General features: G+C 70.6%; 49 protein-coding genes, 2 tRNA genes and 1 riboswitch. Of the genes, 26 read left to right on the forward strand and 25 right to left on the reverse strand.

All coding sequences use genetic code 11. From position 1 onward, the window contains the following. The 6 genes from ABH940_RS00005 to ABH940_RS00030 all read right to left on the reverse strand — a co-directional run. Positions 1-935, reverse strand: a 935-nt coding sequence (locus ABH940_RS00005) for a 2-oxoacid:acceptor oxidoreductase family protein (RefSeq protein ID WP_370103808.1), incomplete at its 3' end; no start/stop codon positions are given. 182 nt (positions 936-1,117) lie between these two features. Continuing rightward, on the reverse strand, positions 1,118-2,419 hold the full coding sequence (locus ABH940_RS00010; RefSeq protein WP_370103810.1) for an MFS transporter: 1,302 nt from the start codon (positions 2,417-2,419) through the stop codon (positions 1,118-1,120). Positions 2,420-2,466: 47 nt separating this feature from the next. Beyond that, positions 2,467-3,846 (reverse strand): hypothetical protein, encoded by a 1,380-nt coding sequence (locus ABH940_RS00015; RefSeq protein ID WP_370065518.1) that lies wholly within the window; start codon positions 3,844-3,846, stop codon positions 2,467-2,469. A gap of 35 nt (positions 3,847-3,881) precedes the next feature. Then, entirely contained in the window at positions 3,882-4,616 is a 735-nt protein-coding gene (locus ABH940_RS00020) for an MOSC N-terminal beta barrel domain-containing protein (protein WP_370103812.1), read from the reverse strand. Beyond that, positions 4,613-5,410 carry a GNAT family N-acetyltransferase gene (locus ABH940_RS00025; protein WP_370065514.1) on the reverse strand — a complete coding sequence of 266 codons (798 nt, stop codon included), beginning with the start codon at positions 5,408-5,410 and terminating at the stop codon, positions 4,613-4,615. The genes ABH940_RS00020 and ABH940_RS00025 overlap by 4 nt, the downstream gene beginning before the upstream one ends. Positions 5,411-5,425: 15 nt before the next feature. After that, positions 5,426-6,457, reverse strand: coding sequence for an inosamine-phosphate amidinotransferase 1 (locus tag ABH940_RS00030; protein WP_370065512.1), 1,032 nt, complete (start codon positions 6,455-6,457; stop codon positions 5,426-5,428). Positions 6,458-6,965: 508 nt separating this feature from the next. Here ABH940_RS00030 and ABH940_RS00035 point away from each other — a divergent pair. The 5 genes from ABH940_RS00035 (at position 6,966) to ABH940_RS00055 (ending at position 11,733) form a co-directional block, all read left to right on the forward strand. Then, positions 6,966-7,664: a hypothetical protein gene (locus ABH940_RS00035; RefSeq protein WP_370065510.1), complete on the forward strand. Its 699-nt coding sequence runs from the start codon at positions 6,966-6,968 to the stop codon at positions 7,662-7,664. A 179-nt stretch (positions 7,665-7,843) separates the two neighbouring features. Then, positions 7,844-9,049, forward strand: a complete 1,206-nt coding sequence (locus ABH940_RS00040; RefSeq protein WP_370065508.1) for an ATP-grasp domain-containing protein — start codon at positions 7,844-7,846, stop codon at positions 9,047-9,049. Beyond that, positions 9,042-10,283, forward strand: a complete 1,242-nt coding sequence (locus ABH940_RS00045; protein ID WP_370103814.1) for an acetyl-CoA carboxylase biotin carboxylase subunit family protein — start codon at positions 9,042-9,044, stop codon at positions 10,281-10,283. Before ABH940_RS00040 ends, ABH940_RS00045 begins: the two co-directional genes overlap by 8 nt. Continuing rightward, on the forward strand, positions 10,280-10,963 hold the full coding sequence (gene gntA, locus ABH940_RS00050) for a guanitoxin biosynthesis heme-dependent pre-guanitoxin N-hydroxylase GntA (RefSeq protein ID WP_370103816.1): 684 nt from the start codon (positions 10,280-10,282) through the stop codon (positions 10,961-10,963). Before ABH940_RS00045 ends, gntA begins: the two co-directional genes overlap by 4 nt. Continuing rightward, on the forward strand, positions 10,960-11,733 hold the full coding sequence (locus ABH940_RS00055) for an SDR family NAD(P)-dependent oxidoreductase (protein ID WP_370065502.1): 774 nt from the start codon (positions 10,960-10,962) through the stop codon (positions 11,731-11,733). The genes gntA and ABH940_RS00055 overlap by 4 nt, the downstream gene beginning before the upstream one ends. Positions 11,734-11,797: 64 nt before the next feature. Here the strand turns inward: ABH940_RS00055 and argB are convergent, their stop codons facing one another. Both argB and ABH940_RS00065 read right to left on the reverse strand, forming a co-directional pair. After that, positions 11,798-12,682, reverse strand: a complete 885-nt coding sequence (argB, locus tag ABH940_RS00060) for an acetylglutamate kinase (protein ID WP_370065500.1) — start codon at positions 12,680-12,682, stop codon at positions 11,798-11,800. Beyond that, positions 12,679-13,140: a RidA family protein gene (locus tag ABH940_RS00065; protein WP_370065498.1), complete on the reverse strand. Its 462-nt coding sequence runs from the start codon at positions 13,138-13,140 to the stop codon at positions 12,679-12,681. The genes argB and ABH940_RS00065 overlap by 4 nt, the downstream gene beginning before the upstream one ends. Positions 13,141-13,380: 240 nt before the next feature. On the opposite strand from ABH940_RS00065, the gene ABH940_RS00070 reads away from it, so the two are divergent. The 4 genes from ABH940_RS00070 (at position 13,381) to ABH940_RS00085 (ending at position 18,223) form a co-directional block, all read left to right on the forward strand. After that, complete coding sequence (locus ABH940_RS00070) at positions 13,381-14,553, forward strand: aminotransferase class V-fold PLP-dependent enzyme (protein ID WP_370065496.1); 1,173 nt, start codon at positions 13,381-13,383, stop codon at positions 14,551-14,553. A 597-nt stretch (positions 14,554-15,150) separates the two neighbouring features. Beyond that, positions 15,151-16,599 (forward strand): PLP-dependent aminotransferase family protein, encoded by a 1,449-nt coding sequence (locus tag ABH940_RS00075; RefSeq protein WP_370065494.1) that lies wholly within the window; start codon positions 15,151-15,153, stop codon positions 16,597-16,599. Positions 16,600-16,668: 69 nt separating this feature from the next. After that, a complete protein-coding gene (locus ABH940_RS00080) occupies positions 16,669-17,793 on the forward strand; it encodes a 2Fe-2S iron-sulfur cluster-binding protein (protein ID WP_370103818.1) in 1,125 nt (374 codons plus the stop codon). A gap of 283 nt (positions 17,794-18,076) precedes the next feature. Then, on the forward strand, positions 18,077-18,223 hold the full coding sequence (locus ABH940_RS00085) for a hypothetical protein (RefSeq protein ID WP_370065490.1): 147 nt from the start codon (positions 18,077-18,079) through the stop codon (positions 18,221-18,223). Between the two features lie 99 nt (positions 18,224-18,322). Here ABH940_RS00085 and ABH940_RS00090 read toward each other — a convergent pair whose 3' ends face one another. The 3 genes from ABH940_RS00090 to ABH940_RS00100 form a co-directional block, all read right to left on the reverse strand. Continuing rightward, positions 18,323-19,294 (reverse strand): LuxR family transcriptional regulator, encoded by a 972-nt coding sequence (locus ABH940_RS00090; RefSeq protein ID WP_370065488.1) that lies wholly within the window; start codon positions 19,292-19,294, stop codon positions 18,323-18,325. A 247-nt stretch (positions 19,295-19,541) separates the two neighbouring features. Further along, positions 19,542-20,192 carry a YbhB/YbcL family Raf kinase inhibitor-like protein gene (locus ABH940_RS00095; protein WP_370065486.1) on the reverse strand — a complete coding sequence of 217 codons (651 nt, stop codon included), beginning with the start codon at positions 20,190-20,192 and terminating at the stop codon, positions 19,542-19,544. Positions 20,193-20,276: 84 nt separating this feature from the next. Then, positions 20,277-21,215, reverse strand: coding sequence for an alpha/beta fold hydrolase (locus tag ABH940_RS00100; protein ID WP_370065484.1), 939 nt, complete (start codon positions 21,213-21,215; stop codon positions 20,277-20,279). A 286-nt stretch (positions 21,216-21,501) separates the two neighbouring features. Here ABH940_RS00100 and ABH940_RS00105 point away from each other — a divergent pair, with 286 nt between their 5' ends. After that, complete coding sequence (locus ABH940_RS00105) at positions 21,502-22,119, forward strand: HhH-GPD-type base excision DNA repair protein (RefSeq protein ID WP_370103820.1); 618 nt, start codon at positions 21,502-21,504, stop codon at positions 22,117-22,119. A 65-nt stretch (positions 22,120-22,184) separates the two neighbouring features. Here ABH940_RS00105 and ABH940_RS00110 read toward each other — a convergent pair whose 3' ends face one another. After that, positions 22,185-23,285 (reverse strand): hypothetical protein, encoded by a 1,101-nt coding sequence (locus ABH940_RS00110; protein ID WP_370103822.1) that lies wholly within the window; start codon positions 23,283-23,285, stop codon positions 22,185-22,187. Positions 23,286-23,728: 443 nt separating this feature from the next. Here ABH940_RS00110 and ABH940_RS00115 point away from each other — a divergent pair, with 443 nt between their 5' ends. Next, on the forward strand, positions 23,729-24,037 hold the full coding sequence (locus tag ABH940_RS00115; protein WP_370065555.1) for an ArsR/SmtB family transcription factor: 309 nt from the start codon (positions 23,729-23,731) through the stop codon (positions 24,035-24,037). A 15-nt stretch (positions 24,038-24,052) separates the two neighbouring features. On the opposite strand, the gene ABH940_RS00120 is transcribed toward ABH940_RS00115, so the two are convergent. Beyond that, positions 24,053-27,112, reverse strand: coding sequence for an HAD-IC family P-type ATPase (locus ABH940_RS00120; RefSeq protein ID WP_370103824.1), 3,060 nt, complete (start codon positions 27,110-27,112; stop codon positions 24,053-24,055). A gap of 227 nt (positions 27,113-27,339) precedes the next feature. After that, positions 27,340-27,531, forward strand: a riboswitch (M-box (ykoK) riboswitch). Positions 27,532-27,803: 272 nt separating this feature from the next. Between ABH940_RS00120 and ABH940_RS00125 the strand changes: the two genes are divergently transcribed. Further along, positions 27,804-29,453: an NRAMP family divalent metal transporter gene (locus ABH940_RS00125; protein WP_370065476.1), complete on the forward strand. Its 1,650-nt coding sequence runs from the start codon at positions 27,804-27,806 to the stop codon at positions 29,451-29,453. 141 nt (positions 29,454-29,594) lie between these two features. Here the strand turns inward: ABH940_RS00125 and ABH940_RS00130 are convergent, their stop codons facing one another. Continuing rightward, positions 29,595-29,918: a hypothetical protein gene (locus ABH940_RS00130; RefSeq protein ID WP_370065474.1), complete on the reverse strand. Its 324-nt coding sequence runs from the start codon at positions 29,916-29,918 to the stop codon at positions 29,595-29,597. 363 nt (positions 29,919-30,281) lie between these two features. Between ABH940_RS00130 and ABH940_RS00135 the strand changes: the two genes are divergently transcribed. The 5 genes from ABH940_RS00135 (at position 30,282) to ABH940_RS00155 (ending at position 35,563) form a co-directional block, all read left to right on the forward strand. After that, positions 30,282-31,523 (forward strand): hypothetical protein, encoded by a 1,242-nt coding sequence (locus ABH940_RS00135; protein WP_370065553.1) that lies wholly within the window; start codon positions 30,282-30,284, stop codon positions 31,521-31,523. Positions 31,524-31,620: 97 nt separating this feature from the next. Then, on the forward strand, positions 31,621-32,241 hold the full coding sequence (locus ABH940_RS00140) for an NUDIX hydrolase (RefSeq protein ID WP_370103826.1): 621 nt from the start codon (positions 31,621-31,623) through the stop codon (positions 32,239-32,241). A 148-nt stretch (positions 32,242-32,389) separates the two neighbouring features. Then, complete coding sequence (locus ABH940_RS00145) at positions 32,390-33,106, forward strand: DUF6542 domain-containing protein (protein ID WP_370065470.1); 717 nt, start codon at positions 32,390-32,392, stop codon at positions 33,104-33,106. Continuing rightward, a complete protein-coding gene (locus ABH940_RS00150; protein WP_370103827.1) occupies positions 33,099-34,724 on the forward strand; it encodes an LCP family protein in 1,626 nt (541 codons plus the stop codon). Before ABH940_RS00145 ends, ABH940_RS00150 begins: the two co-directional genes overlap by 8 nt. Before the next feature lie 164 nt (positions 34,725-34,888). Beyond that, positions 34,889-35,563, forward strand: coding sequence for a Crp/Fnr family transcriptional regulator (locus ABH940_RS00155; protein ID WP_196195843.1), 675 nt, complete (start codon positions 34,889-34,891; stop codon positions 35,561-35,563). Positions 35,564-35,791: 228 nt separating this feature from the next. Here ABH940_RS00155 and ABH940_RS00160 read toward each other — a convergent pair whose 3' ends face one another. The 4 genes from ABH940_RS00160 to ABH940_RS00175 all read right to left on the reverse strand — a co-directional run bounded on the left by ABH940_RS00160 (position 35,792) and on the right by ABH940_RS00175 (position 38,201). Next, on the reverse strand, positions 35,792-36,580 hold the full coding sequence (locus ABH940_RS00160; RefSeq protein ID WP_370103829.1) for an MBL fold metallo-hydrolase: 789 nt from the start codon (positions 36,578-36,580) through the stop codon (positions 35,792-35,794). Beyond that, positions 36,577-37,467, reverse strand: coding sequence for an NUDIX hydrolase (locus ABH940_RS00165; protein ID WP_370103831.1), 891 nt, complete (start codon positions 37,465-37,467; stop codon positions 36,577-36,579). Before ABH940_RS00165 ends, ABH940_RS00160 begins: the two co-directional genes overlap by 4 nt. Positions 37,468-37,575: 108 nt before the next feature. Next, complete coding sequence (locus tag ABH940_RS00170) at positions 37,576-38,040, reverse strand: RidA family protein (RefSeq protein ID WP_370103833.1); 465 nt, start codon at positions 38,038-38,040, stop codon at positions 37,576-37,578. A gap of 2 nt (positions 38,041-38,042) precedes the next feature. After that, on the reverse strand, positions 38,043-38,201 hold the full coding sequence (locus tag ABH940_RS00175; RefSeq protein WP_143094391.1) for a DUF4177 domain-containing protein: 159 nt from the start codon (positions 38,199-38,201) through the stop codon (positions 38,043-38,045). Positions 38,202-38,356: 155 nt separating this feature from the next. On the opposite strand from ABH940_RS00175, the gene ABH940_RS00180 reads away from it, so the two are divergent. Then, the gene (locus ABH940_RS00180) at positions 38,357-39,385 is read left to right on the forward strand and encodes an ArsA-related P-loop ATPase (RefSeq protein WP_370065461.1); all 1,029 of its coding nucleotides are present in this window, start codon (positions 38,357-38,359) and stop codon (positions 39,383-39,385) included. Beyond that, positions 39,382-40,581: an ArsA family ATPase gene (locus ABH940_RS00185; protein WP_370065459.1), complete on the forward strand. Its 1,200-nt coding sequence runs from the start codon at positions 39,382-39,384 to the stop codon at positions 40,579-40,581. The genes ABH940_RS00180 and ABH940_RS00185 overlap by 4 nt, the downstream gene beginning before the upstream one ends. Before the next feature lie 195 nt (positions 40,582-40,776). Here the strand turns inward: ABH940_RS00185 and ABH940_RS00190 are convergent, their stop codons facing one another. After that, positions 40,777-41,097, reverse strand: a complete 321-nt coding sequence (locus ABH940_RS00190) for a WhiB family transcriptional regulator (protein WP_196195848.1) — start codon at positions 41,095-41,097, stop codon at positions 40,777-40,779. Between the two features lie 388 nt (positions 41,098-41,485). On the opposite strand from ABH940_RS00190, the gene ABH940_RS00195 reads away from it, so the two are divergent. Further along, on the forward strand, positions 41,486-43,825 hold the full coding sequence (locus tag ABH940_RS00195) for a transglycosylase domain-containing protein (protein WP_370065457.1): 2,340 nt from the start codon (positions 41,486-41,488) through the stop codon (positions 43,823-43,825). Positions 43,826-44,000: 175 nt separating this feature from the next. Here the strand turns inward: ABH940_RS00195 and ABH940_RS00200 are convergent, their stop codons facing one another. Beyond that, the gene (locus ABH940_RS00200; RefSeq protein WP_370103835.1) at positions 44,001-44,468 is read right to left on the reverse strand and encodes a GatB/YqeY domain-containing protein; all 468 of its coding nucleotides are present in this window, start codon (positions 44,466-44,468) and stop codon (positions 44,001-44,003) included. 120 nt (positions 44,469-44,588) lie between these two features. Here ABH940_RS00200 and ABH940_RS00205 point away from each other — a divergent pair, with 120 nt between their 5' ends. Beyond that, the gene (locus ABH940_RS00205) at positions 44,589-45,548 is read left to right on the forward strand and encodes a metallophosphoesterase (protein ID WP_370065453.1); all 960 of its coding nucleotides are present in this window, start codon (positions 44,589-44,591) and stop codon (positions 45,546-45,548) included. Between the two features lie 53 nt (positions 45,549-45,601). On the opposite strand, the gene ABH940_RS00210 is transcribed toward ABH940_RS00205, so the two are convergent. Then, the gene (locus tag ABH940_RS00210; protein ID WP_370065451.1) at positions 45,602-46,702 is read right to left on the reverse strand and encodes a LysR substrate-binding domain-containing protein; all 1,101 of its coding nucleotides are present in this window, start codon (positions 46,700-46,702) and stop codon (positions 45,602-45,604) included. Between the two features lie 242 nt (positions 46,703-46,944). Between ABH940_RS00210 and ABH940_RS00215 the strand changes: the two genes are divergently transcribed. The 3 genes from ABH940_RS00215 (at position 46,945) to ABH940_RS00225 (ending at position 49,126) form a co-directional block, all read left to right on the forward strand. After that, positions 46,945-47,018 (forward strand) — tRNA-Pro (locus ABH940_RS00215). 243 nt (positions 47,019-47,261) lie between these two features. Then, positions 47,262-48,950 (forward strand): LCP family protein, encoded by a 1,689-nt coding sequence (locus tag ABH940_RS00220; protein WP_370065449.1) that lies wholly within the window; start codon positions 47,262-47,264, stop codon positions 48,948-48,950. 102 nt (positions 48,951-49,052) lie between these two features. After that, positions 49,053-49,126, forward strand: a tRNA-Pro gene (locus tag ABH940_RS00225). A 148-nt stretch (positions 49,127-49,274) separates the two neighbouring features. Here ABH940_RS00225 and ABH940_RS00230 read toward each other — a convergent pair. Then, entirely contained in the window at positions 49,275-50,699 is a 1,425-nt protein-coding gene (locus ABH940_RS00230; RefSeq protein WP_370065447.1) for an ATP-binding protein, read from the reverse strand. A gap of 267 nt (positions 50,700-50,966) precedes the next feature. Here ABH940_RS00230 and ABH940_RS00235 point away from each other — a divergent pair, with 267 nt between their 5' ends. Beyond that, complete coding sequence (locus ABH940_RS00235) at positions 50,967-52,715, forward strand: pyruvate dehydrogenase (protein ID WP_370065445.1); 1,749 nt, start codon at positions 50,967-50,969, stop codon at positions 52,713-52,715. A gap of 79 nt (positions 52,716-52,794) precedes the next feature. Here ABH940_RS00235 and ABH940_RS00240 read toward each other — a convergent pair whose 3' ends face one another. Beyond that, positions 52,795-53,844 (reverse strand): hypothetical protein, encoded by a 1,050-nt coding sequence (locus ABH940_RS00240; RefSeq protein WP_370103837.1) that lies wholly within the window; start codon positions 53,842-53,844, stop codon positions 52,795-52,797. Between the two features lie 193 nt (positions 53,845-54,037). Beyond that, a complete protein-coding gene (locus tag ABH940_RS00245) occupies positions 54,038-54,952 on the reverse strand; it encodes a glutaminase (RefSeq protein WP_370065441.1) in 915 nt (304 codons plus the stop codon). Between the two features lie 226 nt (positions 54,953-55,178). Between ABH940_RS00245 and ABH940_RS00250 the strand changes: the two genes are divergently transcribed. Further along, positions 55,179-55,850, forward strand: a complete 672-nt coding sequence (locus tag ABH940_RS00250) for an enoyl-CoA hydratase-related protein (RefSeq protein ID WP_370065439.1) — start codon at positions 55,179-55,181, stop codon at positions 55,848-55,850. Positions 55,851-55,869: 19 nt separating this feature from the next. Here the strand turns inward: ABH940_RS00250 and ABH940_RS00255 are convergent, their stop codons facing one another. Continuing rightward, on the reverse strand, positions 55,870-57,225 hold the full coding sequence (locus ABH940_RS00255; RefSeq protein ID WP_370065437.1) for an MFS transporter: 1,356 nt from the start codon (positions 57,223-57,225) through the stop codon (positions 55,870-55,872). Positions 57,226-57,420: the final 195 nt, after the last annotated feature.

Below are 57,420 nucleotides of genomic sequence, written 5' to 3' on the forward strand. Positions count from 1 at the left end.
CCCAAAGCGCCACCGAACGCCGCACCCAGCGCCGCACCGATCCCCGCGATCTCGTCCTCCGCCTGGAACGTCCGCACCCCGAAGTTCTTGTGCTTCGACAACTCGTGCAGGATGTCCGACGCCGGCGTGATCGGATACGACCCCAGGAACAACGACAGACCCGACTGCCGCGACGCCGCAACCAACCCGTACGCCAGGGCCAGGTTCCCCGAGATGTTGCGGTACCGGCCCGCCGCGAACGCCTTCGACGCCGGAGCCACCTCATACGAGACCGCGAACGACTCCGTCGTCTCCCCGTAGTTCCACCCCGCCCGAAACGCCAGCACATTCGCCTCAGCGATCTCCGGCCGCTTCGCGAACTTCGCCCGCAGGAAACCCTCCGTCCCCTCCGTCGGCCGGTGATACATCCACGACAACAAACCCAACGCGAACATATTCTTCGCCCGCTCCGCATCCCTGCGGCTCAGACCGCTGTCCCGGAGCGCCTCCACCGTCAACGTCGTCAACGGCACCCTGTGCATGTGGAACGAGGACAGCGAACCGTCCTCCAGGGGATTGCTCTGATAGCCGACCCTCGCCATCGCCCGCTTCGCGAACTGGTCCTCGTCGACGATGATCTCGGCGCCAGGAGGCATGTCGCTCAGGTTGGCCTTGAGCGCGGCCGGGTTCATCGCCACCAGCACGTCCGGCGCGTCACCCGGCGTCAGGATGTCGTGGTCCGCGAAGTGCAACTGGAAACTGGACACGCCCGGCAGGCTGCCGGCAGGCGCCCGGATCTCCGCCGGGAAGCTCGGCAGCGTCGAGAGATCGTTGCCGAACGACGCAGTCTCCGAGGTGAACCGGTCACCCACGAGCTGCATGCCGTCGCCCGAATCACCGGCGAACCGGATGACCACCCGATCCAGGCGTTTGACCTGCGCGGGTGATTGCTGCATGGCGAAAGTCCCTTTCACGTCAGGAAGTTACCGAAAACCCATGGCGCGGTACGGCGGTACGGTCCAGGCCGGCCGGCCCAGACGGCCGGTCCGGGTCGGCCGGCCCAGGACCGGCCGACCCACACGGACTGCCCGGGGCGCCCCGGCCCGGGGCGCGGCCTGCCCGGGGCGAGCGCGGCCGATCAGGCGGTCTCCACCTGCGGCGGCACCCCGGTCCGCACCTCCGCGAGGATGCCGCGTTGCAGCAGCGCCAGGGGTACCAGGATCAGCGCGGCCAGTGCGCCGGTCCAGACGGCACCCCGCAGGCCGACCAGGGCGGTGACGCCGGAGGCGAGCAGCGAGCCGAGCGACATGGAGCCCCACATCGAGAACCGCTGCACCGCGCCGACCCGGCTCAGGAGTTCGGGGGGCGTCACCCGGTGGCGGAGCGTCAGGGAGGTCGGAATGTAGGAGCCCTCACCGATGCCGTGCACGACACTGCCCGCGATCAGGCCGATTGCACCCGCCATGCCGCCCGGCGTGCTGAGTGCCAGCATGACGACCACGCCGCACACCGACAGGGTGATGCTGCTCGCCAGCGCCCGAGCGGTGCCCAGCTTCTTGGCGACCCTGGGGGACAGCATGTTGCCGATCGGATAGCCGACAGCGGCGGCACCCATGACGACACCGGTCCAGAGCTGGTTCAGGCCGAGGACCCGGTTGCAGTAGAGCACCAGGCTGGCGTCGACCATGCTCAGAAAGAGCAGGTAGAACGTCCCGCAGAGCACCATGGGCTGGAGCTGCGGGTGCTTGACGAGGAACTTGAGACCGGCCGTGACGTCCCGCCGGATCCAGCCGCGTTCCCGCTTGGTGACCGTTCGGGCGGGCTCCTGATGACGCATCACCGCCAGCGCGAGCACGGAGGCCAGGAAGCTCAGTGCGTTCGCCGCCAGCGCACCGAGAACGCCGAGCAGCCGCACGACCATGCCGCCGACCGCCCGGCCCCCGGCGAGTGAGGTCGACTCGGAGAGGGAGAGCCGGGCGTTGCCGCGGTGCAGGTCGTCCGGGTCGGTGAACAGGCTGGGCAGGTACGAGGTGTAGGCGACCTGGAAGAACACCACCCCACTGCCGCTGACCAGCAACAGGGCGAAGAGCACCGGGAAGACCAGAACGTGGGTGACGGCCAGCAGCCAGATCACTCCGATCGCCACCGCCTGAGCGGCGCTCGCCACCAGCATGGTGGTCCGACGGCGAAGCCGCTCGACGATGGCGCCGGCCGGCAGACCGAGGACCAGGAAGGGGAAGAACATCGCCGACGGCAGCAGCAGAGCCTCGGCGACCGAGGTGTGCAGGACGTTGACGGCGAGAAGAGGAAGGGCCAGCACCATGAACTGATCGCCCCAGAGGCTTACGCTCTGCCCTGCCCACATGAAGCGAAAGTCCCTGCGGGCCGCGGCCCTTGTGACCGGATCGACACTCTCGTCCTTGTCCGCAACCACGGTCATGGCTCACGTCCTCTCAGAAATCGCTGGCTCTCAGGAACCGCTGGCTGTCAGGAACCCGCTGGCTCTCTGGAATCGCTGTTGTGGTGGAACACTCCGGCCGTCCGGGTGCCCTTGTTGGAGCTGATGCCGATGACACCGTTGTTCTCAGTCGGCAGTGCCCGGCCGTAGGTGCCGGCATAGCCGTCCGGCGTGTAGAAGAGCCCCCAAACCGCCTGCCACGGCTGGACCTCACGGGTGACGGGGTTCACCACCGGCTCAGTCCGCGGCACCACCCGCTCCTGGACAATGCAACCAGAGGAGGCGGCCTCCTTCAGGGCCATTGACCAGATCGCGTCATCACATTCCCAGCCGACGATCGTGCCCTTCCCCCCGAAGTAGCCACTGGGTTTGAGGATCAGCTGCTCCCGTCGCTCGCGACAGTGCTCGAACAGTTCCTCGTCGACAGCCGTGCCCTTCCCGTCCCAGCCCGTCCCACCGAGGCCACGGGTCCACGGCAGGACGCGGTCGATGACGGTCTGCTCCTCCGTGCTGAAGCGGTGCCGGTGACGGGGGTCGGACAGCAGCGCCATGCACCCCTTGTCGTTGAAGAGGTTGCTCGACATCGGCGTCCAGAGCACCGTGTTGCCGGCCTCGTGGGCTCGGAACAGGGGCTCGACGAGAGCCGGACCATCCGGCTCGTCGACAATCTGGTTGGTCTCGAAGCAGCGGTACACCACGTCGATCGGCAGGCTGCCCAGGTGCAGCTTCCCGTCGCGCTCCTGGACGTCCCCGATCTCGGCGACGTGGAAGTCCAGTCCGAAGCCCCGCATCACCGACTCGAAGGTGCGCCAGGTGGTTCCGTAGTCGACCAGGCCGCCGGGGCCCTCCAGAAGCACGACCACCGGTTCCCCGTCGGGCCGGACGGTGGCGCCGATCCGTCGAAGGCTGTCGGCGACCGCCTTGGCGGGATGCGTGTAGCCGAGACCGTGCTCTTCGGCGAACTCCCTGAAGGCGTCCGCTTCCAGGAACGCCCGCGGGATCTCGCCTGCTCGGTCCCAGCCGCCGACCTCGCTCGCGATGCCGAACTCCAGCAGCTTGAAGGAGGTTCCGTCGTGGTACATGTCGGCTCGCCCGTTGTGCGGCGGAGGGCCCAGCCGCCGCATCAGGGTGGCGCGGCGGTCGTCGATGCCGAGGGCCGCACAGAACCGGTCCAGGTCACCGTCGAACAGCCGTTCCGGCAGCGAGGTGAGCAGTCCCACCAGCCGCACGACGTCATCGGCGAAGCTCCGGATCTGGCGCTCCTCGACGAACAGCGGCCGGGAGAGATACTGCCCGGTCCAGTGCGAGAGCATCGGGTTGAGCTCGACGGCCTCGGCGGCCGAGTGCAACTTGCTGTCGGGAAGGAGGCAGGCCTCGTTGTACAGCTGGGTCACACGGTCCGTGGGCACCGCGCTCCTCCTTTTCGGTCTGCTCATGGGGGTGTTCACGCCCCGTCCGCGATCAGGACGGGTCTCTTGACGGGCCGGGCGTTCAGGGAGTCGCCGACCGACACCCACCCCGCCCGCGTGATCCTGGCGTGGACGCCGAAGGCCGTCGCGTTCCCGCCGATCAGGGACCCGGTGACGTCGATCAGCGCCTCACCGAGGGCGACCTGGTGACCGATCAGCTCGTTCTCCAGCTGCTCGATTTCGGCCTGCTCGTTCCCGGCCCGCCCGTTCCCGGCCTGCTGGTTCCTGGAGCGCCCGCGCTCGTCCCGCCGATCGTCGCCCGCAGCGACAACGATGTTGGGGCGGAAGCGCGGAGTGCTCCGGTCCCCCTCGGGATGCCACTGCCCCGCTGCCCTGAGCGAGCCCTCGCTGACCAGGCGCACCGGGGTCTCGTAGGGCTCGACGGCGAGCGAGCCGCCGGACGGGTGCGCCAACCGGACGGGACGGCCGAGCCAGTCGCTCAGGACAGCCGATGCCGCCGGATCGTTGGACCGGACCTTTTCACCACCCGGGAGGGTGATCTCCGCCAGGCAGGTGAGCCAGCGCGCGGACGCATCGAGCAGTTGCGGCATCCGCCGGGCGGTCAGCACCCGGCCGGTGTCGGCCGTGACGATCGCGAGGGCGCGATCGCCGGCCACGCAACCCCCGGAGAGCCTGAGCCGGGTCACGGACTCTCCGCCCAGGGACTTCACCGGATAGCGCCGGAGTTCGGTGATGCGGAGCGGCTTCACAGGTCCAGCACCAGGTCGGTCAGCGGTCGTGCGATGCACAGCAGTACCTTCCCCTCCTCCAGGCCGGCCTCCGGCGCCAACTCGTAGTTGACGGTTCCGCGCGCCAGACCGACACCACAGGTGCCGCAGACTCCTCCCCAGCACAGCGACTCCACGTCGATGCCGTGATGCTCGGCGAACTGGAGCAGCGAGTCGTGCTTGGCCTCCCAGCGGAACGTGCGCTTGGAACGGTTGAACGTGACCCGGGCCCCGCCCAGTTCGCCGAGCACTTCCAGCGCGTCCTCGAAGCCGGCGGTACTGCGCAGGAGCGGGACCGAGCCCCGGTCCGGATCGATGAGGACCCGCCGTTCCTCGGGCAGCGCCGACGGATCGGCCAGCGTGAACCCGTGCCGGACGAACCAGGCGAGCGTGGTCTTGGAGAACACCAGCACGTTGTCGAAGCCGTCCGCACGCGTCGCCGCGATCACGTGCGCCAGCAGGAACCTGCCGAGGCCCAGCCCCTGCCAACTTTCGTCCACCGCAACGTTGTAGAGCTCCGCCAGGCCGGTGAACCCGCGGACGGCGGCGCAGGCCACCACGGTGCGGTCGATCTCCACCACGTAGAAGTCCTCGGCTGCGGACTCGAAGACCTCCCGGTCGCGGACGATCAGGTTCCCGCTTTCGATGAACGGCACCGACAACTGATGCATGGTCGGCGCATCGGACGTCCGGCCGCGGCGGAAGGTCACGTCCATGACCTCGTCGCCACCGCGGCTGAACATCGCGTTGATCTCCTTGACCGTGTTCGGTCTCATCGTGTGGACCGCCCTCTACAGGTACGACGCGAGGGAGCCGTCGCGGCGCACGTCGAGGGTGCAGCAGTGGAAGCCCCCGCCGAAGGTGCGGCCGTGCCGGAACGGGACGGGGACAGCGGTGAAGCCCTCCTTCTCCAGCATCCGGGCCAGGCCCTCCTGGCGGGCCGGGACGATGATGGTCTCCTCGTCGTAGGCGAGGATGTTCATGCCGATCCACGTCGAGGCGCGGGGCCAGGTGAGCGCGAAGCCGTCGTCCTGCGGCTCGTCGAACCACAGCACCTTCCAGCCCCGGAACTGCTCGGGCAGGGTGTCGGGGCTGAGACGGCCCGCGTTGGCGAGCAGTACGCCGGGGCGCAGGATGTGCAGGGTGGTGCCTATGTGGTCGTCGCAGATGGAGATCTCGTGCACCGTGTACTCGGCGCCGAGCAGCCGACGCAGCCACTCGGCCCCCAGCCGGTTGCCGGTGTTGCTGACGTTGAAGAACAGGTCACTGCCGCAGCGCAGCAGGTTGGCCGCGTCGAAGAGCGGCTCCGACTCGGCGAGCACCGGACCGTTCTCGGTGAACTCGTAGGTGCTGTCCGGGAGTTGCGGCCTGGGCGCGGCGACCCAGATGGCGCCCGAATCGAAGTACTCGCGCACCAGCCTGCGGAACGGGAAGGTCTCGGCGTAACGCGCCCGCACCGCCATCGGCGCCTCGATGATGCGTTCACCGACCACCAGCAGGCAGTCACGGGGCATCAGGGCGTGGTTGGCCGTGGTGGCCCAGTCCAGGAGGGACACCGTGCGCCCCTGCTCGAACGGGTCGGGCCGACGCACCGTGACACCGAGTCCGACGAGGGTTTCCGACAGCGCCTGGAGGTCCTCCTCCGTCTCCTCGACGGCCCGCTCCAGCGCGCCGGCGGCCGGCCGGGACTCGACATGGTCGGCCGGGAGCCCGAAGAAGTGGCGCAGGGACAGATCGGCATCCGGGACATGGAAGCCCGCAGGGCTCCCCACCACAATCTCTCGAAGCGTTCCGAAGTCGGTGAACGACCGGACTGAGCTCACGATGCTTCCTTTCGCTGGCCGGGGTTTGGACTCTTCCTGGCCGACCTCGTCGACGAATACGGGAGCTGACCACTGTGCGGAAAAGAAATGAACGGCGGTGACCGAAATGGCTTTTTCGCGGCACCGGCCAAGCGAATCCGCCGGATCACGGACACAGCCCGTGGATACGGGTCGGCGGCCGTCGCGATCACACCACGTACTGACTCGATCGGGACACTAATCGACGTCAGGACGGGGGCACAGGGCCAATCCGCACAGCATGGCCCCCGGGGGTGCCAAGGCATACGGATTGGCCCTGTCTCGTGGTCGTCGAGCGAGGCAGGATCCCAGGTGTCGACAGCGGGCCGGTCGAGAAAACCGGCGCAGGCGTCGAGGCGACGGCGGTCCTTCCCTGAACCGCCGATGAGATTTCCGCAGGGAATTCCCGAGCATTCTGGATTTTTCTGCCGCGTCGCAGTACATCCCCTTGCCGGGCATACCGCTCCGGCGCTATGAGGAGGAACTGGATATGTCAACGAAGCTGGACCGGGCTCGCCTGGAGGGCCTGGCCGAGGAACTGATGGAGAAGCAGTTCCAGCGCGTCCCCAAGATGCGCGAGCTGCACGCGGGTGAGTGGATCGAGCGGGAATACTTCGTTCGCCACCTGGTGGAGACGGTCCTCCGGATCCGCCTGAACAACGAGGTCGACACCTACGCGCTGTTCAAGGTCGGTTCGAAGGACGACAGCCTGGCCGCGAAGCTCGCGAAGTACCTGGCGGAGGAGTTCGGGCACGAGGGCATGTTCACTCGTGACCTGGAGAAGTTCGGCTTCACGGCCGAGCAGTTGGAGGCCACTGACGTCTTCCCGTCCACCAAGAAGCTGATGGGCTACCTGCGCCTGGAGGCCGACACCCGCGGGCCGGCGCCGACGACCGTCTGGGACTGGTTCGTCGAGTGGTACTCCGACCGCTACAACCAGGTCATCACCGACAAGGTGGCTGCGGCGTTCGGCAAGGACTTCGTGCGCGGTTCGCAGAAGCACCTGGACTTCGACGAGTCGCACGACCACGACGAGCTGATGTTCCGCACCGTGTCGCAGGCCGTCGAGGTCTTCGGCTCCACCGACCAGGCGTACGCGGACCTGACTGCCTTCATCGACCTGATCGGCGACTACTTCGGCGAGTTGTACGAGGCCACGGCCGCGAAGACCGAGCTGGCCTCGGTCTGATTCGGCGACAGCACCGCGCAGCCGCGGGTGGAGGGCGCCGGGTCACCCGGCGCCCTCCACCCGGGCTACCTGCCGCGTCCAGCATCGCGGCGCACGGATCCCGCTCCCAGCTCGAAAGTTGATCTCACATGGCTGACTCAGCACCTGGTCACGCTAGGCGGATTCTGGTTGTCGAGCCGATGACCTCGGCGCTTGCTCTGCTCAGCACCGCGCGCCGCCTGGGTGTCCAGGTCGTGGTCGCATCCTTCGACGCCGAGGACCGGCAGCTCTCCCGCGCGATCCGCGAACAGGTCGACCGGTTGATCGTCGTGGAGACCAACAACGAGGCCGCCCTCACCGAGGTCGCCCTGGCGCTGCACGCCGAGAGTCCGCTTTCCGGCATCATCCCCGGCTTCGAGTTCTACGTGGACAGTGTCGCCCGGATCGCCGCACGCCTCGGACTTCCCGGCCTGCCGGTCGAAGCAGGCCCGGCGCTCCGCAACAAGGCGACCATGCGGGCGACGGTCGAGGCGGCCGGCCTGCGTGTCCCGCGATACGCGGAGGCGACCAGCCTCGCGAGCCTGGAGGCTGCCGCGGAGCGGGTCGGCTTCCCGGCCGTGCTCAAGCCGCAGAACTCCGCCGGCAGCGTGCATGTCAGCCGGGTGAACGACCTGGCCGAGCTGCGCCGGGCCCACCAGTGGATGCTCAGCGACACCCGAACCGACCTCGGGCGCGGGCTCGACGGCCGGATGCTGCTCGAGGAGTACATCGACGGCCCCGAGGTCAGTGTCGAGGGCTACGTGGACGGGGACGGGGTGGCGATCGCCTCGGTGACCGCCAAACTGCTGGGCGCCGAGCCGAAGTTCGTCGAGGTGGGTCACATCGTCCAGCTGGACCTCGCCGCGAGCGAGCGCGCCCGCCTGGAGGAGTACGTCGCAGGGGTGTGCCGGGCACTGAAGGTCACGCTGGGCCCGTTCCACTGCGAGGTCCGGCTCCAGGCCGGCGATCCCGTGCTGATCGAGCTGGGCGCCAGGCTGGCGGGTGACCACATCTGCGACCTGGTCGAGATCGCCACCGGCGTCTCGCTCGCCAAGGTCATGCTCGCCGCGTACGCCGGCCTGGACCGGGCCGAGGTCGCGCCGGTCCAGGTGCCACGCGCCAAGTGCGCCGCGATCCACTTCTTCACCGCGCCGGACCTGACGACCCTGTCCGCGGTCCGCGGCGTGGCGGAGCTGCGCGAGGCTCCCGATGTCCAGGAGGTGGAGCTCTACCTGGAGCCGGGAGATCCGATCGAGCCGGCCGAGGACTTCCGCAGCCGCATCGGCCACGTGATCTACCACGCCGACTCGTACGCCGACGCCCTGGAGCGCCGGCACGGCATCGCCAGAGAGGTGCGCTTTGAGTAGCCGACCCGTACCGACGTACCTGGTCCTCAACCGTTTCGACGACGAGTTCGGCGAGTACCACCGCTACGTCGACCGGGACAGCTGCCGGCTGGTGTATCTGACCAGGGACTACGGCCTGACGGTTCTCGACACCGAGCACGCGCTCGAGACGGTGGTCGTTCCGGATCTGGAACTGGAGACGGTGCTCCCGCTGGCGAAGGAACTGTCCGAACGGCACGGCGGGTTCGACGGCGTGGTGGGGATCTCCGAGTGGGACCTGCTGACCGTCGCCCAACTCCGGCAGGAACTGGATGTGCCCGGCTGGAGGCCCGAGTTCGTCAACCGCTTCCGCGACAAGCCCCGCATGAAGGAGCTGGTTTCGGCTGCGGGCCTGCGCGCGCCACGATTCCTGGAGCTGGACGCCACGAGTACCGCCGAGGAGGTGCTGCGCGAGGTCGGGTTGCCGGTCATCATCAAACCCAGGTCCGGCGCGGCCTCGCAGGGTGTGACGCGGGCCGACGATCCGGAGCGGTTGGCCGCCGTGCTGGCCGGGGTCGACCCGATCGGCTACGAGTGCGAGGAGTTCATCGACGGCGACGTCCTGCACGTCGACGGCGTCCGCAGGGACAGCCGCTTCCACTTCGTGAGTGCTTCGGCATATGTGAACAACTGTCTGGAGTTCACCGAGGGAACGCCGCTCGGCTCGGCGCTGCTGGACGCGGGGACCGAGCGGGACGAGGTGATCGCCTTCGCCGGAGCCTGCCTGGACGCGCTCGATCTGGCCGACGGCCCGTTCCATCTGGAGCTGTTCCGCACTGCCGCCGGTGAACTGGTCTTCCTGGAGGTCGGATTGCGTCCCGGCGGCGCGGAGGTGGGATTCATCCACCGTGACCTGTTCGGGGTCAACCTCTTCGCGGAGTCGTTCCGGGCGGCGCTGGGGCTGCCGCCGTTCCACTCCCCGGAGGAGTTCACCTCGGCACCGGGCGGCGGCTGGGTCAGCATCCCCGAGCCGCGGCCTCTGCCGAGCCGCGTCGTCTCCCGCACCCCACTGGTCGGTGTGATCAGCGAGGTCTACGCCGAGGTACTCCCCAAGGTCGGCGCGATCCTCGACGGGACCGGCGGCTACGAGCAGATCGGCGGCCGGTTCCGGCTGCGCGGCGCGGGCCACGACGAGGTGCGACGGGCCGTCCTGGAGGTCATGGCCCGGTACCGGCTGGTCGCCGAGCCGGCGGAGCAACCGGGAGCGCCGACGTGATCCCCGAGTCACGGGCCCGGGAACTCCTGCTCGAGAAGATCGACTCGGACTCGTTCGCCTGCGTGGCGGGCAAGAGCGCGCTGCTCCGCAAGACCATCGTGCACCACCACTTCGGCCCGCTGGCGGCGGCGGAGACGACCGCCGCGCTGTATCCGGCGCTGGTCGACTTCGCCCGGAACAAGGACGAGGTCGACCCGCTGCTGGCCTCGTTCGCCGCGACGTTCGACGCTCCCGGCGCGGTGGACGAGCGGGAGTTCGAACGGCTGCTCTGGGACCAGCTCCAAGCCCTGCACGAGATCGACGTGACCCGGTACCCGTGGTCCCCTCTGCTGGACCCCGATCCGACCTCGCCGCGGTTCGGCTTCAGCGTCGGTGAGCACCCCTTCTTCGTGGTCGGGCTGCATCCCGGTGCCTCGCGGGTCTCCCGGAGGTTCCCGCTGCCGACGCTGGTCTTCAACTCCCACGTGCAGTTCGAGCGGATGAAGGCCAACGGCGCCTACCAACGGATCCAGCGGGAGGTACGCCGACGGGAGATCGCCCTGCAGGGCGCGATCAACCCCAATCTCGCCGACTTCGGCGATGACTCCGAGGCACGCCAGTACTCGGGGATGGCCGTGGCGGACGCCTGGGTCTGCCCCTTCGAGCCGAAGCTCTCGACATCCGAGGAAGGTACGCAGTGACACAGTGGGTGGTGGTGACCGGAGGCACGTCCGGGATCGGACGGGCGGTAGTCGATCGCTTCCTGAAGGACGGTCAGGCCGTCGCGGTTCTCGCCCGGCGGACCGACCGGCTGGAGGAGCTGGTCGGCACGTTCGGGCCGGACCAGCTCCGCGTGGAGGCCGTGGACGTCCGGGACCGGGAGGCGATCGCCGACGCGGTCGCCCAGCTCACCGCCGACGACGGCGGGATCGCCGCGCTGGTCAACAACGCCGGCCTCTCGCTGGGGCTGGGAGCACTGGACGAGGGCTCTCCCGAAAACTGGCGGACGATGATCGACACGAACATCGAGGGACTGCTCAACTGCACCCACGCCGTCCTCCCGGTCATGAAGCGGGCCGGAACCGGACACATCATCAATCTTGGTTCGCTGGCGGCGGAGTACGCCTTCTTCGGTGGCAACGTCTACGGCGCGACCAAGGCCTTCGTGCACCAGCTTTCGGCGAACCTCCGGGTCGATCTGCAGGGAACCGGCGTACGGGTGACCTGCGTCGCGCCCGGAATGGTCCGCAGCGAGTTCGCGCTGGTGCGGTTCGGCGGCGACCAGGAGCAGGCGGACCGGCTCTACGAGGGCATCCAGCCGCTCTCCGCGGAGGACATCGCGGACGCCGTGCTGTGGGCACACCGGACGCCCGCGCACGTCAACGTCAACTACATCGAACTCATGTCGGTGGACCAACCGTTCGGGCTGGCCCTGCGCCGCGCTGCGGTCGACAGCCGACCGGCCGGCTGACCCGCCCCCTCCGCTGTCGTGCCCCGGTGGACGGTTGTCCACCGGGGCACCACGCCGTCCGTCGCTACGGGACGACCCGGGTACCGACGGCGGTGTCACCGAAGACGGTGTCGCCGAAGGCGTGGTCGAACAGGGTGTGCGGCACCCGTCCGTCCAGGACGTGCGCGACGGGCACCCCCGACCGGACGGCACGCAGGCAGCCCTCCATCTTCGGGATCATCCCCCCGGACAGCGTCGGCAGCAGCCGTTCCAGCTCGTCCGCGGTGATCCGGTCGACGACCTTCTCGGTGGACGGCCAGTCGGCGAACAGGCCGGCCACGTCGGTCAGCACGACCAGCAGTTGCGCCTTCAGCGCCACCGCCAGGGCCGCCGCGCCGGCGTCCGCGTTGACGTTGTAGGCGAGCCCGTCCTCGCTCCGGGCGATGGGCGAGACCACCGGGATCCGCCCGTCCCGGAGCAGGGCGTGCAGCGCGCTCGGATCGGACCCCGACACGTCTCCGACCAGACCGAGCTCGACCTGTTCACCGTCCACCTCGGCATACCGCTTGATCGCCGTCATGGTCCAGGCGTCCTCGCCCGTCAGACCGACCGCGAACGGGCCGTACTCGTTGAGCAGGCCCACGACCTGCCGCTGGACCTGTCCGGCCAGGACCATCCCGACCACTTCCATGACCTCCGGAGTGGTCACCCGGAGCCCCGCCGCGAAGGAGGGACGCATGCCGAAGCGAGCCAGCTGGGCGTCGATCTGCGGCCCCCCGCCATGCACCACGACGGGCAGCACACCGGCCTGCCGCAGGCGGACCACGTCCTGCGCGAAGGCCCGGTTGAGCCGCTCGTCCACCATCGCGTTGCCGCCGAACTTGATCACGACGATCTCGCCGACGAACCTTGCCGTCCGCTCGATCTGAGCATCCGTCAGCTCGGGCGCCACGACGACCGGCGGCGTCACACCGCCTCGCCCTCGGGGCGCACCCGCACGATCGCCTCGACCTCCACCGGCGCCCCGAGCGGCAGGGAGGCGACGCACACCGCGGACCGGGCATGCCTCCCCTGCTCACCGAGGAGCTCGATGAGCAGGTCGGAAGCGCCGTTCGCCACCACGTGCGGTTCCTCGAACTCCGGCACGCTGTTGACGAAGACGGTGAGCTTGAGCAGTGCGGCCACCCGGTCCAGGCTGCCGAGACCGGCCTGGAGCTGGGCCAGCACGTTGATCGCGCACTGCCGGGCGGCCTCGATCGCCCCGGCGGCGTCGATGTCCGCTCCGACCCGGCCGCGAACCCCGTCCGCGATCTGACCGGAGACGAAGGCGAGATCGCCGTCCACCCGGCAAGGCGTGAAGGACGCGACGGGCTTCGGGGCCTCGGGCAACCGGATACCGGCCGCTTCCAACCGTGCCGACAGGTTCACAGGTGCTCCTCGTGAGAGATCGTGAGATCGGGAGAGCTCGGGAGACCGCCTCAGGTGTGTGGCCTCGGCGGGAACGCGCCCAGCATCTCCGCGCGGCCGTGCTCCGGACAACGGCCAATCCGCACTCGTTGGCCCCCGGCCGGCGGGCCCGTTCCGGCCGGACCACCGTCACCGCTTTGGCCCTATGCACGCCGGAACGCCGGGGAGCAGAATGCGCCGAGCCGGCTGGACCAGGAGGTCATGGTGACGATCGACGTCGCGCGGGTACGCGCCGACACACCCGCGTGCGCGCAACTCGCCCACCTGAACAACGCAAGCGCCGCACTGGCACCCCGGCCGGTGACGGACAGCATGGTCGAGCACCTGCGGCTGGAGCAGCGGATCGGTGCCTACGAGGCCGCGGAGGAAAGCGCCGACCGCCTGGACCGCAGCTACGCCGCGCTGGCCCGCCTGATCACGGCGGAGCCGCACGAGATCGCCCTGGCCGAAAGTGCCACCCGTGCCTGGAACATGACCTGCTACGCACTCCCCTGGACGCCCGGGGACCGGATCCTGACCAGCCGCGCCGAGTTCGCGAGCGTGAGCATCGGGCTGCAGGACATCGCCCGCAGGCACAGCGTCCGGATCGACGTGGTGCCGGACGACGCGACGGGCGTCCTGTCCGTCGAGGCGCTGCGCGAGATGGTCGACGACCGGGTGAAGTTGATCGCCGTGACGCATGTGCCGTCCCACAACGGACTGGTCAACCCGGTGGCGGAGATCGGCAGGATCGCCCGCGACGCCGACGTGGTGTACGCGCTCGACGCCAGCCAGTCGGTGGGTCAACTCCCGGTTGATGTACGGGAGATCGGCTGCGACCTGCTGGTCGCACCCGGCCGGAAGTTCCTGCGCGGACCACGCGGCACCGCGTTCCTGTACTGCTCCTCACGCCTGCTCGACCGGCTGGAGCCGTCCCAGCTGTGCCTGCACAGCGCGCGCCGGACCGAGACGGGCGCTCTCGCCGTCCGCGAGGACGCCCGCCGCTTCGAGACCTGGGAGCGCTGCCTGGCCGGCCAGATCGGGCTCGGCGTGGCCGCGGAGTACGCCCTGGGGCTCGGGCTCGAAGCGATCCGGCAGCGCGTGGGCGAGCTGGCGGGCGGTCTGCGGCAGCGGCTGCGCGAACTGCCCGGGGTGACCGTCCTCGACCGCGGTGAACGACCCTGCGGCATCGTCGCGTTCACCGTGGCGGGGCACGACAGCGCGGATCTGTCCCGGGCGTTGCGGAAGGTGGGAGTCAACGTGTCGGCCACCCGTCCCGACACCGCTCCCTGGGACCACCCGGTCGCGGCGGTGCGCGCGTCGCCGCACTACTACAACACGGAGGATGAACTCGACCGGCTCTGCTCCGCCATCCCGCGTCGGACCGGCGGATAGCCCGACCTCGACCCGGGGCCGGGCCGGGTCGGAGCCGGACCCGGAGCCGCCGAAGCGGAGCCGCGTCCCGCAGCACCTCCGCAGCTCCTCCCCCGACCTCATCTTCGGCACGATTCCGGCTGACATGCGCATGTATCTCCCCTGCGCTCTTCCGCAATGCGCAGATCCGATCCACGGATGCCACTTCCTCGACGCGGTTACAGCAGCGAATCTTGTGACGGCACGTGCCGACTACCACCCAGCGCATGTCAGTCCGGCTGCCGCCGGGCACCACGCCCTCGAGGGGAAGCATCTGTGATGCACACGTTGGTTCACGCTCGCGGCACCGCCGCCGCCCGGATCGACGAAACCGCGCTGAGCTGTCACACCTCGCCGGACGACTGAGAGCTCGCGCGGATCTTCGATCGCGCGATCATCGGCTCCACTGCGCCGGGGGACCACCTCGACGCATGCTCATATCCCGTGCACTCTCAACGCCCTCGTTCCCGTAGGCCGTGACGTCAAAAACGCCTTCCGCCGTGCCTTCCAACTCCGAAGCCCTCACGGCTGGAGATCACGGCCACTGGAGCCAGTCGGCAAGACATCTGATGAGGCGCCATGGTACTTGTGATCAGTTCGACCCAAATCCGACGCATCATTGAGCATTGGCAGCGCAGTGGCACCGCCTATTCGGACCTCGCGGACGCGATCCGCATCGCGGTCATCGACGGCCGAATCCCGCTGGGCGCGCGAATTCCGGCCGAGCGGGTCCTCTCGTCAGAGCTGGAGATCAGCCGCAACACCGTGACAACGGCCTACCGGCTGCTGCGCGAGACCGGCTATCTGGAGAGCAGGCAGGGTGCCGGATCCTTCGTGACGATCCCGCCGGACAAGAGCCGGCCCGCCCGGTCCTTCTCCTGGACGGCCGCGAGCGCCGACGGCGACATCGACTTCACCACCGCGACGCTGTCCGCGCCCGAACCGATGCTTGTCGAGGCGACCTGGGAGGCGGCTGCCCACCTCAGGCGGCATACCCAGTCGCCGGGTTACGACCTGGTCGGTATACCCGCGCTTCGCGAAGCGCTGGCCGACCGGATGACCCGTCAGGGCCTGCCGACCACACCCGACCAGATCATGGTGACGGCAGGCGCCCAGCACGCCTGGCACCTGTTGCTCCAACACCTCTCCCGCCCACATGACCGGATCCTGCTGGACAGCCCGACTTATCCCGCCGTCCTCGACTCGATCCGCGCCATGCGCCGTCGGTCGGTGCCGGTGGGGCTGTCCTCGACGGGCTGGGACGTCGACCTGCTCGACAAGGCGATCCGGCAGACCAAGCCCGCCCTGGCATACCTGATGCCCGATTTCCACAACCCGACCGGCGCGGTGATGCCGCGCTACATCCGGACGGCGATCGCCGACGCGGCCCGGGTCTCCGGAACCTTCCTGGTCATCGACGAGACCCTGCGCGACCTGTCGCTCGACGACACCGTCCTGCCCGCCCCGATGTCCACGTACGGCGCGTCGAACTGGGCCATCACCATCGGCTCGTTGAGCAAGACCTGCTGGGGAGGGCTCCGGCTCGGCTGGCTGCGTGCCGCGCCGTCGGTGATCTCGGCGCTGGTGGGGCTGCGGGGTTCGACCGACTCGGGCAACCCGATCATCACCCAGCTGACCGCCTGCCTGCTCCTGGAGAAGTTCGACGACCTTCTGAGCCAGCGGCAAGCCATGCTCACCACGAACCGCCAGGGGCTGGTGGAGGCGTTGGGGAAGCACCTGCCCGATTGCACCTTCACCATCCCGGCCGGGGGACTCTCGCTCTGGGTCGACCTCGGGGCACGGGTGAGTTCCCGGCTGGCGCTGGCGGCTCCGCAACACGGCGTGCAGTTGCTCGCCGGTCCCCGCTTCGGTGGTGAGGGAACGTTGGAGAACCGGACCCGGCTCCCGTTCGTCCACGACCCCGCCACCGCCGAGGAGGGCGTCCGCCGGATCGCCGCGGCGCTGCGGGACATCACCCCGCAGCCGGCCGCGTCGATGGTCTGGGGCGCCGGGGCCATGGCTTCATAGCGGGCGCGGTCGGCGGTGGACACGGGGCAGGGGGGCAGGGGTGGGAACAGGGATGGAAAGGCTGGTTCGGTGGCTCCAGTGATCAAGGGTTCCGGGGAGACGCGCGGTGCGCACGGTGCGCACGGTGCGCACGGTGCCGCCGGATGGCACCGCCTGCGGGTCGCATCCGTACGCCGGGTCGGTGACGACGCCGTTTCGCTCACACTGGACGTGCCGGAACCCCTCGTGGAGACGTTCACCCACAGGCCCGGCCAGCACGTGACCATCCGTCACATGCTGGCGGGGCGCGAACTCCGCCGCAGTTACTCGGTCTGCCCGCCGCCCGACGATCCGGCCTGCCTGCGACTGGTGGTCAAGCGGCTCGGCCCGGGCGGGTTCGCGGAGTACGCCGCCAACGGCCTGACCGTCGGCGACGTCCTGGAGGTCGCCGGACCGGCCGGCGACTTCCACCTCGCCGACGCCCCGGGGGGACACCACGTACTGATCGCCGGAGGCAGCGGCATCACTCCGCTCCTGAGCATGGCGTCGGCCGCGCTGCGGGAGGACCCGACGTGCCGGGTCTCCCTGCTCTACGCCAACCGGACCATGGGGTCGGTGCTGTTGGCGGACGACGTGGACACCCTGGAACGGCGGTACCACGACCGCTTCTCGGTGCTGCATGTGCTGTCGAGGGAGACCGGGCCCACGGCACCGCCCGCCGGCCGCATCGACCAGGAGCGGCTGCCGGAGCTCCTGGCCATGGTCGGGGCCGACCGCCCCGCCGCGCACCGGTACTTCTACCTGTGCGGCCCCTGGGGCTTGGTGGAGACGGCACGCAAGGCACTCGCCGACTGGGGCGCCGACGAGGGCGTCGTGCGCTTTGAGCTCTTCTCGGCCGGCGACCGGCCGGAGGATCCACCGGCCGCCCCGGGCCGGTTCGGGCGGATCACCGTGTACTTCGACGGCGAGGCCACCGACCTCACCATGGACCCGGAGGACGAGTCCGTGCTGGACGCGGTACTCCGCGCGCAGCCGGACGTGCCGTACTCCTGTCGCGACGGCCTGTGCGGGGTGTGCCGGGCCAGAGTCGTCTCCGGTGAGGTGGTCCTCGGGCGGCAGTACGCGCTCACCGAGAAGGACCTCGCGCGCGGGTACACGCTCCCCTGTCGGGCCCGGCCGGCGACACCCGAGATCGCTCTCGACTTCGACGCGTGAACCGGCCTGCGGGCGGCGCTCCTTGGTGCCGCTCGCACGGTCGGCCGGATCTGATCAATCGTCAACTCGGTGGTCTCGTCGGTCGCGGCTTATGCCCGCATCACGCCCGATCCGTCCTGCCTACTTGTTTGCGCATTGCCAACTCCCTTGCCCTGCGCGGTCGAACGCGCCGATCCGAAGCCCGCATGCTGTCAACCGGTAGCCGGATTCCGTGCCGAATCCTGCTGATGCCGCTGCTCATGCCCCTGTCGATGCTCCCGCCGACGCAACGAATGGACTGGAAATGAAGAAGCTGTGGGTCGGCTGCGCACTGGCCGGTGTCATCCTCACTGCCGCCGCTCTCACCGGCTTCAACGCCGGCCACGGCACGTCCGGGGCCGTCGCCGATTCCCAGTGGGGCGGTTCGGTCCCGACGGTCTCCGCCCCCTGAGCATCGGACACTCCCTGGCTCGGAACTGTCCTGGCGGCCTCAGGCCGCCAGGACAGCCCTCGTTCAGGCGCCTTCGGCGTTCAGGCACCTCCCGCGGCATCAGTCCTCTTCGAGGAACCCGCTCCGAGCCAGCAGATACGCGAGCTGGGCCCGGCTGCGACTGCCGAAGAAGTCGGCGGCCCAGCGCACGTGGTTGGTGACGCTGCGCAGACTCATGCCCAGTCGCGCGGCAATCGCGCTGTCCGTGTAGCCGTTGATCATGTGCCGGAGCACTGCGCGGCGCACTTCGTCCGTCACCGCGGCCGACGTCGGAGTGGAGTGGTTCGGCTGGAGCGGGACCGCGCGCTGCCAGATGTGGTCGAACATGCCCACCAGGTAGCGCACCACGCCCGGATGCTCGATCGCGAGCGCGAGATCACGGCGGTTGGCCGCCGGGTCCGGGACGAACGCAGTCCGCCGGTCACAGATGATCAGCCGGTCGAAGACCTCGTCCACCGTGCGGATCTCGCCACCTGCCTCGGCGATCTTCTCGGCGTAGCCGAGCGTCGGCGCGTGCGAGCGGATCGTGTGCTGGTAGATCGTCCGCTGCTGCACGCCTCTGGCCAGAGCGGACAGATCGTCGGACAGTGCCCGCTCCAGTAACTCCGGCGGACGCCCGCCGCCGGGCTGGGCGGTGAGCAGCTCGCTCTGGCAGGCGCTCACGGTGGCAGAGAGCGTGGCGCTGATGGCCTCGGCGCCGATCACGGCGCGAACCATGGCCGAGCCGGTCGGACTGTAGCTTTCCCGGTAGACGCGCTCAGCCTCGGAGACGCTGCGGTGCAGGTTGTCGAGCGCCCGCCTGCGGTTCACGATCACCTGCTCCAACTGCTCCATGCGCCCCCAGAGGGCCGTCTGCGGCGCCAATGCGGTCAAACCCCCCTCGGGCAGCCGCTTGACCAGGCCGAGCTCCAGCAGACACGGGGGGCACTCGCGTGCGACGCTCCCGCCTTTCAGCAGCTCTCCGTAGAAGTGGAGACCCTCCTCGCAGAGCTCGACGGCTGTCTTGTCCTCTGAGTCCGGGTCAGTGCACATTCATCCCCCCAGCAGTTCGCAAATTGCCTGTTCATTCTGCCAAAGATGCCCGGCATCCGCAGCAGGCGACCTTCCTTCTGGGGGAGGCTCGTTGGACGCCGCCCAACAGGCATTGCGCCGGTCTCTATTTTCTTTTCGCGGGGGAAAGAAAAACGCGGAACGATCGGGTTCGCAGATCTCTCTGTAGCCCGCCAGGATCAGCGACGCATTTCCAACATTTCGTGGCGTGCCGACAAATCCGGAGGGGTCAGCGCTCGTAGCTGCCGTCGAGGCGACCACGGGCGAGGACGGGGCCGGTCACGGCCGCGAGGAGGGCGCGGGGCTTGGCGGTCTCCAGCGGGGCGTCTCCGGAGCCGGTGGCCACGGGCGCGCCCAGGGCGAAGAGTTGGAAGACGTAACGGTGCGGGCCGTGGCCCTTGATCGGCTCCGGCCCCAGGTAGCCGCGGCGCATCCCCCAGCGCAGCACCCGTACGCCGTCGGCGGCGGACATGGTGGACTCGGCGGACGCGGCGGACGTGGCGGCCCTGCCGGTCCCGCCCGAAGCACCCGAAGCGCTTTCTGCAGCACCGGCGTTGAGCGCGCCGGCCGGGATCCCGTCGATGGTCGGGGCGAGCAGCGCGAGGCAGTGGACGAAGGGCGCACGCGTCGGCGAGTCCACATCCTCGACGACCAACAGGAGTTGCTCAGCGTCCGCCGGAACTCCCGTCCAGGAGAGCGCCGGTGAGAGGTTCTCGCCGCCTGCGCGGCGACCTGCGTGGCGCTGCGGGATGTCGCCGCCGTGGGCGAAGTCGTGGCTGGACAGGTCGATGGTCTCGCGACCGGTCAACTGCGGCAGGTTCCAGGCAAGCTGTGCCTCGCCCGCGCGCTTGTTCTTGAGCAGGGTTCCGAGGATCGCCACGTTCGTCGTGTCCTCCGTCGTCGGGGTTCAGGCGGGTTGTTCAGGTGAGCGTTCAGGAGCGTGTGGAGCGTCGTCGCACGATGGCTACGCCCGCGCCGCGTCGGCGAGGTCGCGGACCTCGTCCGCGACGGTGGGCCACAGCGCGGCGGGCAGGTCGTGGCCCACGCCGGGGAAGATCCGCAGCCGGGACCCGGCGACCGTCCCGGCGGTGGTCCGCCCGGCGGCGGCACGGAGGATCGGGTCCTGCTCCCCGTGCAGCACCAGAGTCGGGTGGCGCAGCTCGCGCAGGCGCGCGCCGTGCCACTGCGCGCCGATCTGGCGGCTCTGCGCCTTGGCGTCGCGCGGGCCGCTGTCCACCTCCGCCTCGACCCAGGCCCGGGCGGCGTCCTCGTCGAACGGGTAGGCGGGTGAGGCGATGCCGCGCCAGACCGCGAGTGAGGCCTCGATGTCGCCCTCGCGCCCCTCCGGGAACGTGGCCCGGGACAGCTTGGCCAACAGACCGAAGCGGAGGTAGCGCAGCACCCGCAGTCCGGAGACGTCGCTCGGGAGCGCCGCCGACGAGGTCACCGACAGCACCCGGTCGGGATGGCGCAGGGCGATCCGCTGCGCGATCAGGCCCCCGAGCGAGTGCCCGAAGACGTGCGCGCGTTCCCAGCCCAGGGCGTCCATCACCGCGATGCCGTCGTCGGTCATGTCCTCGGAGGTGTAGGCGTCGCCGCGCCTGCCGAACAGTGCCTTGAACGGATTGGTGGTCTCGGTCGGCGGCATCCGGGTCGACTCGCCCGCGTCGCGCTGGTCGTAGCGGACCACGTCGAACCCCGCGTCGGCGAAGGCCTGGCAGAGCCCGGCGGGCCACCAGAACCGTGCGGTGGCCAAGCCCATGATCAGCAGCAGCGGCTCGCCGCCTTCGGAGCCCCGGAGCCGGTCGTAGGCGATGTCGACCTGCCGACCGTGCGCGCGGTTGTGGGCGTACCGGGTGGGCGTCCAGACGGGCGCGCCGGCCTGGATGGTGCTCTCGGACATGGGGAACGTCCCTTCTCCGTCGGTCTCAGGCGACGGAATCTGCGATCGTCGTTCGCAGTTCATGATGCAAGATACTGCACACAGCGTTCGCAGAAAAGTGTGCAGGTCGGAGAGCATGACGACCCGGCCCGAGCATGCGTGCGACACGGACGGGTGATTCCCGACGGATCCACGGGCGCGTCCGGTGCGCGGCGCGGAGAATGGGCGATGTCCCAGCAGGACACGCAGGACACGCTGGACGTGCACGACATGCTCCGCCCGCAGGACCGGCAGGAAGGGGCCCGCCATGGCAACCGATCTCCGCCTCGCCCAGAATCCGGACGCCGACGCGCTGCTCAGCCGCAGCCCGCTGGCGGCGCTGATCGGCATGCTGTTGGACCAGCAGGTGCCCATGGAGTGGGCCTTCTCCGGCCCCCACACCCTGCTGGAGCGACTCGGCGGTGGCGACCTCGACGCCCACCGGATCGCCGACTACGATCCGGAGGCCTTCGCCGCGCTCTGCTCGGAGAAGCCGGCGGTCCACCGCTACCCGGGCTCGATGGCCAAGCGCATCCAGCAGTTGTGCGCGTACCTGGACGAGCACTACGACGGCGACGCCGAGACGCTGTGGCGGGACGCGGCCACCGGCCCGGAGCTGCTGGCGCGACTGGAGGAGCTACCGGGGTTCGGCAGACAGAAGGCGCAGATCTTCCTGGCCCTGCTCGGCAAGCAGCTCGGCGTGCAGCCCGAGGGCTGGCGCGAGGCTGCGGGCGCGTACGGCGAGAAGAACAGCTTCCGCTCCGTGGCGGACATCACCGGACCCGCCTCACTGGTGAAGGTCCGGGCGTTCAAGCAGGAGGCCAAGGCCGCCAAGGCAAGCGGGGCAAGTGGGGCAAGTGGGGCAGGTGGGGCGGCAAAGAAGTGACGGTGCGACGGGACAGCCCGTCGCACCGCCGACTCTCCGCACCCTGGTACGTGCGGCTGCCTACCTCAGCGGCCCGCGAACGGCTCGAAGAGCAGGCCCTTGGAGGCGATGCCCGGGGCGAACGCGGTGACCTTGCCGGTGGTCAGGTTCAGCCTGCTCAGCGAGTTGGCGGAGGTGAAGTCCTGGCCGCGGCCGAAGTTTCCGGTGATCTCCACGATCGCGTTGGTGTTGCCGTCGACGGCGAAGATCGCGCCCTCGTCGCCGATCGCGAAGGCCGTGTCGTCGACCTGGGCGTTCAGGTGCAGGACTCGCACGCGCTGCGTCGGCCGGGCGTGCCGGTTCGCCTTGACGGTGTCGACGAAGATCAGCTCGCTGTCACCCTGGCTGTCGAGCAGCATCGAGCCGCCCACGCCCGGGACGTAGAACGGGACGTTCTCCAGCGAGTCCGGGTCGGACAGGTTGAGCGTCTCCGCCTTGCCCGTGAGCAGGTTGACGGCGTGCCCGTTGTCGGCCAGGGCGGAGGTCCACTTGGCGGTCCCGCCCGCCAGGTTGAGCCGGTAGAGCGCCGGGCCCTGGAAGACCGTGCCGTTGGGCGTGGTCGGGGAGGGGTTGGAGGCGGAGGTGTAGAGCCGGCCGTCGTGCTCGAGCACGGCGTCCGTGCCGCCGCCGTGGGGCAGCGTCTTGACGCCGTAGCCGTAGTGCGCGACCTGGTGGCCGGGGCGGGCCTGCGGGGTGATGGTGTAGAGGCTGGAGTTGCCGTCCTCGTTCACGGTGGCGACGACGCGGCGGCGGGTCGGATCAGCGCCGAGGCCGTCGACCTTGCCGACGACGGACCACTCGGCGACGACCTTGCCGCGCTGGTTGAACTCGACGACGGTGCTGTTCTTGTTGCCGGAGGGCGACGGCTCGCCCATGGTGCCGACACCGTTCTGGTAGCCGACGAAGATGTCGTCGCCGAGCTGCGCGATGTCGTCGGCGCCGCTCAGACCCTTGGGGGCGGCGGCGAAGACCTTGGCGTGGTAACCCGCCGGCACGCTGATCGGCGCGGGCTTGCTGGCGGACTTGGCGGCGGGCGTCGTGGTGGCCGCACCGGCCGTGCCGACGACGGTGGCGGCGAGGGCGGCGGCAACGGCGGCGGCGCCGACCAGAGCAAGACGAGAGGTCACGGTAGAGCCACTTCTCTCGGTGAATGACAGGGAGACCGCAGGCCTGCCGATTCCGGCGGCGCACACGGCTCACGTGGGACACCCCGTTGTCCCACCCCTTGGTGACGGTGCAGCAAGCACACGGCGACATCCGGATGGCGCCTGGATTGCCCGCACGCGTGCGGAGGGCAGCGTGGGCGAGCCGTCTGCACCGGCCCGCACGGCACCTGCCCGGTCCGGGCTCGGTCCGGGCCTCCGTCCGGGCTCGGTGGCCGAGACCTGTCCGCGACCTGGGGTCAGTACCCTGGTTGCCGGGAGAGTCCGCTTTCCCTCACCGGTTCCCCAGTTCCCCCATCCGTACCCGTGGACCTGCACAGGGAGGCAGCGTGCCCCGCAGCACGAGCGGCGACGCAGGCCACCACGACCGCCGCGGCACCGCCGACGACGGGCCGGGTGCGGAGGAACTGAACGAAGCGGCCACCGCCTTCGGGCTGTTGGCCTCCCCGATGCGGCTGCAGATCATGTGGCTGCTGATCGCGGCGGAGAGCGATGTCGGCGGGCTGGCGGAACGGCTCGACGCGTCGATGCCCGCGGTCAGCCAGCACCTCGCCAAGCTCAAGCTGGCCGGGATGGTGCGCTCGCGCCGCGAAGGACGGCGGCAGGTCTACCTGGTGGACGACCCGGTGCTGGTCGACGTGGTCCGGCTGGTGCTGAGCCGCCGCACGGCAACCGAAAGCCGTCCCTCACTGGCCCGTCGCATCATCGGCGGCTGAGAACCGCTTCAGGCTTCAGCGCGCCGACCAGGCCGGGTGGGCGCGCAGCCAACGGCGGGTGGCCAGCAGCAACGCCGCATAGCCGACCAACACCGCGCCGAGCAGCGGGTAGAAGCCGAGCGGCAGCACGCCGAGGCCCAGCGCCGCGCCGAACGGCGTCGCCGGAAGCAGCAGACCGACGACCGCCAGGCCTCCGTTGGCGAGCCGAACCGGCCAGGTCGCCCGGGGGCGACCCTGCGCGCCGCCCGGAACCCGCAGCAGATGGACCGTCAGCGCCTGGGTGATCAGGTTCTCGGTGAACCAGCCCGAGTGGAACAGCAGTTCCTCGTGTGCGCCGGTCCGGCCGTGCGCGGTGGCCAACAGGACCGCGAAGGTCGCCAGGTCGGCGAGCGCGTTGACCACGCCGACGAGCAACGCGTACCGGGCCAGCGCCCCCCGCCTGAGCGGCCGTGGACGCTGCACGCCCCTGCCCGCGGGCTTGTCCGCGCGACCGCCCGGGCCCGCCGCGAGTGGCTGGTCGAAGGCGAGCGCGAGCTGCGCGGCGTCGAAGCAGAGGTTCTGCGTCAGCACCTGGGCGGGCAGCATCGGCAGGAACGGCACCAGCGCGCCGGCGGCCAGCATCGCCAGCACGTTGCCGAGGTTGGAAGCAAGGGTGATCCGCAGGTAGTTGCCGACGTTGGCGAGCGCCGTGCGGGCGGAGCGGACCGCGTCGCCGAGGACGGTGAGTCCCGGCGCGGCGAGGACCAGGTCGGCGCTGCTGCGCGGGCCCTCGTCCAGCGCGCCGGGAGAGCCGATCCCGACGTCCGCGGCGCGCAGCGCGGGCAGATCGTTGAGGCCGTCGCCGAGGAAGCCGACCACATGCCCGTTGGCGCGCAGAGCGGAGACGATACGCGCCTTCTGAGCAGGGGCGGCGAGCGCGAAGACGACCGTCGACTCCACCGCCCGGCGCAGATCGGCGTCGTCAAGGGCGTCGACGTCCGGTCCCAGCAGCGGGGCGCCGGGGTCGAGGCCGACATCCCGGCAGGCCTGGACGGCGGCCCCGGCCCGGTCCCCGGTGACGATCTTCACGGCGATGCCCTCGGCGGTGAGCTCGGTGAGTGCGGCGGCTGCGCTCGGGTCCGGCTCGTCGGCCAGCGCCACCAGGCCCAGCAACGTCAAGCCGTCCAGGTCCGCGACAGCCGGAGCGGCGGGTCGACGTCCGGCCCCGGCCCGAGGCCGCGTCCCGGATACGGCGACGGCGAGCACCCGCAGGCCCTCACCGGCCAGGCGGTCGGCCAGTTCCAGCACACCGGCCCGCCGGTCGTCGTCCAACTCGACGGCGGCGGCGAGCAGTTCCGGCGGGCCGGTCGAGTGCTGGTGCCGGCCCGCGACCAACCGCAGGCCGCCGGTCCGACGTTCGGCGGGGTCGGCCCGCTCCGCGGGGTCGCCGTGGTCAGCATGGTCAGCGCGCTCTGCGGGGTCGGCCGACGGCGGGACGGCACCGGCCCGGACGCGCCCGCAGCGGGCGAGGATCTCCTCGACGGCCCCCTTGGCCACCAGGGCCTGCGCGGCCTGCGCCCCCGACAGCGTGAGCCCCGGCCCGGCCTGGGCGGCGACCACGACCGTCGCGACGCGTCGACCCGGATCGAACGGCAGGGCCGCGACACCCACCAGGCCTGCCGCGAAGTCCTCGTCCGGCCCGAGGCCGCCGGGCCCACCGAGACCGTCGAGACCGTCGAGCACCGACCCGGACGCGCTCGCTGCCGAACCCGAGCCCGCCTCGGCAGCGGCCAGCAACGCGTCGTCGACGGCGTCGAGTTCGGGCGGGTCGCCGAGCTCGGCGCAGATCAAGCTGTTGACGGCCGCCCAGCGCAGAACCTCCGGATCCGGACGGCCCGTCGCGTCCACGGCGGAGCGGAGGGTGAGCCGGTCCCGGGTCAGGGTGCCGGTCTTGTCGATGCAGACGACATCCAGCGCGCCGAGGTCGTGGACGGCGGTCAGCCGTCGGGCGAAGACGCGGCCCCTGGGACCGCGACGCAGCACGGCCGCCTGACGGGCCAGTGCGGCGGTCACTACCAGCAGCAGCATTTCGGGCGTCAACCCGACACCGACGGCCGCCGCATACGGCAAGGCCTCCCAGCGGTGGCCGTCCACCAGCGCGCCGACGAGCAGACCGGCCGCACCCGAGACCAGGGCGAGCCGGAGCAGCAGCCCGGACACCTCCCGCGCGGTCCCGTCGAACGCGGTCCGCCGCTCCCCTGCGGGCGCTCCCGCGCCCGACCCGGGCCGGCGGTCCGAACCTGCACACGCCCGGACCTTCGCGCGTGCCCCGGCGCTCGACGCCGCATTCGCTCCGGCGCTCGGCGCCCGATTGGCTCCGGCGAGGAAGGTGTCCGCGCCGGTCGCCAGGACGACGCCCACGCCGGTGCCGTGCGCCACCACGCTGCCGCGCAGGCAGAGCCGGGCGTTGTCCGGCGAGACCCGGCCGGTACGCACCGCGCCGCCACGGCCTGCGGCACGCTTGGGCACCGGCTGGCTGACGCCGGTCAGCAGCGCCTGATCGACCGTCAGCCCCTCCGCACGCAGCAACAGCAGATCTGCGGGGACCCGGTCCCCGGGAACCAGCCGCACCACGTCACCGGGGACGAACTGGTCGAACGGCAACTCCCGTTCGACCGATGACCCAGACCGTGACCCCGACCGTGACGCCGGTGACGGCGCCGGCCGACGGCGCAGCACCGTCGCCGTGCTGCCCACGTCGACGAATCGCCGCAGCGCGGCGGTCTCGCGCTCCGCCCGCAACTCGCCCACCAGGCGCAGCGCACAGCCCGCGGTGATCAGCAGCAGCAGGACCGCGGTGCTGGTGAAGGCCCCGGAGACGGCCGTCGCTCCGGCCAGGAGACAGAGGGTCATCGTGTAGGGGTCACGGAGCAGCAGCGCGACCCGCCGGGTACGGGTCGGACGCGGCGGCAGCGGCAGGGTGTTCTCGCCGTGCGCGGCGAGCCACAGTTCGGCGGTCTCCTCGGGCAGCCCCCTCCGGCTCGTCCCGAGCGCCCGCAGCACCTGAAGATCCGTCAGTTCGCTCAGTGCGCTCACCTCGCGGGGATCCACGCGCCGGGCGGACGGGGCCGAGGCAGCCAGGGGAACCTGGTCAGCGGAAAGGGCGGGAGCACCGTCCTTGCGGCGGTCCCGGCGTGCCCGCAGATCAGTCGGACCGGTCAGCGCTGCCTCCCCATCTCCACTTCGGCACCAGCGTAAACGCGCAGCCCGTAAGCATTTGACAGTGCCCTTACGCAAGGGCCATCATATGAATGTTCATTCATGAGACACCTCGTTCGGTGAGGCGTCTCCACGGACACAGGCCACTGATCCCAACCGTCGAGAGACGCTCCGGATCAGGACACCTCCTCCCGACCTAAGGGTTGAGGCCAAGTGGCTGCGCAGGCGGACCTGTCCCAGAACAGGCCTCGCGCTACGCCGTGGAGTGCCAAAGCTCTGACGAGTTGGGGTGTGCCGGACACGGCTGATGCCGTATTGGTCCGGGTTCGGTGTGCCCCCTGCCGCTGCGACGCGCGACGCGTCACGACCGGAGGGAGGCGAGAAGCAGTGGACTGCAGTCCGAGTAGCCCGGGCCATAAACGGCCCCACATCCGCTTGACCTCGTCTTCTTTCGGCATGCGGTAACCACCTGCTGATCCTTGATCCTTCTGCGCGCGCGGACGCTCGCAGGGTGGATGGATGCTGCATGCCCTCCGATCGGCCTTCACGGCCACAGGGAGGGACCATCATGACCACCACGATCGACCCGAAGGTCCAGGGCGACGCCGCCCGCACCACCGCGGTGCTGGACGACGCGCACCTCGGCGACATCCGCGGCGCGCTCGGCACCATCAAGCTGGACGACCACGGCGACCGCCGCGGCCTGTCCGCCAAGCTCAAGACGCTGCTCGCGATCGTCGGCCCCGGCCTGATCGTGATGGTCGGCGACAACGACGCCGGCGCCTTCGCCACCTACGGCCAGGCGGGCCAGAACTACGGCACCCACCTGCTGTGGACGCTGCTGCTGCTGGTCCCGGTCCTCTACGTGAACCAGGAGATGGTGCTCCGCCTCGGCGCGGTCACCGGCGTCGGCCACGCCCGGCTCATCCTGGAGCGGTTCGGCAAGTTCTGGGGCGCGTTCAGCGTCATCGACCTGTTCATCCTCAACGCGCTGACGCTGGTCACCGAGTTCATCGGGATCACCCTGGCCGCCGGCTACCTGGGGCTGCCCAAGGCCGCCGCCGTGGTGCTCGCCGCCGCGATCATCGTCGCCTCCGCGTTCACCGGGTCGTTCCAGCGCTTCGAGCGGATCGCGATCGCGCTCTGTGCCGGATCGCTGCTGCTGGTCCCGATCTACTTCATGGTTCACCCGAAGACCTCGCAGATGGCGCAGGACTTCGTGGTCCCGAACCTGCCGGGCGGCCAGGGCCAGCTGGCCACCGTGATGCTGCTGATCATCGGCATCGTCGGCACCACCGTCGCCCCGTGGCAGCTCTTCTTCCAGCAGAGCTACGTCATCGACAAGCGGATCACCCCCCGCTTCATGAAGTACGAGAAGGCCGACCTCTGGATCGGCATCGTGATCGTGGTCATCGGTGGTGCGGCGCTGATGGGCGCCACCGCCGCCGCCTTCGCGGGCACCAAGGGCTTCGGCAACTTCACCGACACTGCGGGCCTGGCCTCCGGCATCGCCGCCCACGCGGGCAAGGTCGCCGGTGTCCTCTTCGCCGTCGCGCTGCTGGACGCCTCGATCATCGGCGCCTTCGCGGTCTCGCTCTCCACGGCCTACGCCATCGGTGACGTCTTCGGCATCAAGCACTCGCTCCACCGCGGCGTCAAGGGTGCCAAGGGCTTCTACGCCGTCTACGCCGGCCTCGTCGCCCTGGCCGCCGGCATCGTGCTGATCCCCGGCTCGCCGCTGGGACTCCTCACCGAGGGCGTGCAGACCCTCGCGGGCGTGCTGCTGCCCTCCGCCACGGTCTTCCTGCTGCTGCTCTGCAACGACAAGCAGGTGCTCGGCCCGTGGGTGAACGGCCCGAAGACCAACGCCTTCACCTCCGCCGTGATCGGCATCCTGGTCACCCTGTCGATCATCCTGACCGCGTCGGTGCTCTTCCCGAACATCACCGCGGGCGCGATCCTCGACATCATGGCCGTCTGCGGCGTGGTGGGCGTCCTGGCCGCCGGGTACGCGCTGACCAAGCGCCGCACCGCGACCAAGGAAGACCCCATCGACCGCACGGGCCGCGACGACTGGCGGATGGCTCCGCTGGAGACGCTGACCCGGCCGGTCATGGCCACCGGCCGCAAGATCGGCATGAGCGCGCTCCGCAGCTACCTGCTGGTCGCGATGATCCTGGTGATCGTCAAGATCGTCGAGGTCGCCCTCGGCCACTGAGCCGAGCAGTTCCACACACCGCACGAGCCCGGTCCGGCCCCTCGGGGTCGGACCGGGCTCGCGTGCTGTTCCCGGGGCGAACTTCCGGGGCGGAGTTCCGGGCGAAGTTCCCGTCCGAGAATGACCGAGAACGAGCGGTTGTCAGTCCGAGAAGCGTCCGGCGATCCACTCCGCACCACGGCGGGCGGCGACGAGCCGACGGTTGCGGCGGGTACGCGGCTGCGGCAGCCGCAGCGGCGAGGTCGGGCTCACGGGCGATTCGGAGGAGCGAGGGAGGGCGCGCTGCGCCTGGGCCGCCTCGGCAGCGAGGCGGGCACCGGCCTGGCCGAGCTCGGCCAGCAGCCGCTGCCGACGTCCCGTGCCCCTGGCCCGGAGCCAGGCGGTCCACAGCCCCTCGATCTCACCGACCACAGCGGCCAACCGCAGCTGCGACCGGCCGTTCTCACGCGACTCCCCCGACTGCACCTGAGAGTGCTTCCTCTCTCCCTGCACACAGATAAGCCAGTTGCTTATGTGCGCAAGTATAGAAAACACATCCGCTGATGCACCTTCAAAGCCGCTTCGGCCAAGGGCAGTCGGGACCGAGGGGGTGCCAGGCTACTCGTGCAGCTGTGGCGACGGCGTGCCGAGCAGATGGTGGAACCACCGGCCGGTGGGACGCACACGAGCCAACGCACATAATCTTTTCATTCACCGCCTAGGATGGCGTGAACCCGGGGGAATTGACCGACAAATCGGGCGAAAGAGAGCAACGTGAGGCGAGCCGGCGAGGCAAAAACCCTCCCCGACTACCGCGACTACCGCGCGGACTCGGGCCGCATCGCACGACTGCCCGTGCGACGGCACAACGCGCTGCTCGCGGGGTGGACGGTGCTCTGGTTCGTCCTGGTCGTGCACAGTGGCGGGGTGTCCTGGCACTACCTGCGCCAGGGCGAACAGCTGCTCTTCGGCAGCGATCCCGGCGGCGGGCTCTCCCTCTACGCCAACCACCCCGAGCTGCAGATCGGACCGTTCAGCCTGCTGGTGGCGCGGATCTTCGCGCCGTTCCCGCCCGCCACCGGCGAGTTGTTCGCCGAGGGGACGATGGCCGGACTGGGCCTGGTGATGGTGATCCTCGTCGGGCGGACCGCCGCCCAGCACTACCTCGGGACCGGCACCAACCACCGCCGTCTGCAACAGCGGATACTCATCGCCGGACTGGCCTTCATCCCGATGTGGATCGAGGTCACCGTCCGGTTCGCCCATCTCGACGACGCGCTGGCGCTGTTCTGCTCCACCCTGGCCGTCCACGCCCTGGCCCGCGGCCGGACCTGGGCGGTCGCCGTCTTCCTGGCACTGGCCGTCGACGCCAAGCCGTGGGCGCTGCCGTTCGCGGTGCTGCTGATGGCACTGCCGTCCGGCCGACGGCGCGGCCCCCTCCTCCTCTTCTGCGTCCTGGTCGCCGCCGCCTGGCTGCCGTTCTACCTGGGCAATCTGGACACCATGGCCGCGGCCAAGTTCGCGATTCCCAACCAGCCCGCGTCCTCGCTGCGCTGGCTCGGTGTCAGTGCGCCGTCCACGCCGTCGTGGGACCGGCCGGCCCAGTTCGCGCTCGGGGGACTGCTGGGGGCGCTCGCGGTGTGGCGGGGCCGCTGGCCGGCGGTGATCCTGGTCGGCGCGAACGCGCGCATCCTGCTGGACCCGAGCACCTACACGTACTACAGCGCCTCGGTGCTGCTCGGCACGCTGATCTGGGACGCCGTCGGACAGCGGCGACTGGTGCCGTGGTGGAGCTGGATCGCCCTGCTCTCCCTCTACGGCGGTGCCCTGTTCATCCCCGACGCGCCGACGCGCGGGCTGGTCCGGCTGGCGTTCGTGGTGGTCTCCGTCGCCTATGTGCTGCTGTGGCCGTCGAGGAACAACCGCACCCGCAAGCGCCGTCGCGTGGCGGAGTCCGCCTCGACGGGGGAGTCCGGGGCGACCGGGGAGTCCGGGGCGGACGCGCCGCCGACGGGGGCGTGGGACGGTTCCGGTGCGCGGGCGCACGTGGTCGCACCGCGCCGCTCCCCGGAGCTTGCCGACGCCTGGTGAGAACCGGGGGACAGAGCCTGGGCGCGGAGCCCGGGTGCTGCGACCAGCCCCGTCAACCTGGCCGTACTACCCGTGAGTTCGCCGATACGCTCGGCGAATGACCCAGATGACTGAGCGCCCTGACGATCCGGCAGAACTCGTTCCGGTGCGAGTCGACCCTGCGGAGCTCGCCGCCCTGGCGCGGCGCTACCCGCACCTGCACGCGCCGCAACGCTGGGCCTGGGGCAGTCTGGACGCCCGGTTCTCCGCACAGCTGCCCGAGGACCGGCTCATCACCAACATCCATCTCATCGGGTTCCAGGACGACGGCGTGGTGCTCTGCCGCGACGAGCGCGACCACTGGTTCCTGCCCGGCGGGACGCGGGAGCAGGGTGAGAGCGTCCACCGCTGCCTGGCCCGCGAACTGCGCGAGGAGGCGGGCGCGCGGATGCTCGGCGCACCCGCGTGGATCGGCGCGCACCACTGCGTGACGGACAACCCGCGCCCCTACCGTCCCTGGCAGCCGCACCCGGAGAAGGCCTGGCTGTGGGGCTGGGCGGAGGTCCTGGTGGACTCCGAGCCGACCAACCCCGACGACGGCGAACCGGTCGTCGAGGTCCGCGTGGTGACGCCTGCGGAGGCCCAGCGGCTGCTGGTCAGGGAGCGCGAGCCCTGGTGGTCCGAGCTGGTGGCGCTCGCCGTCGAGTCCCGCGCCGGGGCGCGCACGCTGGGGAATTGACTGCTCGACGCGCCCCGTCACAGGCGTGACAGCGACGCCACCTTGCGGAACGATGTATGCCCTCTGTGCGTGTGTTGCACCTGGTACGCCAGAGCTGAGGGGATATGCCCGGTACACACCGCCTGTGGTGAGCAGTGAGAGGAGTGGAATGGCCGAGCAGTTGGCTCTGTCACACCCCGAGTCCGCCCGACCGCGACCTCCGCAGCGCGCTCAGGCGGGCACCCGGCCGAACCCCCAGCCCAAGCCGCGGCGGGCGTCGCGCTGCGGCGGACACACGGCCAAACCGCCCCAGCGCCGGGGCTGGCCGGTCGCCCGCCCGAAGCCGGGCTGGGTCCTCGTCGGACTGCCGCTCCTCGGCGCGGGCGTCGACGAGGTGCTGGGCAACCCGCTCGGCGTGGTCTTCGCCCTCTGCGCGGCGCTCGGCACCGCGTGGGCGGCACTCCTCTGCACCCGACGCGGACTGTGGTGGGTGCTGCCGATGCCGCCCCTGCTGGTGGCCGCGATCACGGTCGTCTCCCAACTGGCTCTGCACGGCGACCAACTCGCGGGCGGCCGGTCCCTCGCCACGGCCTCGGTGAAGTGGGCGGTCACCGACTTCCCGATCATGGCGAGTGCCGTTCTGGCCGCCGTGGCCGCCCTCGGCCTGCGCCGGGTGCTCGCGCTGCGCAGCGGCGAAGGCAGTGCGGTCCGCCCGCAGGACGCCCGCCCCCGCAGCGTCCGTCCCCGCGTCGTCCGCCCGCGCCGCGCGGACGCGGACGGAGGCCCGGCGTCGGCAGCGGCCTCAGCAGCGGCCTCCAGCGCGGCCGATGCCCAGCCGCAGGATCCGAGCCAGGTCCCCGTCCCGCGAAGGAACCACCATGGCTGACCGCCCCCGCAACCGCGCGGTGGGCCGTCGGTCCGCTCCGTCGCTGGTCCAGGCCGGACGCGCCGCCGTCGCCACCGCCTCCGCGGGCGTGCTGCTGGTCAGCGGCATCTCGTGGTTCGCCTACAACTCGCTGACGGACGGCCTGAACACCTCGGACGCCCTGGCGGTGGCGCAACGCCACGCCCCGCCGAAGATCGACAACTCGATCAACCTGCTGCTGATCGGCCTCGACAGCCGCAAGGACATGAACGGCAACGACCTGCCGAAGCAGTTCGTCGAGCAGGACCTGCACGCGGGGTCCAGCGACATCGGCGGGTACAACACCAACACCCTGATCCTGCTGCACATCCCGGCAGGCGGCGGCAAGGTGCAGGCCTTCTCCATCCCGCGCGACGACTACGTCCAGACGCTCAACGGCGACGGGACCAGCCAGGGCTTCCACAAGGTCAAGGAGGCCTACGGCATCGCCAAGGCCGCCGCCGAGCCCGCCCTCAAGGCGCAGGGCCTCACCGGCGCCGCGCTGGAGCAGCAGAGCCGCGAGGTTGGCCGGGAGGCGACGCTGGCCACCGTCCAACAGTTCCTCGGCATCCGGATCGACCACTTCGCCGAGGTCAACCTGCTCGGCTTCTACGACATCGCCCAGGTGGTCCAGCCGATCACGGTCTGCCTCAAGCACGCCACCAAGGACCCGGCCATGGCGGGCCAGGGCTCCGGCGCGGACTTCCACGCCGGCTACAACACGCTGGACGCGGCCCAGGCGCTGGCCTTCGTCCGCCAGCGCCACAACCTCACCAACGGCGACCTGGACCGCACCCACCGCCAGCAGGCCTTCATCTCCTCGGTGATGTACAAGCTGAAGCAGGAAGGTCTCTTCAACGACCTGGGCAAGATGCAGTCCCTCTTCGACGTGGTGAAGAAGGACGTGGTGCTCGACTCGCAGTGGAACATCCTGGACTTCGCCCAGCAGGTCCCCAGCCTGACCGGCGGCAACGTCGTCTTCAACACCCTCCCGATCCAGGGTTTCGCCACCCGCAACGGGGAGTCGGTCAACCTGGTCGACGAGCTGCAGATCCAGCGGATCATGCAGCGCCTGACCGGCCACGACGCGAGCCCGGCGGCGACGCCCGCGTCGTCCTCGCCCGCGTCCGGTGGTAACGGCGGCAGCGGCGGCGGGTCGGCGCCGCAGCAGGTCGCACCGGCGACGGTGGACGTGCTGAACGGCTCCGGGATCACCGGTCTGGCGGCGCAGAAGCTGAAGTCGCTGGTCGACGCGGGCTGGTCGCAGGGCCGGACCGGCAACGCCGCCCCGCACACCCGCACCGTGGTCCACTACGGCAGCGGCGCGCAGCAGGCCGCCCAGCAGATCGCGGCGAAGCTCGGCGGCAGCGGCATCAGGGTGGCCTCCTCCAGCGCGGTCGCCCCCGGCCGCGTCGAGGTGGTCCTGGGCACGGACGCCACGCCGACGTCGCCCGGCGGCGCGGCGGCCTCCGGCGGGTCGGGCGGTGGGGCGGGCGGCCCCGGCGGCTCGTCCGACGGAGCGCAGGCCGGGACGGTTTCCGACATCCCCTTCCAGGGCTCGGCGGTCGAGATGGGCCAGGGCATCCCCTGCGTGGACTGACGGGCGCCCGGCCGGGCGCCCAGGGTCAAAACGGACTCTTGTGCGACCCGGCTAGGAGATCCGCAAACACGTAGGACACACTTGTTGTGATTGATCGCACTGTTTCCCGGTCGGGCATGATGGGGAACGCACCTCAAGCCTGCACGGCCGACTAGGAGGACCGAGTGGACGACGTTCTGCGGCGGGCACCGCTCTTCACCGCGCTGGACGATGAACAGTCAGCGGAGCTGCGTGCCTCCATGGCGGAGACCACGCTCGCGCGCGGCGAGTCGTTGTTCCACGAGGGCGACCCGGGTGACCGGCTGTACGTCATCGTCGAGGGCAAGGTGAAGCTGCACCGCGCTTCGGCCGACGGCCGCGAGAACATGCTCGCGGTGGTGGGCCCCAGCGAGATGATCGGCGAGCTCTCTCTCTTCGACCCGGGCCCGCGTACGGCGACGGCCTCCGCGCTGACCGAGGTCAAGCTGCTCGGCCTGGGCCACGGCGATCTGCAGCCGTGGCTGCAGACCCGCCCCGAGGTCGCGATCGCCCTGCTGCGCGCCATCGCACGCCGCCTGCGCCGGACCAACGACGTCATGTCGGACCTGGTCTTCTCCGATGTCCCCGGCCGCGTGGCCAAGGCGCTGCTTGACCTGTCGCGCAGGTTCGGCGTCCCGTCGGACGAGGGCATCCACGTCGTCCACGACCTCACCCAGGAGGAGCTGGCCCAGCTGGTCGGCGCGTCCCGCGAGACGGTCAACAAGGCGCTCGCCGACTTCGCGCAGCGGGGGTGGCTCCGCTTGGAGGCTCGCGCCGTGATCCTCCTCGACGTCGAGCGTCTTGCGCGCCGTTCGCGCTGAGCCCTTCGGGCAGACGAGGTAGTTGCACTATCCCAGTTGGGGCATGCGGGGCAGTTGCACTATCAGGGGCGCGGGGCTCTGCTGATCTGCGGCTCCGCCGCGTGGGCGCGAGTAACCACTGATGAGCGAATGGCCCTGTACGTTCGGGGCTCCACCTCGCAGGGTGGCTTGTCGCGCAGTTCCCCGCGCCCCTGACGTTTGCAACCAGATGCGGGAGCGAATCCGCCGCTACAGCGCGCCCTGCTCCCGCAGGTACTCCAGCTGCGCGCGCACCGACCACTCCGCCGCAGGCCACAGCGCGTGGTCGACGTCCGCGTAGACGTGGGCCACGACCGCCGCGGGCGTCGTGTGCCCCGCGGCCACCGCTGCGGCGACCTGGGCGAGGCGGGACTCGCGGTGGGAGAGGTAGTACTCGACCGCGCCGAGGGCGTCGGTGAGGACCGGGCCGTGGCCCGGGAGGATCGTGGTGACGTCGCGCTCCTGCGCGAGAGCGCGCAAGCGGCGCAGGGAGTCGAGGTAGTCGCCCAGGCGGCCGTCCGGGTGGGCGACGACCGTGGTGCCCCGGCCCAGGACCGTGTCGCCGGTCAGCACCGCGCCGTCCGCGGGGAGCGTGAAGCAGAGCGAGTCCGACGTGTGCCCGGGCGTGCCGACGACGCGGAGCTCCATGCCGCCGTACGTCAGCACGTCGCCGTCGGTCAGGCCCTCCTCGCCGAGCCGCAGGGACGGGTCCAGCGCCCGGACCCCGCTGCCGCTGAGTTCGGCGAAGCGGGCCGCGCCCTCGGCGTGGTCGGTGTGGCCGTGGGTGAGGAGCGTCGCGGCGACCCGGCAGCCGCGCGCCTCGACGGCGGCCAGCACGGCCGCGAGGTGGCCCTCGTGCAGGGGGCCCGGGTCGATCACCACGGCCTGGGTGGATCCCGGCTCGGCGACGATCCAGGTGTTGGTGCCCTCCAACGTCATCGGCGACGGGTTGGGCGCGAGCACGAGAGCGGCTCGCTCGGTCGGCTGCTGGACGGTCACAGCTGCCCCCGCAGCGCCAGACCGGGGTAGCCCGGCCAGCTGACCACGACCGCGCCGTCCTGCTCGATCCGCGCCTCGGCCATGATCGGCTGGACGGTGCGCGCGTCCGCCGCCTCCAGCGCCTGGGCCGGGGAGGCGAGCGGCTCCAGCTCGCGCAGCGTGGTGACGGTGGGCGGCAGCATCCCGAACTCGCCCGCCGCGTAGTGGGCCACCGCCTCAGCGGGGCTGATCCAGAGGACCCGGTCCGCCTCGCCCGGCACCTCGGCCGTGCGCTGGCCGTCGGGGACGGTCGCGACGAAGAACCAGGTGTCGTAGCGGCGCTCCTCGAACGCCGGGGTGATCCAGCGCGACCACGCGCCAAGCAGGTCGCTGCGCAGCACCAGGCCGCGCTTGGCGAGGAACTCGGCGAAGGAGAGCTCGTGCGCCTCCAGGGCGGCGCGCGCGGCGCGCCACTCCTCGCCGGAGACGTCAGCGACCACCGAGTGCGCATCCGGACCGGCCAGCAGCACGCCGGACTCCTCGAACGTCTCCCGGACCGCCGCGCAGACGATCGCCCGCGCGTCGTCGGCGGGGACCCCGAGCCGCCTCCCCCAGGCCGCCGCGTCCGGACCGGCCCAGCCGACCTCGGGCCCGCTGTCGCGCTGGTCCACGGCCCCGCCCGGGTAGGCGTACATACCGCCCGCGAAGGCCATGGAGGTGCGGCGACGCAGCAGGTACGCCTCGGTACCGCCCCCAGCGCCCTCAGCGCCCTCAGCGCCCCGACCGCCCTGCTCGGCGGCGCGCAGCAGCACGACCGTGGCCGCGCGGCGCGGCGTGACGGGGGTCAGTTCACCGCGTGCCTGCGCCGCGATCCGGTCCGCCCAGCTCGGCGGGAGTCGATCACTCATGGCCGGATCGTACGGCGCAGGCTGCGGATTGCCCATGGCACCCTTGTGCCCGGAGCCGGAAATACCCAGCTCAGGACGGGTACAGGCAGATTTGGGAACTCCGCGGGGTCAGTCGCGGACCTGGACCTGGATCTCCACCTCGACCGGCGCGTCCAATGGCAGCACCGCGACGCCGACCGCGCTGCGCGCGTGCACGCCCGCCTCGCCCAGGACCGCGCCGAGCAGCTCGCTCGCGCCGTTGACGACGCCCGGCTGGCCGGTGAAGTCGGGGGCGGACGCCACGAAGCCGACGACCTTGACCACGCGCTCGACCTTGTCGAGGTCGCCGATCAGGGACTTGACCGCGGCCAGGGCGTTGATCGCACAGATCTTCGCCTGCTCCTTGGCCTCCTCGGCGGTGACCTCGGCGCCGACCTTGCCGGTCAGGCTCAGCTTGCCCGCGACCATCGGCAACTGGCCGGAGGTGAAGACATAGTCGCCGGTGCGGACAGCGGGGACGTAGGCCGCAAGCGGCGGGGTGACCTCGGGCAGCTCCAGGCCCAGCTCGGCCAGGCGGCTCTCTACCTTGCTCATTGCTACTGCTTCTCCCGCTTCAGGTATGCCACCAGCTGCTCCGGGTTGTTCGGGCCAGGAACGACCTGGACCAACTCCCAGCCGTCCTCGCCCCAGGTGTCCAGGATCTGCTTGGTCGCGTGCACCAGCAGCGGCACCGTCACGTATTCCCACTTGGTCATGACACCGGACTCTAGCCCGTTCGCCCAACCCCCACGGGTTACGCTCGCCTGGACGGGACAAGACTGCTGGAGACAGCGACCACTGCCGAACACCGCAACCGATCGAACGAGATCGAACAAGACAGCCGACGCCCAGCGCCAGGGAGGCACGCCACATGCCCGCAGCCGCATCCGCCGGCCCGGACTGGGAGGGCGTGCGCCTGCACGTCGTCAGCGGAAAGGGCGGCACCGGCAAGACCACGGTGGCCGCCGCGCTCGCGTTGGCGCTGGCCAAGGAGGGTCGCCGGACCCTGCTGATCGAGGTCGAGGAACGCCAGGGCATCGCCGAGCTGTTCGGCATAGCGGCGCTGCCCTACGAGGAGCGCAAGGTGGCCGGCGGTCGCGGCCACGGCGAGGTGTTCGCGCTGGCCATCGACATCGAGCAGGCGCTGCTCGAGTACCTGGAGATGTTCTACAAGCTGGGCCGCGCCGGGAAGGCGCTCCGCAAACTCGGCTTCATCGACTTCGCGACCACGATCGCGCCCGGCCTGCGCGACGTGCTGCTGACCGGCAAGGCCTGCGAGGCGGTCCGCCGCCGACGCCCGGACGGGCGGCGCGTCTACGACGCGGTGGTGATGGACGCTCCGCCGACGGGCCGGGTGACCCGGTTCCTGAACATCAACACCGAGGTGGCCGGGCTGGCCCGGATGGGCCCGATCTACACCCAGTCGCAGGCGGTGATGCGGGTGATCCAGTCGCCGGAGACGGCCGTGCACATGGTCACGCTGCTGGAGGAGATGCCGGTCCAGGAGACGGTCGACGGGATAGAGGACCTGCACGCGGCGAAGCTCCCGCTCGGCGGGGTCTTCGTGAACATGGTCCGCCCGCCGGTCCTGGACGCGGCGGCCGTGCTGGCCGCCGACGGGGACGACCACGAGGAGGAGCTGGCGCTCGCCCTCACCGAGGCCGGTCTCGGCGGCCGTCGCGCGAGCGGCGGTCCGAGCGCGGCGGTGCGGAAACTGGTCGGCCCCCTCCTGGAGCAGGGCCGCGAACACGCGGCCCGGGTGGAGCTGGAGCGCGAACAGCGCCGCGACATCCAGGGGCTGAAGCTGCCCACCTACGAACTCCCGCAGCTGGCGGGAGGCGTCGACCTCGGCGGGCTCTACCGGCTGGCGACGGAACTGCGGAACCAGGGGGCGGCATGAGCACCGGCAACGGCGGCAGCAGCGGCAGCGGCAGTGCGGTGAACGGCGGCACCGGTGGTGAACTGACCGCGCGTCACCTCGATGTCGACGCGCTGATCGACGACCGCGGCACCCGGATCGTCGTCTGCTGCGGCTCCGGCGGCGTGGGCAAGACCACCACCGCGGCCGCACTGGGCCTGCGGGCGGCCGAACGCGGGCGCAAGGTCGTCGTCCTGACGATCGACCCGGCCCGCCGGCTGGCGCAGTCGATGGGCCTGACCGAGCTCGACAACACCCCACGCGTCGTCAAGGGCGTCAACGGGGACGGCGAGCTCCAGGCGATGATGCTCGACATGAAGCGGACCTTCGACGAGGTCGTGCTCGCCCACGCCGACCCCGAGCGGGCCCGGCAGATCATGGAGAACCCCTTCTACCAGTCGCTCTCCTCCGGCTTCGCCGGGACGCAGGAGTACATGGCGATGGAGAAGCTGGGCCAGCTGCACGCGACGGGCCGGTGGGACCTGATCATCGTGGACACCCCGCCGAGCCGTTCCGCCCTGGACTTCCTGGACGCGCCCAACCGGCTGGGGTCCTTCCTCGACGGACGGCTCATCAAGGTGCTGACCGCGCCCGCGAAGGTCGGCGGTCGCAGCGCGATGAAGATGCTGAACGTCGGCATGACGATGTTCACCGGCGTGCTGAGCAAGGTGCTGGGCGCGAACGTGCTCCAGGACGTGTCGACCTTCGTCTCGGCGATGGACTCGATGTTCGGCGGCTTCCGCGAGCGCGCGGACCGCACGTACGCGCTGCTGCAGGCGAAGGGCACGGCTTTCCTCGTCGTCGCCGCGCCGGAGCGGGACGCGCTGCGCGAGGCGGCGTACTTCGTCGACCGCCTCGAGGCCGACCACATGCCGCTGGCCGGCCTCGTCCTCAACCGCGTCCACCGCACGGGAGCCCCCCAGCTCAGCGCGGAGCGCGCGCGGGCCGCCGCGGAGTCCCTCGACGACGGCTCGGCAGGCGCGGGCGAGCAGTTGGCCGCGGGCCTGCTCCGGCTCCATGCGGAGCGCGTGCAGATGATGACCCGTGAGAGACGCATGCGGGACCGCTTCGTGTCCGTCTACCCGGACGTCCGCGTGGCGGAGGTCTCCGCGCTCCCGGGCGACGTCCACGACCTCGACGGCCTCCGCGAGATCGGCACCCGCCTCACCGGCGACTAGCCGCACCCTTGGGCAGACTGGCTGCCATGCACCATCCAGGGGCGCGGGGAACTGCGCGAACAACCACCCCATGCGGATGGCCCTGCTCGTTCGGCGAACCACCTACGTGGGTGGCTTGTCGCGCCCACGCGGCACAGCCGCAATCAGTAGAGCCCCGCGCCCTTGATGGTGCAACAGCCCGGCGTGCGAAAGGTCTCAGCCCGCCTCGGCGTAGTCCTCCACGTCGCAGACGCTGTAGCTCTGCTCGTACTCGGACCGGGCCGTCTCGAGCAGACGGCGCCAGGACACCACAGTCGGTCGACGGCGGAGCAGTGCTCTACGTTCGCGCTCGGTCATCCCGCCCCAGACGCCGAACTCGACACGGTTGTCGAGCGCGTCGGCCAGGCATTCGGTGCGTACCGGGCACCCCGTGCACACCGCCTTGGCGCGGTTCTGTGCCGCCCCCTGGACGAACAGTTCGTCCGGATCACTGGTGCGGCAGGCGGCCTGCGCACTCCAGTCCTCAACCCAGCTCATGCTGGCGCCGTCCTCTCCCGAATCGAGGCTCCCCCACGGCGGCAACGGCGAATATGCCGTTGCCAGTTGAGGACGTTACGGAAGAAGTGGGCGTTGCAACAGCCCCTTGGGGCCCAATCCTTATGGCCCATTTGGACTATGCGTGCTCGGGAGATCACCCGTTGGAGTGATCGCAGGCAGCAGGCCTGTGCGGGCTTCGGGGACCCGCTTCGCGCCTGCCGGATACGCTTCCGCCTGGCATATGCCGCTCATATGCCGACGATTCGGTCATCTCTCATCACCCACAAGAGTGAGTCGAGCGGGCAGACGGCGTCCTGCCGTGCGCTTGTGACAAGAGTAGGCGAACAGCTGCCCGCCTGTCCGGGGAACGCCGCGTATGGTTCTGCGCATGGCAGCGAAGCGGAAGGTATCCCCCCTGCAGCAGATCTCGCTCGGAGCCCGCCTTCTGGGCGCGAGCGTGCTGGCCGGTGGCCTGGTGGCAGGCCTGGCCCTTCCTGCCGTGGGGGCGTTGGGGCTGACGGCCAAGAGCGCGGTCAACGACTTCAACAACATCCCGGACGACTTCACCACGCCACCCCTCTCGCAGGCCTCCTACATCTACGACGGCCAGAACAACGTCATCGCCAAGGTCTACTCGCGCGACCGCACGGTCGTGCCAGAGAGCCAGATCGCCCCGCTGATGCGTGCGGCGCTGGTCGACATCGAGGACAACCGCTTCTACCAGCACGGCGCGATCGACCTGAAGGGCACCCTGCGCGCACTGAGCAACAACAGCGGCGGCGGTTCGACCCAGGGCGGTTCCACGCTGACGCAGCAGTACGTCAAGAACGTCTTCGTCGAGGAGGCGGGCAACGACCAGGCCAAGGTGCTGGAGGCGCAGCGGCAGACGGTCGGCCGCAAGATCCAGGAGCTGAAGTACGCGATCAAGGTCGAGGAGACCCTGACCAAGGACCAGATCCTCACCAACTACCTGAACATCACCTTCTTCGGTGAGCAGGCCTACGGCGTCGAGGCCGCCGCCGAGCGCTACTTCGGCGTCCACGCCGCCCAGTTGAAGGTGCAGCAGGCCGCGCTGCTGGCCGGCCTGGTGCAGTCGCCCACGTACTACGACCCGCTGGTCTACCCGGACGTGGCGCTCCAGCGCCGCAACACGGTGCTGGAGAAGATGGCCGAGTACGGCAGCATCAGCTCCGCCCAGGCCAAGGCCGCCGAGGCGACGCCGCTGGGCCTTTCCCCGCACAAGGCGCAGGAGGGCTGCATCACGGCCACCCACAACGGGGAGGCCTTCTTCTGCGACTACGTCGAGCACATCATCCTGCAGGACCCGGCCTTCGGTGCGACGACGTCGGACCGTCAGGCCCTGTGGGACAAGGGCGGCCTGCAGATCCACACCACCCTGGACCCGAAGGCCCAGGCGGCCCTCTACTCCTCCGTCACCAAGCACGTGTACGCGGGCGACCTGGCCGCCACGGCGATGACCATGGTCCAGCCGGGCACCGGCAAGATCCTGGCGATGGGTCAGAGCCGCCCGTACGGCGTCGGCTCCAGCCCGGCGGTCACCACGCTGAACTACAACGTGGACCGCACCATGGGCGGTGGCGGCGGCTTCCCGACCGGCTCGACGTTCAAGCCGATCACCGCGGCGGCGGCGCTGGAGCAGGGCCTCAAGATGGACAAGACCTATCCGTCGCCCTACCAGGAGCCGTACCCGTCCATGACGGACTGCAACGGCAACACCCTGGCCCAGGTCGACAACCCGCCGGACCAGAACGACTCGACGTCCCTGGTGGGCCCGTTCGACATGCCCGACGCCATGGCCAAGTCGGTCAACACCTACTTCGTGCCGCTGGAGAAGGACGCCGGTCTCTGCAACGTCGTCCACATGATGAACAGGCTGGGCATCACCAGCCAGGCGACCTACTCCCCGAACAGCACCACGCTGGCGCCGATCGCGCAGGTGCAGTCGCTGACCCTGGGCACCAACAACCTGACGCCGTTGGAGATGGCGAACGTCTACGCCACCTTCGCGGCCCGCGGCCTCTACTGTGCGCCGACCGCGATCACCTCGGTGACCACGGCGGACCACAAGTCGCTGCCGGTCCCGCAGGCCAACTGCCAGCAGGTGATGCAGCAGAGCACCGCCGACGCGATCACCACCATGCTCAAGGGCGTGGTCGAGGACGGCACCGGCGCCGCTGACGGCTTCTCCGACGGCCGCCCGAGCGCGGGCAAGACGGGTACCACCGACTCGCACTACCAGGTGTGGTTCGTGGGCTTCACCCCGCAGCTGGCGGGCGCGACCGTGGTGAGTGACACCGCCAGCTACGAGGACCTCTCCAACCAGTCGATCGGCGGCGTCACGCAGACCGCCTTCGGTTCGACGGTCGCCGGTCCGATCTGGCACGACGCGATGGACGGCGCGCTGGTGGGCGTCCCGTACGGGAGCTTCAACCTGGTGCCGCTGCCGAACAAGAAGCCCTCGTCGAGCGACGGGGCGAAGAAGGGCAAGAAGCCCGGCCAGAACGGCGGCCAGAGCGGTGGTCCCGGTGGCGTGGGCGGCGCGATCTTCGGCCAGGCCGGCGGCGCGACGGGTGGCACGACGGGCGGTCCGGGCGGCGGCAACGGCAGCACAGGCACCGTCTTCGGCGGAACGGGCGGTCCCGGCGGCACCGGAATCGTCGGCGTCGCCGGCGGCGGGCCCGGCGGCGGCAACGGCTTCGGCGGCTGACGCGTGCGGCGAGCAACGGCGGGACGTTGCAACACTTCTGGGGGCGCGGGGCTCTGCGCGAGAATCCACCGATGAGCGGATGGCACTGTTAGATCGGTGCTCTCCCTCGCAGAGTGGCTTGTCGCGCAGTTCCCCGCGCCCCTGGGTGAGTGCAACTTCCCTTATCGGAGAGCATTCAGCCCGCGAGGGCCTGCTTCACCAGGGCAGCGACCCTGCCGCCCTCGGCCAGGCCGGAGACCTTCGGGTTGACGATCTTCATGACCGCGCCCATCGCCCTCGGGCCCTCGGCCCCGCCCGCCTTCGCCTCGGCGACGGCCTCGGCCACGATCGCGGTCAGCTCCTCGTCGGACAGCTGCTTCGGCAGGTAGGCCGCCAGCACCACGCCCTCCGCCCGCTCGCGCTCCGCGGACTCCGCGCGACCGCCCTGGTCGAAGGCCTCGGCCGCCTCGCGGCGCTTCTTCGCCTCGCGGGTGATCACCTGGAGCACCTCCGCGTCGCTGAGCACGCGCGCGGTCTTGCCGGCCACCTCCTCCTTGGTGATGGCGGCCAGGGTCAGCCGGATCGTGCCGGAACGAAGATCGTCACGGGCCCGGATCGCGGCGGTGAGGTCCTCCTGGAGCTGCTGCTTGAGCGTCGTGGTCATGACGTAAGTCTCGCATCTCCGGGCAAGCCTCCGCCCGGATTAACAGTCCGCTTCAGCAGTCCGGTCGCGCGTGCGGCACCTCGCGCACCGGCATCGCGCCGCTTCTGACACCATGGTCGAATGCGCACCCGATACGCCGTTCCGCTCAAGGCCCTGGGAGTCACCGCCGCCGTCGGCGCGGCCTGCGTCGGCTATGCCGCCGGGTACGAGGTGCGCTCGTTCCGGTTGCGACGGGTGGAGATCCCGGTGCTCCCGGCGGGTGCCAAGCCGATGCGGATCCTCCAGGTGTCCGACATCCACATGGTCAACGGCCAACGGAAGAAGCAGGTGTGGCTGCGCAGTCTGGCCGCGCTCCGCCCGGACCTGGTGATCAACACCGGTGACAACCTGTCGGACCCGGAGGCCGTGCCGCAGACCCTCGACGCGCTCGGTCCGCTGCTGGACTTCCCCGGCGCCTACGTCTTCGGCTCCAACGACTACTACGGCCCCAAGCCGAAGAACCCCGCCCGCTACCTGTCCGCGATGCTCTCCGGCAACCACGGCATGAACAACGCCGACGGCACGGCGCGACGCGGCATCGTCGGGGCCGTCCACAACCCGTGGACGGACCTGCGCGACGGCTTCGACGCGGCGGGCTGGGTGGACCTGACCAACCGCCGCGGCCGGTTGAAGGTCAACGGCCTGGACCTGGAGCTCACCGGGCTGGACGACCCGCACATCCGCCGCGACCGCTACCAGGCCGTCGCGGGCGGCCCGTCGGCCGACGCGGACGTCTCCTTCGGCGTGGTCCACGCGCCGTACCTGCGCGTCCTGGACGCGTTCGCCGCCGACGGCTACCCGCTGATCCTGGCCGGGCACACGCACGGCGGTCAGCTGTGCGTCCCCTTCTACGGGGCGCTGGTGACCAACTGCGACATCGACCGCGGCCGGGTCAAGGGCCTGTCCCGGCACGTGGCGGGCGGACGCCAGGCCTACCTGCACGTCTCGGCGGGCTGCGGCACCAACCGCTACACCCCGGTCCGCTTCGCCTGCCCGCCCGAGGCCACCCTGCTCACGCTCCGGCCGCGCGACCGCGCCTGAAACAGACCGCGCCCGAAGCAGACCGCGCCTGAAGCGGGCCGCGACGACCGGGGCTACTCGCCGTCGGCCGCGCGTACCTCTCCGGGGACCTCGTACGCGCCGTCGATCACCCCGACGTCCGCACCGTCCAGCGCGCCTGCCGCGTGCAGGCCCAGCAGGGACGCGCCCCGCGCCGCCCGGGGCGCGCCGGACGCCTCGGCGGGCTCGCCCGCGTCCGTGGTGCCGCCCGGCGAGGCCACGTCGCCCGAGAGCCAGCCGTGCCGTCGCGACGTCTCCTCGGCGACCCGCAGCAGTCGGCTGACCGACGGCGAATGCTTGCCGGGGCGCGTCACCAGGTGCACCTCGATGAAGGCGCGCGGCGTCACCGGCAGCCAGACCAGGCTGCTCGGCAGCCCGATCCGGCCGGAGAGGCCGACCATGGTCACCGCGGCGCCGGACGCCACCGGCGTGTACGAGGCGTCGAAGTCCAGGCCCCGGTAGAGCACCTCCGGCTTGGCCCCGGCCCGCGCGCAGATCTCCATGATCTCGTCGTAGTGGCCTGGGTTGTGGTCGCGCGGGTGCAGCAGCAGCTTGAGGCCGTCCAGGTCGGCCGGATCGATCTCGGTGGCGCCCTGGGCCAGCGGATGGTCCCTGCTGATCACGATGCCCTGCGGCTCCCGGCGCAGCAGCGTCAGCTCCACGTCCACCGCCAGCGCGTCCAGCTGCGCGGAGCGGACCAGGCCCACGTCCAGAGTCCCGGCGGCGACGGAGTCGACGATGTCGGCGAAGGCCATGACCCGGGCCGACACCTCGATGCCGGGGGCTTCCTCGCTCATCGCGAGCAGCAGCTGCGGGGCGGTCTCGTAGCCCGCGCTCATCCCGTAGCCGAGGCTGAGTGCGCCGACCCGGCCGTCCGCGTACTCGCGCACTCCGCGCCAGAGGTTCTCCGCGGCCTCCAGCAGTGCGGGGCCGCGCTCCAGCAGCATCCGACCGGCCTCGGTCGGCTCGACCTTGTGCGTCGTCCGGGCCAGCAGCTCCACGCCGAGCTCGCGCTCCAGCTCCCGCACCTGTCGGCTGAGCGCCGGCTGCGCGATGTGGAGCCGCTCCGCGGCACGTGTGAAGTTCCGCTCCTCGGCGACGGCCAGGAAGTAACGCAGGCGGCGCAGCTCGGACATACGTCCATCTTAGGAGTACGGCCATGCCGTTCCGGTATGAAGCACCCGGTCCGTCCTTACCTCGGCCTCTCGGCCGGGCCCGGGGTGGGGCTCCTGGACGACTCCTGGGCGGTTTCCGAGCGACTCCATGGACCCTGCCCGAAACCACCCCCGCACGCACACACCCCGTCCGACCCCCGCCCGCCTGCGGAATCGGATTTCGTCTCCGGGGGGATGGTCCGCTAGAGTAACCATCGTTGCACCGGGGTGTAGCGCAGCTTGGTAGCGCGCTTCGTTCGGGACGAAGAGGTCGTGGGTTCAAATCCCGCCACCCCGACTGGTGACGCACAGAAGAGGGTCGGCCTTCCGCTCAGGAAGGCCGACCCTCTTCTCGTGTGCCCAGACCGTTCTCGCGCATTTTGTGTGCAGTTTTCGCACCGGTTGAGACCGCTTGAGGTCACTGTGAGCGGTCTCACCGAAGGGAACCGAACGGCCAGCCTCTGGTGTCTTCACCCGTCGGGACTAGGATCCCCGGAAACCGATTGCGTGTTGACCTATTGCGGCAAGGAGCGGGACCGTCGTGACACCACCCGAAGAGTCCTTCGGCGGCCGAGCCGCCGCCCGCCAGGCTGCGCGCGGAAAGTCGGTCCCCGGCCAGCGGACGGCATCAGGCGGCCACGGGGCGGGTGGCCATGGGGCACCGGGCGGTAACGGACGGCGCAAGCAGAAGGCCAAGAGCCGGGGCAAGCGGATAGCCATGGGCGTCGGCGCTTTCGCGATACTCGTCGCGGCGGCCGGATGCGCCTGGGTGTACCAGCTGGACGGCAACATCAAGCACACCGCACTGGACAGCGGCAGCCAGCCCCAGAAGGGCGCCGTCATCCCCGGCGCGCTGAACATCATGATCATCGGCTCCGACACCCGCCTCGGCGGGGACGCCACGCTCGGCGGCGCGGACAACTCGCTGCCGCACGCGGACGTGGAGATGCTGCTGCACGTCTCGGCGGACCACCAGAACGCGACGGTGATGAGCATCCCGCGCGACACGGACCTGCAGATTCCGTCGTGCACCGGGTCGGACGGGAAGACCTACAGCTTCCCGACCCACGACCAGATCACCAACAGCCTGAACTACGGGCCGGGTTGCACGGTCTCCGCGGTCAACTCACTGACCGGCGTGCACATCGACCACTACATGATGGTCGACTTCTCCGGCGTGGTGAACATGTCCGACGCCGTCGGCGGCGTCCAGGTCTGCAGCAGTGCCAACGTCTACGACCCGGGCTCGCACCTCAAGCTGACCGCCGGCACCCACACCCTGGTCGGCGCCGGCGCCCTCGCCTTCCTGCGCTCCCGCCACGCGTTCGGCGGGGCGAGCGACACCGACCGCACGCAGACCCAGCACATCTTCCTCAGCGCCCTGATCCACAAGATGAAGAGCGCGAGCACACTGGCCGACCCGACGAACGTCTTCAGCCTGGCGGAGTCGGCGTCGAAGGCCTTCCAGGTGGACGACGGTCTCGCCGGCGTGACCAGCCTGGTGAGCCTGGCCAACACCCTCGGGTCGATACCGACCGACCACATCACCTTCGCGACCATGCCGACGGCGCAGGACCCGTACAACCCGAACGCCTGGCTGGTCCCGGGCCCGGGCTCGCAGCAACTCTTCGAGGCGATCGCCAACGACCAGTCGCTGACGCCGGGCTCGTCGTCCAAGCCGACAGCGGGCTCCACCCCGTCCGCGTCCGCCACGCAGTCGATCGACCCGTCCACGATCGAGGTCCACGTCTTCAACGGGACCGGGGTCACCGGCAAGGCCGCCGCGGTGCAGACCGAGCTGGCCAACAAGGGGTACAGCAACGCCGCCGTCGAGCAGACGCCGATGTCGGTGAACGCGAGCGAGGTGGAGTACTCGACCTCCGACCCGAGCTACAAGGCCGAGGCCCAGCAGGTCGCCTCCGCCCTGGGGCTGCCCTCCTCCTCCCTCACCGTCGCCTCCGGCCTGACCACTGTCCACGTGGTCGTCGGCCCCGACCTCAAGGTCGGCGGCGGCTCCGGGAGCACCTCGAAGGCTCCGGTCAACATCGGCCAGGCGACGGCCCAGGCCCACACCGAGAACGCGGGCGCCGCGGTCCAGTGCGCCCAGGCCAGCCCCTTCCCGCTCGGCGGCCTCCCGGCCTCCGCCGCGGCCTACCAGGGCCTCACCGTCGAGCAGGCCTACGCGCTCGCCACCAGGAACGGCATCCCCGACTCCGACCAGACCAAGTAACTCTCCCGCCCGGGCCCCTGTCCGCGTCCCGGCCTTAGGCCTTAGAGGCCGGGGCCGGGCGGACGGAGGCTCCGGGTCGGGTAGAGTTAGCTCCCGTTGCACCGGGGTGTGGCGCAGCTTGGTAGCGCGCTTCGTTCGGGACGAAGAGGCCGTGGGTTCAAATCCCGCCACCCCGACTGGTGAAACAGTAGGTCAGGGCCGGTACTTCCCTTCGGGGAAGCCGGCCCTGACCCGTTTCCGGGGCGGCTTCGGGGAGCAGCGACGTCCGGTTCTCTCGCCGCTCCACACCGAGCTCAACTCCGGCCGTAGTTTGACCAACGGCGTTCAGCGGGTACGCCAGGCGCCGAGGAGGTCCTCAGGTCCGTAGGTCGCCTGGAGGCCGGAGCAGTTGACGCCGCTTCGGGATACGGCGACCAGGGGGATCGGGTCGTCGGTGAGTGCGGCCCGGTGCTTGTGCAGGGCGGCCAGGTCATGTGCGTCGAAGGGGGAGGTCTCCAACCACTTGATCGACCCCAGGAAGAGCAACTCTTTGGCGACGGGCTCGCGATCGGCGCCCACGAGATCGATCTCGACGTCGTTGCTTCGGGTCCAGTAGCCGCCGACGACGGGAGCAGCGGGCAGTTCGCCGTCCGGCAGGATGCGGGCCAAGGCCTCGCGGATCAGGGGCTCGACTGCGCGTCCGCGCCAGCTCGTCCAGCGCTCTCTGATCCGGGCCAGGGTGAGGTCGCCGCGGATGCGCTCGATCTCTGCCATGTGCGGATCGAGAAACGCCAGCCAGAAGCGGAGGTAGGGGTCCGCCACCCGGTAGCGGCGCTCCTTCGAGGGATGGAGTGAGACGGGGAGTTCGGCCGCCACCACGCGCTTCTCGATCAGAAGGTCTGCCGCCCTGGTGAGAGTGGAGTGGGCGATGCCGCCCGCCACCCGGGCGATGTTGGTGAACGTCCTCTCGCCTGTGCCGATCGCCCGCAGTACCTCCCTGCCCATCGCCTGCGGGGGGAACTCGGCAGCCAGCGATCGCTCGGCGGAGACCAGGAGGGCGGAGATCGGGTTCTCCAGTGCTGCCTCAAGGAATTCCCACATCGTGGCCCCGGCCGGCCACTCCCGGCAGATCAGCGGGAGGCCGCCCGTGACGAGTGCGGCGTCGAAAGCGGCGGCCGGCTCCAGTTCGAGCATCTCGCTGAGGTCGGCCGGGTTGAGCGGTCCCACGACCATCTCCCGTCCACGCTGGTGGAACGGCCGGTCGTAGCTGTTGAGCGCCTTCATCATGGACAGATCCGAGCCGACCAGCAGCAGCAGGACGGGCTTGCGGCTGAGCAGGCGGTCCCACGCCCGCTGAAGCATCCCCTCAAAGGCGTCGATGCGTTCCATGAGGTAGGGCACCTCATCGATCACCAGCACGCTCGGCGAGTCGTCCGGCAGGATCTCCGCCAGCAGCCGGAAGGCTGCGTTCCACTGCTCCGGTGCCTCCTCTGCGAAGAGTGACTTCTGCGGCAGCGTGGAGGTGGAGACCGCGTCGAGCAGTTCCAACAGTTCGTCGTGGGCAGAGCCGCCCCCGGCGGTGAAGAACAGATGGGGGACTTCCGCTTGCTGCAGGAACTCCTCGACCAGGGTTGACTTCCCGACCCGCCGCCGTCCGCGCATGAGCAGGCACTGGCCGGGCCGAGCGGCGTTGCCCGCAGCACGGTGGACGTCTTCGAGCGCAACCGCCAGGGCCCGAAGCTCCCGGTCTCGGCCAATGAACCGATGCATGAGCGAACCCCCAATGAAGATGCGAAGACGGTATCCCTCAAGATAGTAGCACGAGAGATACTATCTCTAGCGCAACTATTATGGGGAGGTCGAGCCCTGCCTGTGGAGGAGGGGGTCAGGACGACGGCGGAGTCGGCGCCGCCCTCTCCGGTGCGACCCGGACGTTGCCGCGTCACTGCCGCGCGGGGCGCGGGTTTCGGGGGAGGATCGCTTCGGCACGACGGGCAATCCGACAGTCAGTCAACGGTGGCGCGGAGGAGCGTGGCGATGGCAGAGCGCACGGTCGCGGAGCAGATGATCACGGTGCTGCGGCAGGCCGGGGTGGAGCGGATCTACGGGGTGGTGGGGGACAGCCTGAACCCCGTCGTCGACGCGATCCGGCGGACCGACGGGGCGATCGAGTGGGTGCACGTCCGCAACGAGGAGGCCGGCGCGTTCGCTGCGGCGGCGGAGGCGGAGACGACCGGGCGGCTGGCGGTGTGCGCGGGGTCGTGCGGGCCGGGGAACACGCACCTGATCCAGGGGCTCTACGACGCGCACCGGTCCCGGGTGCCGGTGCTCGGGCTGGCGTCGCACATCCCGTCGGCGCAGATCGGGACCGGGTTCTTCCAGGAGACGCACCCCGAGCGGGTCTTCGTCGACTGCTCCGGCTACTGCGAGATGATCGGCACGTCCAGCCAGATGCCCCGCGTCCTGCGGACCGCGATCCAGCACGCGCTGGGTGGGCGTGGGGTGTCCGTGGTCGCGTTCCCCGGGGACGTGGCCGCGCTGCCGGTCGCCAACCCAACCGGGACCAGCGCGTTCCTGACCGAGCACGCCACGCCGATCCCGCCGGACGCGCAGGTGTCCGCGCTGGCCGAGGCGATCAACGCGGCGAACCGGGTGGCGATCTTCGCGGGCGCGGGGGTGCGCGGCGCGCACGCCGAGGTGATGCAGCTGGCCGACACGGTGAAGGCGCCAGTCGGGCACTCGCTGCGCGGCAAGGAGTGGATCCAGTTCGACAACCCGTACGACGTCGGCATGAGCGGCCTGCTCGGCTACGGCGCGTGCCACCAGGCGCTGCACGAGGCCGACTTGGTGCTGCTGCTCGGCACCGACTTCCCCTACGACAGCTTCCTGCCCGGCCGGAACACGGTGCAGATCGACCACGACGCGACCCGGCTGGGCCGTCGCACGCCGCTGGAGCTGGCGGTGCACGGGGACGTGCGGGCGACGCTGCGTGCCGTGCTGCCGCTGTTGAAGCCGCGTCAGGACCGGTCGTTCCTGGACGACATGCTGCGGCGCCACGGATCGGCCCTGGAGAAGGTCGTCGGCGCGTACACCAGGAACATCGAGCACCACACCCCCATCCACCCCGAGTACGTGGCCTCGGTGCTGGACGACGTGGCGGCGGAGGACGCGGTCTTCACCGTCGACACCGGCATGAACAATGTCTGGGCCGCCCGCTATCTCACGCCCAACGGGCGCCGCCGGGTGATCGGCTCGTTCCTGCACGGCTCGATGGCCAACGCCCTTCCGCACGCGATCGGCGCGCAACTCGCGGATCCGGAGCGGCAGGTGGTGGCGCTCTGCGGGGACGGCGGGCTCGGCATGCTGATGGGCGAGCTGCTGACGGTGGCGAAGTACCGCAAGCGCATGCCGCTCAAGGCGGTGGTCTTCAACAACGGCGCGCTCGGGATGATCAAGCTGGAGATGATGGTCAGCGGCTATCCCGAGTTCGAGATCGACAACGGCAAGGTCGACTACGCCGCCATCGCCGCCGCCTGCGGGATCCACAGCGTCCGGGTCACCGAGCCGAAAAAGCTGCGCGGCGCACTGACCGAGGCCCTGGCCGCGCCCGGCCCGGCGCTGGTCGACGTCGTCACGGACCCGAACGCGCTCTCGTTGCCGCCGACGATCACCGCCGCCCAGCTCAAGGGGTTCGCCCTGGCGGCGGGGCGAACGGTGCTGGACGGCGGCGTGGGCAGGATGATCGACCTGGCCCGCAGCAATCTGCGGAACATCCCGCGCCCGTGAACGAAGCGTCAGGTCCGCTCGCGGGCGCGGTCGCGGGTGCGGGCGCGGTCAGGGGCCCGGAATCGTGGCAGCGCTCGGTTTACGCGCCCGGCGCGGGCGGCTGCTGGCCGTAGCCCGGCTGCGGGTAGCCGTAGCCGGGCGCGGGCTGTGGGTAGCCGTAGCCCGGCTGCGGCTGCGGCTGCGGCTGGCCCATCTGCGGTTGCTGAGGCTGCGGCTGGCCCATCGGGGGCTGCTGAGGCTGCGGCTGGCCCATCGGGGGCTGCCCGATCAGGGGCTGCTGGGGCTGTCCGAACTGCTGCGGCGGCACCGGCTGCTGGACGGGCGGCGGGGTCGGCTGGAACTGTCCCTGCGGCTGCACCGGTTGACCCATCGGAGGCTGGCCTGGGAAGCCGGGCATGCCAGGCATCCCGACACCTGCCGGGCGCGCGGGGCGGCGGCTCGCGCTCATCTGGGCGAGGCCCATGCCGAGCGTCGCCAGAGCGACCAGCAACTGGACGATCGCGACCACGTTGAACAGGAGGTTGTGACCCTCCGTGAAAGCGCTGTGGATGACCGAGTCCAACAGGTCGGTGACGGTCGGATAGGCGAACAGCGCCATGACGGTGAGCACGACGGGCCGCCCCCAGGCACGGCCGCGGAACGCGCCGAACGCGCCCAGAGCCAGGGCAGCGCAGTAGGCGAGGTCAGCCGGTAGGAACTGGGAATCCGCGACGTACCGCACCAGGGTCACGCCGAACAGGCTGCCGAGCTCGGGGAGCACGCCGGTTTTCACCAGCGTCAGGATGAGCATCACCAGTTCCAGCCCCAGCATTGCCACCGCACCGAAGACGACCGTGTCCACGGTCGTCTTCTTGGGTGCGGGCGCGCCCATCGGCGGCGTGAACCCGACGGGCGGTGCCTGCAGGTATTGCGGACCGCCCGACGGGGGCTGCTGCAGCGGCGCCCCCGGCTGAGCCGACGACATCTGCTGTGGATACGACGGCTGTTGCGGCATCTGCTGCTGCATCTGCTGAGGCTGCTGCTGCGGTGCCATCGGCTGCCCCATCGGCGGTTGCTGCGGCTGCCCCATCGGCGGCTGCTGCGGCTGTGCGCCGGGATTCATCGGCGCACCAGGCCGGTCGAACGACATGAGGCCCTCCCCGTAAGTTCGGTGCGCGACCGTCGCGCCCAATCGGTCGTCGAGCCTATCTGCGGGCCTGCCTTCCGGTCACGCCCTCCTCAGCCAAGTCCCCCGCACGAGTCAGCGCGGTGCGGCCGGGAACGCTACGGTCGCATCGACCGCAGCGCACGGCACCACCGGACACGTACGTCAGCGCCGTACGTCAGAAGATCGACAGTCCCGAGAGTGTGGTGAAGGCGTCGAGCGCAGCGACCGCCGCGACGGAGTTGCCCGCCGGGTCCAGCGCCGGGCCCCAGGCGCAGATCGCCGCCTGGCCCGGGAGGATCGCCAGGATGCCGCCGCCCACGCCGCTCTTGCCGGGCAGGCCGACGCGGTAGGCGAACTCACCCGCGGCGTCATACGTGCCGCAGGTCAGCAGGATGGCGTTGATCCGCTTGGCCTCGCTGCGCGAGAGCAGGCGGCTGCCGTCGACACGGAGGCCGTGGCGGGCCAGGACCAGGCCGGTCTGCGCGAGGTCGCGGCAGCTGGCCGCTATGGCGCAGTGCGCGTAGTACTCGGTCAGCACGGTATCGACCGGGTTGACCAGGTTGCCGTGGCTGGCGATGAAGTGGGCCAGCGCGGCGTTGCGGTGGCCGGACTCGGCCTCGGAGGCGGCGACCTCCGGGTCGATGGCGAGGTCCGGGTTGCCGGACTCGGCGCGGACGAAGTCGAGGACGGCGTCGGCGGCGTGGCCTCCGGTCAGGCTGTGCAGGCGGTCGGTGACCACGACGGCGCCGGCGTTGATGAACGGGTTGCGCGGGATGCCGTGCTCCGTCTCCAGCTGCACCAGCGAGTTGAACGGGTTGCCGGACGGCTCGCGGCCGACCCGCTGCCAGACGTCGTCGCCGCCCTGGGCCAGGACGAGGGTGAGCGTCAGCAGCTTGGAGACGCTCTGGATGGAGAACGGCTGTTCCCAATCCCCCACGCCGAGGACGTCGCCCTCGACGGTGGCGACGGCCATGCCGAAGGCGTCGGGATCGACGCGCGCCAGCGCGGGGATGTAGTCGGCGACATGGCCGGTGCCACGGGTACGGCGGGCCGCCGCCAAGGCCGCGTCGAGGAGTTCCTGGTAGTCCACGTGCTCATTCTGGGGGTATTTCGTGCGTGAGCCGCCCGCCGACAGCTCGCCGACCGGCCACGGACGCATCACCGACCGCCTGCCCGCAAGCCGCCCCAAAAGCGACAGACAGCCGCAGAGGTCGCGGGTAGCATGACCGACAATTGGCTACCTGCTGGTAAGTCTCGTCCGGGGAAGCCGATTTCGAGACACCGCGCCACGAACCGACCAGTGCAGGAGCTGCGCCATGCCAGTGCTCGACCGCCAGGACGACGTCTTCGTCCTCGACATCGGGGACACCGAGAACCGCTTCCACCCCGACTGGCTGGCCTCCGCCAACGCGCTGCTCGACGAGGTCGAGGCCGCGGAAGGACCGAAGGCGCTGGTGACCGCGGCGACCGGGAAGTTCTGGTCGAACGGCCTCGACCTCGACTGGCTCTTCGCGAACGGCGACAAGGTCGAGGACTACGTCGCCGCTGTCCACGCTCTCTTCGCCCGCATGCTGACGCTGCCGTTCGTCACGGCGACGGCGATCCAGGGACACGCCTTCGCCGCCGGGGCGATGCTGTCGCTCGCGCACGACCTGCGGGTGATGCGCACGGACCGCGGCTACTGGTGCCTGCCCGAGGCGGACATCGACATCCCCTTCACGCCCGGCATGTCGGCGCTGATCCAGGCCAGGCTGACACCGCAGACCGCGCACGAGGCGATGGTCACCGCCCGCCGCTTCGGCGGCGCCGAGGCACTGGCACGCGAGATCGTCGACCGGACCGCGTCCGAAGGTGAAGTCCTGTCAGCCGCCGTCGAGTTGGTCCACCCGCAGGTGAAGAAGGCCGGGCCGACCCTGGGAAAGATCAAGCAGCGGATGTACGGGCCGGTCCTGGACGCCCTGCACGACAAGAGCGTCCTGATCGGCTGAACCGTTCGACGCCCTCTCCTCAGCTCAGTCCGACCGGCTGGGCCGAGCGGCTCGCGCCGGCCGGATCGAACCGGTCGGCCTGCGGGAGCGTCATCGCCGCGAGCCGACGTCGGCTCGCGGCGCTCTGCGCGACAGAGATACCGGTGACCGCCGCGCCCAGCACCGCCCAGCCGACCGGTCCCGCCGCCATCACCACGCCCGTGAGCAGCGGCGGACCGGCGGACTTCTGGATCGCCTGGGACATCCCGGCCACCCCGAGGTAGGCGGCACGGGCGTGCTCCGGGGCCAGCGAGACCGCGAGCTCCCACGAGGTCACCGAGCGGACCAGCTCGGCCAGGGTGACCACGACCGCCGCCGCCAGCAGCGCCAGCGAGGCGCTGATCGCGCCGCCCCCGGTCGCCGTGGCCAGGATCAGGCAGCAGGCCAACAGCGACACCCCGTACCAGACCACCGCGCGCACCGCCCGGCGCGGGCCCTCGGTCGCGGCGGAGATCCGCAGCTGCAGGACGACGACGAGCACAGTGTTGACCGCCAGGAACGCCGGGACGAACGCGTGCGGGGCCCGGGTGTGGCCGACCAGCCAGAGCGGCAGTCCGACGTTGAGCAGGGAGTCGTCCAGGCAGAGCGGGATGTCGCGGAGCACGAAGAGCAGATAGCCCTTGTCCCGCCACGGGTTGGCCACCGCCGACGGGCCCGGCGCGGCGGCGGCAGGGGCAGCGCTGGGCGCGTCCTCCGACGTGGCTACCGGCACTGGCACCGGGACCTGCTCTGGGACCGGGACCGCCGTCGTCCGCGCGCCGGGCTCGCGGGTGCGCCGGACCAGCACGGCGGCGAGCAGGTAGGTGACCACGTTGGCCAGCACCAGCGCCCGGTACGCGGCGAGCGTGCCGACGGCCAGGCCGATCGCCGCGAGGCCCGCGCCGAGTGCGTAACCCGCGTTGGCGGAGGTGCGGGTGAGCGCCTGGTAGGTGGAGCGCCGGTCGCCCGCGATCCGGGTGGCGAAGAGCATCTCCAGCATCTTCGCCGCGCGCTCGGCCAACGCGGTGACGGCGACGAAGGGCAGGAGCGCGGCGAAGCCGTGGCAGAACATCAGGGCGGAAAGGGCCACCATTCGGACGAGGTGACTGCCCATCAGTACCGTGCGCGCCGGCACGCGGTCGGCGAGCCACCCGGCGAGCGGTGATCCGGCGATTCCGGCGACGCCCGCAGCGCCCAGCAGCAGGCCGATCTGCTGGGCGTCGAGCCCGGCGACAAGGGCGAAGTAGAGGACGCCGGCGGCGGCCCACACACCGGTGCCGGCCCGGTCCACGAACTGGGCCACCAGCATGATCCGGGCGTCCCGCCCGCCGGGCGGGTTGCGCAGCTGGCTCCACATGGCGTCCCCCTCCGGACTTCCGGCCTCCCGCCTCCATCGCGGTATCTCGACATCAAGATACCTGGACCCGGGAGTCGTGTCGACATCAAGAATCTCGACATGGAGAGAAAATTGCGCCCGGTCGGCCGCGCCGGAGAAGCCAGGGGGAGCGCTTAGTGTTGATTTCCCGTTATACGTCCTGAATTCCACGGATTC

Origin of the sequence: Streptacidiphilus sp. BW17 (assembly GCF_041262485.1) — a bacterium.
GTDB lineage: Bacteria > Actinomycetota > Actinomycetes > Streptomycetales > Streptomycetaceae > Streptacidiphilus.

Excerpts from the sequence above, each read along its gene's own strand:
- ABH940_RS00010 (WP_370103810.1), bottom strand. The coding sequence starts at position 2,419 with ATGACCGTGGTTGCGGACAAGGACGAGAGTGTCGATCCGGTCACAAGG.
- ABH940_RS00025 (WP_370065514.1), bottom strand. The coding sequence starts at position 5,410 with ATGAGACCGAACACGGTCAAGGAGATCAACGCGATGTTCAGCCGCGGT.
- ABH940_RS00035 (WP_370065510.1), top strand. The coding sequence starts at position 6,966 with ATGTCAACGAAGCTGGACCGGGCTCGCCTGGAGGGCCTGGCCGAGGAA.
- ABH940_RS00040 (WP_370065508.1), top strand. The coding sequence starts at position 7,844 with ATGACCTCGGCGCTTGCTCTGCTCAGCACCGCGCGCCGCCTGGGTGTC.
- ABH940_RS00070 (WP_370065496.1), top strand. The coding sequence starts at position 13,381 with ATGGTGACGATCGACGTCGCGCGGGTACGCGCCGACACACCCGCGTGC.
- ABH940_RS00075 (WP_370065494.1), top strand. The coding sequence starts at position 15,151 with ATGGTACTTGTGATCAGTTCGACCCAAATCCGACGCATCATTGAGCAT.
- ABH940_RS00085 (WP_370065490.1), top strand. The coding sequence starts at position 18,077 with ATGAAGAAGCTGTGGGTCGGCTGCGCACTGGCCGGTGTCATCCTCACT.
- ABH940_RS00090 (WP_370065488.1), bottom strand. The coding sequence starts at position 19,294 with ATGTGCACTGACCCGGACTCAGAGGACAAGACAGCCGTCGAGCTCTGC.
- ABH940_RS00100 (WP_370065484.1), bottom strand. The coding sequence starts at position 21,215 with ATGTCCGAGAGCACCATCCAGGCCGGCGCGCCCGTCTGGACGCCCACC.
- ABH940_RS00105 (WP_370103820.1), top strand. The coding sequence starts at position 21,502 with ATGGCAACCGATCTCCGCCTCGCCCAGAATCCGGACGCCGACGCGCTG.
- ABH940_RS00125 (WP_370065476.1), top strand. The coding sequence starts at position 27,804 with ATGACCACCACGATCGACCCGAAGGTCCAGGGCGACGCCGCCCGCACC.
- ABH940_RS00140 (WP_370103826.1), top strand. The coding sequence starts at position 31,621 with ATGACCCAGATGACTGAGCGCCCTGACGATCCGGCAGAACTCGTTCCG.
- ABH940_RS00145 (WP_370065470.1), top strand. The coding sequence starts at position 32,390 with ATGGCCGAGCAGTTGGCTCTGTCACACCCCGAGTCCGCCCGACCGCGA.
- ABH940_RS00150 (WP_370103827.1), top strand. The coding sequence starts at position 33,099 with ATGGCTGACCGCCCCCGCAACCGCGCGGTGGGCCGTCGGTCCGCTCCG.
- ABH940_RS00165 (WP_370103831.1), bottom strand. The coding sequence starts at position 37,467 with ATGAGTGATCGACTCCCGCCGAGCTGGGCGGACCGGATCGCGGCGCAG.
- ABH940_RS00170 (WP_370103833.1), bottom strand. The coding sequence starts at position 38,040 with ATGAGCAAGGTAGAGAGCCGCCTGGCCGAGCTGGGCCTGGAGCTGCCC.
- ABH940_RS00175 (WP_143094391.1), bottom strand. The coding sequence starts at position 38,201 with ATGACCAAGTGGGAATACGTGACGGTGCCGCTGCTGGTGCACGCGACC.
- ABH940_RS00180 (WP_370065461.1), top strand. The coding sequence starts at position 38,357 with ATGCCCGCAGCCGCATCCGCCGGCCCGGACTGGGAGGGCGTGCGCCTG.
- ABH940_RS00185 (WP_370065459.1), top strand. The coding sequence starts at position 39,382 with ATGAGCACCGGCAACGGCGGCAGCAGCGGCAGCGGCAGTGCGGTGAAC.
- ABH940_RS00190 (WP_196195848.1), bottom strand. The coding sequence starts at position 41,097 with ATGAGCTGGGTTGAGGACTGGAGTGCGCAGGCCGCCTGCCGCACCAGT.
- ABH940_RS00195 (WP_370065457.1), top strand. The coding sequence starts at position 41,486 with ATGGCAGCGAAGCGGAAGGTATCCCCCCTGCAGCAGATCTCGCTCGGA.
- ABH940_RS00200 (WP_370103835.1), bottom strand. The coding sequence starts at position 44,468 with ATGACCACGACGCTCAAGCAGCAGCTCCAGGAGGACCTCACCGCCGCG.
- ABH940_RS00205 (WP_370065453.1), top strand. The coding sequence starts at position 44,589 with ATGCGCACCCGATACGCCGTTCCGCTCAAGGCCCTGGGAGTCACCGCC.
- ABH940_RS00210 (WP_370065451.1), bottom strand. The coding sequence starts at position 46,702 with ATGTCCGAGCTGCGCCGCCTGCGTTACTTCCTGGCCGTCGCCGAGGAG.
- ABH940_RS00230 (WP_370065447.1), bottom strand. The coding sequence starts at position 50,699 with ATGCATCGGTTCATTGGCCGAGACCGGGAGCTTCGGGCCCTGGCGGTT.
- ABH940_RS00235 (WP_370065445.1), top strand. The coding sequence starts at position 50,967 with ATGGCAGAGCGCACGGTCGCGGAGCAGATGATCACGGTGCTGCGGCAG.
- ABH940_RS00240 (WP_370103837.1), bottom strand. The coding sequence starts at position 53,844 with ATGTCGTTCGACCGGCCTGGTGCGCCGATGAATCCCGGCGCACAGCCG.
- ABH940_RS00250 (WP_370065439.1), top strand. The coding sequence starts at position 55,179 with ATGCCAGTGCTCGACCGCCAGGACGACGTCTTCGTCCTCGACATCGGG.
- ABH940_RS00255 (WP_370065437.1), bottom strand. The coding sequence starts at position 57,225 with ATGTGGAGCCAGCTGCGCAACCCGCCCGGCGGGCGGGACGCCCGGATC.